The organism is Streptomyces sp. NPDC020299, assembly GCF_044387825.1.
In the GTDB taxonomy this organism is placed as follows: domain Bacteria; phylum Actinomycetota; class Actinomycetes; order Streptomycetales; family Streptomycetaceae; genus Streptomyces.
In genome coordinates this window covers 452,361-506,654 of the sequence record NZ_JBIRWL010000003.1, presented here as the reverse complement: position 1 = coordinate 506,654, position 54,294 = coordinate 452,361, and the positions used below count along the sequence as shown (strand labels likewise).

The window sequence follows — 54,294 nt, the reverse complement described above, 5'->3', positions numbered from 1 at the left end:
GTCCCGGCCGCCGACCCGCAGGCGGCCGTCCAGGAAGAGGTCGAGCGGGCGTCCGCGCGTGCCGCCGGTGAGGACGATCTCCTGCACGCCGGTCTGGACGGCGACGCGGACGTCCGGGCCGTACACCGCGTGCCGGGCGGCCCGTTCGAAGTCGTCGACGAGGACGGCGGCGGAGGCGAGGACGGTGAGGACGACGAGGTTGGCGAGCAGCAGCAGCCAGCGGGCCCGGCGGGTCAGATCGCGGCGGAACAGGCCGAGGACCAGGGCGCCGCCGGCCACCACGTTGACCGTGCCGGTGAGCAGGGTGCCGGTCAACTGGCCCAGCCGGGGCAGCAGGAGGAAGGGAAAGGCCAGGCCGCCGACCAGCGCGCCGACGTAGTCCGCCGCGAACAGGTCGGCCACCGCGCCGCCCGCGTCCTCCCGGCGGATGCGCTGGATCAGCTCCATCAGCAGCGGGACCTCGGCGCCGATCAGCAGGCCGATGGTGAGGGAGAAGGCGGCCAGGAGGCAGCGCGGGCCGTCGGCCCACATGCCGCCCCAGTCGCCGGTCCAGGCGAAGACCGCGTACAGCGCCATCGCGCTGCAGCCGCCGACCAGCGCGAGGGTCGCCTCCACGGCGCCGAAGCCGGCCGCGGCGAGCGGGCGCAGCCGCTTCGCGGCGAGGGAGCCGATGCCCATCGCGAACACCATCACGGACAGCACCACGGAGGTCTGGGTGACCGAGTCGCCCATCAAGTAGGAGGCCAGTGCGACCAGTTCGAGTTCGTACACGAGTCCGCAGGCCGCACAGACGAAGACGCCCGCGAGGACCAGGAAGCGTCCGGTCCCCGGCCGGACGGGCAGCCGCGCGGGGCCGCCCCAGGACGGCGGTGTGCCGGGCGGGGCGGGCGCGTGCGGTTCGATCACGCTGCGACGTTACGTCACGGGTGCGGTGCTCTTCGTCACCCACACGTGTGGAACTCGGGGCTGCTGCGGGCGTCTTGGGTTTATCCGACCGCCGGGCTACTCCCCCGCACCCCCACTCTCGTCCGCGTCGCCACCAGCTGGCCGTCCTGCGGGTAGGCGTGCCAGGTGCGCCAGTGCACCTGGCCCTCGTGGTGCTGGGCCAGCAGCGCGGTGAAGGCGTGCGGGCTGCCGGGGAAGACGCCGGCCAGGCCGTGCGGGTGGTCCGAGACCAGGGCCAGCAACTCCTGTGCGCGGCCCGCGAAGGAGCCGGGTGAGAGGACCTCCACCCGTGCCGCGAACTCGTACTCCCAGTCGCCGACCCGCTTGGCGACGCCCAGCGGGAGCGGGGTGCTGGAACCCGGGATGCACGCCACCGTCTCCGAGCAGATGCCCCGCTCCTCCTCCAGCAGCACCTGGTGGGACGCGCCGAGGAGCCTCAACTGCAACTTGGTTCCGGCCAGTTCGAGATCGAGCGTGGCCAGGGCGGGGAGCGGCTCGCGTCCCAGGGCCCAGGCGAGGTCGGCGGCGCGCGTATCGGTGTAGGCGGTGTTCAGGGTCGTGAGCATGGATCGGCTCCGCTAGCACGCAAAGAAAAGGGAGGGCAGGAAGGGAGGGAAGGCAGACAGGCGAAACAAGGAAAAGCGCCGGGAGATCGGCCGGCCAGGTCAGCGCGGTCGGCCCGGCCGGCCCAGGGCGGTTTAGAGGGAATCATGAACGGTGGCACCGCCAAAGCGTTTTTACCCAACTTCGTGGGGTTTCCATCCCCTAGAGGGCTCAACAGCTCAACTGTTCAACGATGGCGCGCGCACGACGAAGCGCCCGCCGGATGTCTTCTTCCGGCGGGCGCTCGGTGTGCGGCCCCTGCGAACAGGGCCCGGGGAGGAGCTCAGCTGCCCCGTGTCAGCTGCCTCCGCCGCATCCGCCCCCGCCGCCGCAGGACGAGCCGCCCCCGCAGGACGACCCGCCGCACGACGAATGCCCCCCGCACGAGTGACCCCCGTGCCCGCTGTGTCCGCTGTGTCCGCCCGAGGACGACCCGCACGACGCGGCGGCGCCCGAGCTCCCGGCCACCCACCAACTGCTGGACGATCCGCTCCCGGTCCCTTTGCGATAGGACCGCCCCTTGCGCACACCGCTCAGCATGGCCCCGACGAACAGGACCGCGATCACTGCCAGGATGATGCCGATGACCATGGCGTCACCCTCCTTCCGTTCCCCCGTGACTGTGGTGAACGGGGGATGCCCGGCCCTCTCGCGGGCCAAAGCAGAGTTGAGGAAGTCCAGAGCTTGGGCGCAGGATGACCGGCATGACCTCCAGTGCGCGCCCCCTCCTCAACCGCCGGCTCGCCGAGTTCGGGACGACGATCTTCGCCGAGATGTCGGCCCTCGCCGTGCGGACCGGCTCGATCAACCTGGGCCAGGGTTTCCCGGACACGGACGGCCCCGAGGAGGTACGGGAGGCGGCGGTGCGGGCCCTGCGCGACGGGCGCGGCAACCAGTACCCGCCGGGGCCGGGCGTCCCCGAGCTGCGTACCGCGATCGCCGCGCACCAGGAGCGCCGCTACGGGCTGTCCTTCGACCCCGACACCGAGGTCCTGGTCACGGCCGGTGCCACGGAGGCCATCGCCGCGTCACTGCTGGCGCTGCTGGAGCCCGGCGACGAGGTGATCGCCTTCGAGCCGTACTACGACTCGTACGCGGCGAGCATCGCGATGGCGGGCGGTACACGGGTACCGGTCACCTTGAGGCCGCACGACGGGAGCTTCCGGCTCGACCTCGACGAGCTGCGCGCGGCCGTCACCGACCGCACCCGGCTGCTGCTGATCAACACCCCGCACAACCCGACGGGGACGGTGCTCACCCGCGAGGAGCTCACCGCGATCGCCGAGCTGGCGGTGGAGCGCGATCTGCTGGTCGTCACGGACGAGGTGTACGAACACCTGGTGTTCGACGGGGCCGAGCACCTGCCGCCGGCCGCGTTCCCGGGCATGCGCGAGCGCACGGTGACGATCGGGTCTGCCGGGAAGACCTTCTCCTTCACCGGGTGGAAGGTCGGCTGGGTGACGGCGGCGCCGGGGCTGGTGGCGGCGGTGCGCTCGGCCAAGCAGTTCCTGACGTACGTGGCGTCGGGCCCCTTCCAGTACGCGGTGGCCGAGGCGCTCGTCCTTCCCGACTCGTACTTCGACACCTTCCGCGCGGACATGCTGGCCAAGCGCGATCTGCTGTCGGCGGGGCTTGCGGACGCCGGCTTCCGGGTGTTCCGGCCCGCCGGCACGTACTTCGTCACCACCGACATCCGCCCGCTCGGCGAGAAGGACGGCCTCTCCTTCTGCCGCGCCCTGCCGGAGCGGGCCGGTGTCGTCGCCGTCCCCAACGCCGTCTTCTACGACGACCGCGAGGCCGGGGCCCCCTTCGTACGCTTCGCCTTCTGCAAGCAGACAGGCGTGCTGGAGGAGGCCGCCTCCCGCCTCAAGACACTGGGCAAATAGAGCCCTGGGCGGTTGGGCTATTCAGTGTCCTTCGGGTGCCGCGGGGAGGCGTACACCAGGATCACAGTCGACGTCTCCGGGCTGACCAGGTAGCGGACCCGGCCGCCACTGGTGATCTCGTACTCCCACTGCTCCAGCTCGGAGCCCTTCCACTCTTTGGTCGCGTGCCTGCCGCGGAGCTGGTGCTGACGGTTCCAGTTGGCCCGCGACGGTGGGTCTGTGCGAAGGGCTTCCAGGCAGCGATGGGCGTTCGGCAACGCCACCCGACACAGCTCCTCCCAACCGGTCGCGGCCTCCGTCGTCCCGTGGGTGACGTTCCAGCCGCTCAGTGGAGGAACGCTGACCCGATCGCCTTTCTTCGGGCTCACTCGTGCACCTCGACCGAGCCGAGGTCGACGCCACCGAGCGGACGAAGTGCTTCCCTGAGCTGGTCGGGGTCGGCGTTGATGCGGGCAGTCGCCCGCCACGACACGATCGCTCGATGCACGGCTTCCCTGGCGCCCAGCTCAGCGGCGTCGGACAGCGCGTCCAGAAGCTCGACGGTGAATTCCCGGACCTCTTCGTCGTCCAGGTGACGCACCCACGGGAACACCTCGGGCAGCGCGAGCAGAAGCGACCTGACCCCGCCGTCCTGCTTCATCAGGGCAAGGAACAGCCGCGACGCGGTGGTCAGGTTCTCCTCGGTGCGCTCTGCGTGTACAGCCGTGGTCAGCACCATGTCGGGCGCGTCTCGGTGCGTGACACGCAGGCATCCCAGGGCGGCGGCCCTCGCGGCGACCGCCTTCGGGTTCCGGGACAGATCGGTGAACGAGACGGATTCCGATTCGGCTACCGGATGCGCGATGCTCATACTCAGACTGTATTCTGATTACGCTCTGATTTCTACGGCGAGACGGCAGCCGGCCAGGGAAACGGGTGCGTGAGCACGGAGTGGCCTGGATCGCTCACCGAGGGCTGCCCCTTGCGTGGCGGCTCGACCTGGTGCCTCCTGCCGTCTTGCTCGGGACAGGGTTTGGGATCGTCGCACATCAAGCCTGCCACCTGGAGCGGACCGCACGCCCGCCCACTGGCGACTCGGATGGCCGCACGCAGACGATCATCGGAGACGGCTTCTCGGGACCGGCAGCGTCGACGCTCATGGACGGCTCCTTCCTACGCCAGCCCGAGGATCACTCGGACGCGCTCTTCCACACTCCGCATCTCGCTCGGGTCCAGCAGGCCGAGACGCCGCCGGAGCCTTGGTTTGTCCACGGTGTGCAGGTCGGTGCAGTTCACGTATGACTCGGCGTACTTGGTCACCCCGCAGTCGGGGCCGAGCGGGACATGAGTGGAGGCGGGCCCGGACGTCCCGGTGATCACGGCAACGGTCACCGCCGACAGCGGCTCGGCAACGCGGTTCACCGTGAGAACTACCACCGGATCCGGGCCGAGGGGGTTGGGCAGGGCACAGCCCCAGACCTCGCCCCGCAGGGCGGAGCCGACGTTCACCATTCGGTCTCGTCCGCTGCCGCCAGCTCATCGGCGGCCGCGGGCAGAACGCCTTCGGGAGTCGGCGCCTGGGCGCCCTGATAGAAGTCGCGGATCTCCTGGGAGGCGGCGACCTCGGCAGCCTCGCGAGAGAGCAACCGAAGCCCCTCGCGCAAGGCATCGGAGAGCGAGTGCAACTTGAGGGTCTGCATCACCTGTTGCAGATCCGCCAGCTCGTCCGGGCGCAGCCGCACCTGGGCCACGCTTGTCGCACCGCCGCCGCCCTGCTTCTGGCGGGTGGGTGAGGTCCGGGCCGCCTTCGGGGTCACTCCTGCCTCCCCTCTCCGGCTGTATGACAATTGTCGTACACCCAGTGTCATTCTCGTGTCCCTTCTGGTCAAGCGTCCTGAGGCGCCGCGTCAGGCAGCGATGGGAACGCACTCCTCAGACCGTCGGCAGTCCCGGCAGAGCCCGGGTTCTGCCGTGCGGAAACCCCGGTCGCAGCCGTCGCAGTTCCGCATGGGCAGGACTGCTGGGCGTGCTGGGGGATCGGTGCGTCCGGCCGGTGCGGGCAGGGGGGTTTCCTTGAGCCGGTAGGCGAGGATGCCGGCCGGGCGGGTCAGGAGGTGGTCCGGGAGTCCGGCGGTGAGGTGGTCGGTGACCTGTGTGGGAAGCAGGCCTGTGGCGAGCCATCGAGTGACGGCCGGGGTGAGGCGGGCGGCTTCCTGTGTCGTCAGGACGAGGCGGGGGTCGACCCGACGCAGGCCGGCGAGTACGGCGACGGCTCGGGGGTCGGCGTCGGCGAGCGTGACGGGTGTCTCCACCTCCGCCTCCGCCTGCGTCTCCGTCTGTACGGGGGCCTGCGCCGTTTCGCGCACGGCCGCGGCGGCGGGCTGTTTCCGGGGCCGGCGCGGCTTGGGCGGCTCGGGAGGGCCGTCCGGATGCGGGGCGCCGCCGGGGACGTCGTAGAAGTACGTCCGGGTGCGGATCTGCCCGGTGGGCGTTCGCTCGCGGCGACGCTCCAGGTATCCGGCGTCTTCGAGTTCCTTGAGCGCCCGCGAGATGAGGATCTCGCCCTCGTCGAAGTGGTCGCACAGGGCGGCGATGGTCACGGAGGAGCCGTCGGGAAGGGAGGAGATGTACGCCGCGACGCCGATCGTGACCGCGCTGCCGCGCCGCTGGACAAGGGCGTTGGAGATCACGGTGAAGTCGGTCGCGAGGCGGGTGCGGACGTGGATCACGCCGGAGGTCGGAGTTCCGGCGTCGGCGCGCGAGGGCGCGTTAGACTGCGAGTCAGCCATCGGGAAGGCTCTTCTTCCTGAGCGGTGAGGCCCTCGTTCGGGATTGCAGTCCCGGCCGGGGGCCGTATCTGTTTGCGCTTGTCGCGGTGAACGTAACCGTCCGCATCCCGCGCCTGCAAGCCGGTCACTCGGACGGGTGACGCGAGCCCTCCAGCCGGGGAGGGTGGGTGGGCGGGTAGTTCTTTCCCCCGGTTCTTTGAGGAGGTCAGCGGCCCGCCGGACCCTCGCGGACAAGGATCCGGCGGACCCGGAAGACGCGCCGTGGCCGGCCCCCGGCCGACTCAGAGCCGGTGCCGCCCGGCCTTCAACTCGCCTATGAAGGCTTCCCAGGAGGCGGCTTCGAAGCACAGCGCCGGACCGTGCGGGGCCTTGCTGTCACGTACGGGGACGACGGCCCGGAGCCCGTCGGCCACCTCCACGCAGTCGCCGCCCGCCTGATTGCTGTAGCTGCTCTTGCGCCACTTTCGCTCCACGGTGGTTGCCCTCCGTTCAGAGGTGGTGCCGACCGGCCTTCAACTCGTCTATGAAGGCTTCCCATGAGCGGGCTTCGAAGCACAGCGCCGGACCGTGCGGGGCCTTGCCGTCACGTACGGGGACGACGGCCCGGAGCCCGTCGGCCACCTCCACGCAGTTGCCGCCCTCCTGATTGCTGTAGCTGCTCTTGCGCCAGGCGGCGCCGTTCAGATCGGGACGGGACCTTCGCTCCACGGTGGTTGTCCTCCATCACGGATCGGATCATGTCGAGCGACATGAGCGGGGGCAGAGCTGCCGCCCGCAGCCGATCGTAGGTCAGCGCGAAGCTCCTGACCTCGTCCGGATCCTCGATGAGTTGGCCGTAGTGCGCGCCTTCGGTGTAGGCGATCTCCGAGCCGTCCGGCATGGTGAGCACCGTGAGTGAGCCGCCCATGACATCGTGCTCGCCTTGGTCGAACGGCAGTACCTGTACGGTGATGTGGGGTTCGGACGAGGTCCTGAGCAGGCGCACGAGTTGCTCACACATCACAGCCTGGCCACCGACCGGACGCCTGAGCACCGACTCGTCGAGAACCGCCCACAGTTCGGGACGATCGGCCGCGCCGAGCCGCTCCTGACGTCCCACGCGAAGGGCGACCCGCTCGTCCAACTGCTCCTTGCTACCAAGCGTTCGACCGACACTCAGCACCGCCCGTGCGTACTCCTCCGTCTGCAACAAGCCAGGCACCACATGCGCCGCGTACTCACGGATGGCCACCGCCCGCTCCGAGTACTCCATGAACCTCCGCGACCAGTCCGGAAACGCCTCCCGGTACACGTACGGCCACAACTCGACCAGCAGGTCGTCCGCGCTCAGGGCCGCGTCCAGCGCACGCGCAAGCTCCAGCGTCGGCTTCGCGCCGGACGCGCGCTCGATCTGTGTGATCCGGGTGCTCACCACGTGGGTCCGGTCGCCGAGCTCGGCCTGGGTCAGGCCGGCCGCCGTACGGAGTCTGCGGACCCGTGCGCCGAAGAGGGCCGCCATCGACGCACTGGGGTCAATTCCGTTGGCCAAAGCGTCACTTCCGTTCCTTACGGCATGAAAAGTAAGGCTGTGTCACCTGCCGAGCGTAAGGCGATCAGACGACTCTTGAGTACGGAAAGTGATGACTCGCGCACGTTGCGAGATGACTCGGCTCGACTGACAAGGACGGACAAGCCGTGCCCACAGAAACGACCACCCCGGGATACGGGCCACGCGAACTCCCCTGCTTCACCGAACAGTTCGCTTCCTCGCCCCGAGGCGCGCAGCTCGCCCGCCGGCTGGCCGTCCGGCGTATGGAGGAGTGGGGCCACCCGCCGGCGTCCGACGTGTCGTGCACGGTCGCCCTCGTCGTCGGCGAACTCGTCGCGAACGCCGTACGGCATGGCCGAGTCCCGGGACGGACCTTCGGCCTCCGGCTCGCCCTCGACGCACCCGCGGGCCTGGTGCGTGTCGAGGTCTCGGACGCGGCTTCCGAGAAGCGGCTGCCCGCGGCCCCGCCCCTGTCGGGGCCCGATGGCGAGTCCGGCCGAGGGCTGCTCCTGGTGGATGCCCTTGCCGTGCGCTGGGGGTCGGCGTCTCGTCGCCCCCTGGGCAAGACGGTGTGGGCGGAGGTGGAACTTGAGGCGTCAACTTCTGTGTAACGCCGACGGTAACGCGGTGACATGGCACGAGCCCGACCGTGGACACGCGGCCGTGCTGGCCGGTGCCCTGGCCGGGCTCTCTCACGCGTGGGACGAGAGGACTACTCCTCGTCGTCGCCCTCGCCCTCGGACTCCTCCGCTTCGTCGACCTCCTGCTCGAGGCCGAGCTGCTCGACCAGCCACTTGTCGAACTCGATCGCGGCCCGCACCCAGCTGACCGTGGAGGAGACGAAGTGGTTGAGGTCGACGCCGGTGCCGATCAGCATCTGCGCCTCGCCGATGAGGCGGACGGTGCCGTCGTCGTGGGTGTGGCTGTACACCTTGGGCCACAGGGTCCGCCGGTTCCAGTCGTCGATGGACTCCAGCAGCTGCAGCTTCTCGTCGATCTTGTGGGGACGGTCGTAGAAGGTCCGCACCGAGAAGACGGCCTGCTCGGCCTCTCCGCGGAACATGAAGTACGTACGGAACTGCTCCCACGGCGCCGCGAGGTCACCCTCGTCGTCGACGACGTACTTGAGCTCCATCTGGTCGAGGAGCTGCTTCACGAGATCCTGATCCGGGACGACGGGGCCCGCCGGTCCTTGCGGCTGCGGCTCGGGCTGGCCCCCGAAGTTCGGAATCGAGGACGGGTCGATGGTCACCGTGATTTTCCCTTCGTACGGATCCCGCCATCCTCCCTCATCCGGGGAGGGGGGTGGCAAGCCCCGACGGGGCCTGTCAGCCGTCGGCTGACATGATCCGGCCTGTTCCCAAGTAACCCGTGCGCGGAACGGGAAACGGCGGGCGTCCGTATGGGCGATGATCGGCGTCATGCGCATGCGAAGAGAGGTGCGGTGGCTGCTGTGGGGGCTGTGGTGGGGGTGCCTCGCGTTCTCCCTGTGGTTCTTCTGGATGGTGTACGTCGTCTTCACCACCCGCACCTGACCCGGCCGCCGGAACCCGGCGGCCGGGCGCGTGTCCGCTAGAGCGTCTTGCCCGTCGCCGGGCCCACGATCAGCCCGTCGCCGAAGGCGTCCACGCGGACCGTGTCGCCGTCATTGATCTCGCCGGAGAGGATCTCCTTGGCGAGGCGGTCGCCGATGGCGGTCTGGACGAGGCGGCGCAGCGGACGGGCGCCGTACGCCGGGTCGTTGCCCTCGTCTGCGAGCCAGGTCAGGGCCTCGTCGGTGATCTCCAGGGTGAGCCGCCGCTCGGCGAGCCGCTTGGCCAGCCGGTCGATCTGGAGGCGCGCGATGCGGGCCAGCTCCTCCTTGCTGAGCGCGGAGAAGACCACCAGGTCGTCCAGCCGGTTGAGGAATTCCGGCTTGAAAGAGGTCCGTACCGTCTCCAGCACCTGTTCCTTCTTCTCCGCCTCGCCGAGCACCGGGTCGACCAGGTACTGGCTGCCCAGGTTGGAGGTGAGGACGAGGATGGTGTTGCGGAAGTCGACCGTGCGGCCCTGCCCGTCCGTCAGGCGCCCGTCGTCCAGCACCTGGAGGAGGATGTCGAAGACCTCGGGGTGGGCCTTCTCGACCTCGTCGAGCAGGATCACGCTGTACGGGCGGCGGCGCACCGCCTCGGTCAGCTGGCCGCCCTCCTCGTAGCCGACGTAGCCGGGAGGCGCGCCGACCAGCCGGGCCACGCTGTGCTTCTCGCTGTACTCGGACATGTCGATGCGGACCATGGCCCGCTCGTCGTCGAAGAGGAACTCGGCGAGCGCCTTGGCCAGTTCGGTCTTGCCGACGCCGGTCGGGCCGAGGAAGAGGAAGGAACCGGTGGGCCGGTCGGGGTCGGCGATCCCGGCGCGGCTGCGGCGCACGGCGTCGGACACGGCCCGTACGGCCTCGGTCTGGCCGATGAGCCGCTTGCCGAGCTCGTCCTCCATGCGCAGCAGCTTCTGCGTCTCGCCCTCCAGCAGCCGCCCGGCCGGGATGCCGGTCCAGGAGCCCACGACGTCGGCGATGTCGTCGGAGCCGACCTCGTCCTTGACCATCGTGTCCCTGGAGGCCTCCTCCTCGGCCTCGGAGGCGGCCTCCAGCTCCTTCTCCAGACCGGGGATCTCGCCGTACAGCAGCTTGGAGGCGCTGTCGAAGTCGCCGTCGCGCTGGGCGCGTTCGGCCTGCCCGCGCAGGTCGTCGAGGCGTTCCTTGAGCTCGCCGACCCGGTTGAGGGACTGCTTCTCCTTCTCCCAGCGGGCGGTGAGGCCCCGCAGCTCCTCCTCCTTGTCGGCGAGGTCGCGGCGCAGCTTCTCCAGGCGGTCACGGGAGGCCGGGTCGGTCTCCTTGTCGAGGGCCAGCTCCTCCATGCGCAACCGGTCGACGGCACGCTGGAGTTCGTCGATCTCGACCGGAGACGAGTCGATCTCCATGCGCAGCCGCGAGGCGGCCTCGTCGACCAGGTCGATGGCCTTGTCGGGCAGGAAGCGGGAGGTGATGTAGCGGTCGGAGAGCGTGGCCGCCGCGACCAGCGCGCTGTCCGCGATCTGCACCTTGTGGTGGGCCTCGTACCGGCCCTTGAGGCCGCGCAGGATCGCGATGGTGTCCTCCACGGTCGGCTCGGCGACCAGCACCTGCTGGAAGCGCCGCTCCAGCGCCGGGTCCTTCTCGATCCGCTCCCGGTACTCGTCCAGGGTGGTCGCGCCGACCATGCGCAGCTCACCACGGGCGAGCATCGGCTTGAGCATGTTGCCGGCGTCCATCGCGGAGTCGCCGCCGGCACCCGCGCCCACGACGGTGTGCAGCTCGTCGATGAAGGTGATGATCTGGCCGTCGGAGTCCTTGATCTCGGCCAGGACGGTCTTCAGGCGCTCCTCGAACTCGCCGCGGTACTTGGCGCCCGCGACCATCGCGCCCAGGTCGAGCGCGACCAGCCGCTTGTCCTTGAGGGATTCGGGCACGTCGCCCTTGACGATCCGCTGGGCGAGGCCCTCGACGACGGCGGTCTTGCCGACGCCGGGCTCGCCGATCAGCACGGGGTTGTTCTTGGTGCGGCGGGACAGCACCTGCACGACCCGGCGGATCTCCTGGTCCCGCCCGATGACCGGGTCGAGCTTGCCGTCGCGCGCGGCGGCCGTGAAGTCGGTCCCGAACTTCTCCAGGGCCTTGTACTGGCCCTCGGGGTCCGCGGTGGTCACGCGGCGCCCTCCCCTCGCCTTCTGGAAGGCCTCCTGAAGCTTCTTCGCGGTCGCGCCCTGCCGTTCGAGCACCTCGCCCGCCGCGCCGCCCTTCGCGGCGATGCCGATGAGCAGGTGCTCGGTGGAAAGGTACTCGTCGCCGAGGTCCTTGGCGCGCTCGGTCGCGTCCGCGATGACGGCGAGCAGCTCACGGTTCGGCTGCGGAGGCGCGACGGTGGACCCGGTCACGCTGGGCAGCCCGGCGAGGACCCGCTCGGCGCCGGAACGCACGGCCGCCTGGTCGGCGTCGACGGCGGCGAGCAGGTCGGTGATGTTCTCGTTCTCCTGCCCCTGGAGCAGCGCCAGCAGCAGATGGGCGGGCGTGAGGTCCGGGTGCCCCTCGGTCACGGCTCGGTTGCCGGCCGCGTTGATCGCTTCCCGGCTCCTGTTGGTCAGCTCGGCGTCCACGTGTCCGTTCTCCTCCTCGGCGCCGGCCCGTCGGCCGGGTCTCCCACTACTGCGTCTCCCACTGCTGACTTAACCAACGTACACAAAGTTGAGTCTATTCCACTCAAGGTTCCCCGTGGTTTCGCTCAGAGTGGAGCCGGGAGCCGTTCCGGGCTAGCTTCCGGTTCCATGAGTACGTACTCCGTGGATCCGGGTGCCCCGGACGAGCCGTATCTCCGCTTCTGGCGTGAGCGGCATCTGTGCACGCTGACCACCCTGCGCCCGGACGGCAGCCCGCACGTCGTGCCCGTCGGTGTGACATACGAGCCCGGGGCTCGGCTGGCTCGGGTGATCACGAACAAGGCGAGCGCGAAGGCGGCCCATGTGCTGGCCGCCGGGCCGGAGGGCGCCCGGGTCGCCGTGTGCCAGGTGGACGGGCGGCGGTGGGCGACGCTGGAGGGGCGCGCGTACGTCCGCCGCGAACCGGAGCGGGTCGCGGAGGCGGAGCGGCGCTACGCCGAGCGCTATGAGCGGACCCCCTCCCCGAACCCGTCACGCGTAGTGATCGAGATCCGGGTGGAGCGGGCCCTCGGGCGAGGTTGAGCGCGTTTCGGCCACCATGGCGGCCTGGCCGAATATGCCGATACGGGGAAATGTCCCCACAAACGCCAGCGGCGTCACCGTGTTCAGGTCACGGTGACGCCGCTGCGGGGGGAAGCACCTGAGCGATCTTTTACGACGGGGGAATCGCGTCAGGCACTGCGGGGGGTGGCCGAGATGGTCCTCACGTCCGAGATCTCCGGCTCTGCCAGCCGGTGGTCGCGTCGGTCCAGGTTCACAAAGATCATTCCGTATCGGATGGCACATCGCACGGGCTGTGGCGCCCCTCGGGGCTTCCGCAGGCACCGGTACGCCCGCACGTCCTCGTCCTCGTCCCGCGTGACGACGACCGGCTCTCCGAAGACGGTCACCATCAGCGAGTCGCCGCTGTGGGGGATGGCGGTGACCAGGTCGATGAAGTGCCAGCCGGAGCGATAGGCGGTGGCCATCTCGCGGCGGAAGGAACGGTCGTCGGGCGGAGTCGTCACGTCAGCTCCCGGCTCCGCCTGCCGCCGCTCCGGGGTTCACAGCCACCGAGGGCCACTCGGTGACCGCCAGGACCTGGCCCTTTCCAGCCGAGGGCCACTCGGTTACCGCCTGGAGCTGAGTCTTCCCGACCGACGGCCACTCAGTTACCGCCTGAGCGCCGCCCTTCGCGCCGGAGACGCCGCTCAACACCCCCAGGGCCGCGGCGGCGGAAAAGCCGGCGACGAGCACCGAGCGAAACAGTCTGTTACGCATAGTCGGCTTCATCCTCACTTGAAGGTCCCCTTTTCCCCCGTCAGGTACGACGATGGCTCATTCGGGCACGTGGTGGCCACAGAATCAGTGCATCATGTTCCTGCATGTTCAGGATATTGGGGGGTGGAGATTTGGTGACGAATCGGTCAGAAGCGGCACATCCCCATGCGATGACCCACCTGTGTGAAGAAGGCAGCCGCCTCTACGCCACCGCTCTCAGTACGGGACGCATCGCCCGCTCGGACACGGACGCCGCCCCCTGCCTGATCGAATTCGCCCTGCTCCACCCCGATCCCGACGACCCGGCCTGGTTGCGCCCGGTGCCCCCGGCGGTCGCCCTCGCCCAACGACTCAACCCCATCGAGCGGGAGATAGCCGAGCACAGGCGCCTGTCCGTCCAACTCGCCGACGTGTTCGAGCCCTTCATGGCCCTCAGCACGGTGGTGACGACGACCAGCGACTCCATCACGGTGCTGGAAGGCAGCGACCGGATCAACGCGGCCCTCAACCTCGCCACCTCCCAGTGCCAGACCGAACTCGTCACGGTGCAGCCGTCCGACCGCATCTCGGAGACCAGTCTGCTCCAGGGCCTGGAGCGGGACCGGCCCCTGATCGAACGTGGTGTGAAGATTCGGAGCCTGTATCAGCACACGGCCCGCTACAACCCGGAGAAACTGGCCTACGCCGCCCATCTGTCGGACGGCAAGATCGAGTACCGCACGATCGACGAACTGGTCGAGCGCCTGATCATCTCCGACGGCACCGTCGCCTTCATCCCGGTCCGCGACGACCACAAAATCGCGCTGGAGCTGCGCCACCCCGGCCTGGTCCGCTACCTCATGAAGGTCTTCGAGTATCTGTGGGACCGGGCCGTCCCGATGAGCGCCGGCGGCCCGTACGAGGTCGACTCCGAGGGCATCACCGAGATCCAGCACTCCATCGCCAAGCTCCTGGTGGAAGGCCATGTCGACGAGGCCATCGCACGCCGCCTGGGCATGAACGTACGAACCTGCCGCGCCCACATCGCCAAGCTGGCCCAGGCCCTCGGCAGCGGCAGCCGTGCCCAACTCGGCTACCGCATCGCCCAGTCCGGGATACTGGACCAGTCGATTCCGGGGGAGGGCGTCACCCGGTGACGAACCCGGGCACCGAGCACACCGAGCACTCCGTCGAGGAGTTGTGCCCCGCGGGGGTGAAACTCTACGAACAGGCCCTGCGCGAAGGGCACATCTCCGCCCAGGAGGCCGTCGGCACCCCCTGCCTCCTTGACCACGGCCTGCTCCACCCGACCGTCGAGGACCTCGGCCGACTGGAGCCCATCACCCCCGCCATCGCCCTGAACCGGCTGTTGCGCGGCTCCCGGGCTCGTGTCGATGAGGAACGGCGCCGCGAGAACCGACTGGTCGAACAGTTCGAGACCCTGATACGGATCGACGGCCGGCACCCCTCGGCGGACGCCCCGACCCTGCGGCTCCTGCACGGCACCCGGCGGATCAACCAGGCCCTCACCGAGGCCATGGCCGAGGCCGAGGACGAAGTCCTGTGCATCCAGCCGCACACCGGAATCGTCGGCGAGCGCGGCGACATCGCCCACTCCCTCGCCTACGAACGCGACCAGGCGTTCCTCGACCGCGGCGGCCGCAACCGCGCCCTGTATCAGCACAGCATGCGCCATCTGCCGAGCGTCTGCGCCTATGTCGAGCAGCTGAAGGGCGACACCGAGGGCCGCAGCCTCGACGAGCTGACCGACCGTCTCGTCGTCATCGACCGCTCGGTCGCCTTCATCCCCGCGGACGACGAGGGCGGCCTCGCCCTGGAAGTGCGCCATCCGGCGCTGATCAAGTACTTCGTCACGACCTTCGAGGTCCTCTGGCAGCTGGCCACCCCGATGTTCCCCAAGGCCGAGCGCCGACCGTCGTACAACGGGGTCACGCCCCGTCAGCGGGCCATCGCCGCCCTCCTCGTCGAGGGCCACACCGACGCCGTCATCGCCGACCGCCTCGGCATGAACGTGCGCACCGCCCGCGACCACATAGCCAAGCTCGCCGCCCTCCTCGGCAGCGAGAGCCGTGCCCAGCTCGGCTATCTCATCGCACGGTCGGGGATTCTCGACCCGGAAGGGTGACCGCGGCCGGCGCCGCCGTGCGGGGTGGGCCGTCCAGGCCCACCTGGGCTATGCGTACGCCCAGTTGGGTACGGCTGGCTGCCCCCAGGGTCTCCGACAGGCGGGCGATGTGGGCACGGCAGGTGCGGACGCTGATACCGAGCCGCTCGGCGATCACCGCGTCCTGGTGGCCCTCCGCGAGCAGAGCCGCGATGGACTGTTCGCGGTGGGAGATGCCCTCGATGCCGGTGTCGGGCAGCGGCGCGGTCAGCGGTATCGCCAGCCGCCACAGTCTTTCGAAAACCGTCACCAGGTATTCGACCAGCGCGGGGTGGCGCAGCTCCAGCGCCATCGTCCGGTCGGCGTTGGCGGGGATGAAGGCCACCGTGCGGTCGAAGAGGATCAGCCGGTCGATGACCTCGTCCAGGGTGCGGGCCTCGACCGCGTCACCCATCAGCTCCAGGTAGTTCAGCAGCCCCTGCCCGTGCCGGGCCACGTGCGTGTACAGGTCGCGCATGCGCACACCCCGGCCGCGCAGCTCCAGCGCCCGGTGCAGGCCCTCGGTGAGCTCCGCCTCCCGCCGGATGCCGCCGGGCTGCACGGTGAGCACCTCGGTGGTGCACGCCTCGGTCGCCTCGTCCATCGCGGCCTGGATCCGTGACAGCCCGTCCAGGACGCGGATGGCGGTGCCCTCCGCCGAGGCCGCCGCGGAGGCCTGCAACTGCCGTCCCAGGCCCGCGTAGCGCTCGAAGGCGGCCACCGCCGAGCCCACCCGCCGCTGGCTGTCCCTGACCTCGTCGTACACCCCGCGCAGCAGCCGGGTCATGACCTCCTGCGGGGAGGTCGGCACCAGCCAGTCCATGTCGTCGGGGTCGGGGTGCAGCAGCGCCAGGTCCAGCAGGCAGGACACCGCCTCGGCGTCCGCGCGCGCCACACGGCCGCGCCGTACGGCCCGGGAATACACGCGGTCCCCGGCCTCGCACAGTCGGTCGGCACCGTGGGGATGCTCCTCCGTCCCGTGCCCGGCCATCGCCCATTCCACCCCTGGTTTGCTGCCACATCCGCAGCGCAACTATGCGCGGCCCCGACCGGGTCCGCAACACGGCTCTCCGGGCCACGGCCGCCGTAAACCACCGGAATGACCCGCTATCCTCCGGCCCCCGCCCATCACATCGCAACAAGCTGAGGGGGGCGGAATCGAACGCCACAGGGGGCGTCATGGTGTCCGCCGGAACGCGACAAGGCGCCCACCCTCGCGGGTGAACGCCTTGTACCGCGGCACATTGACCGGGAAGCGGGATACTTCGAAGTGGCTGCTTCGAAGTGGCTGCTTCGAAGTGGCTGCTTAGAGTGGGCTACTTCAGACCGATGGACGCGCAGGCCGCCTTGTACTTGGCCGTGCAGATGTCGTCCACCTTGTAGATGCCGTCCGCGATGACTGTGCTCTTGATGGTCTTCCGCGTCAGGGCGTTCACCGTGACCAGCTGGGCGGGGATGTCCTTGTCGGTCGGGCTGTCGACCTTGTCGCGGGTGAGGGCGTCGAACTGGATGTCATGGCCCTGGATCCGGGCGACGGCCATCTCGGCGGCGGCCTCGGCCTCGTCCGGGTAGGGCTTGTAGACGCTCATGTACTGCTCGCCGGAAACCACCCGCTGCACCGCCGTCAGCTCCGCGTCCTGACCGGTGACGGGGGGCACGGTGGTGACGCCCGCGTTCTTGAACGCCTCGACGATGCCGCCGGCCATGGCGTCGTTCGCGGAGTAGACGGCGGCGATGTTGTCCTTGCCGATCGAGTTGATCGCCTTGGTCATCTCGGTCCGGGCGAGCTTCGGGTCCCACTTGTCGGTGTCGTAGCTCGCGGCGATGGTCACCTTGCCGTTGAGCTCGGAGAGCGCGCCCTGCTTGAACTGCTTGGCGTTCGGGTCGGTGGGCGAGCCGTTGATCATGACGACCTTGTCGGAGGTGTCGGCCTGCGAGCCCAGCGCCTCGAGCAGCGTGCGGGCCTGCACCTCGCCGACGAGCTCGTTGTCGAAGGAGACGTACGCGTCGATCGGGCCCTCGGACAGCCGGTCGTAGGCGATGACCGGGATGCCCGCGTCCTTGGCCTTCTTCACGGTGGGCGCGATGAGGTGCGAGTCGACGGCGTCGAGGATGATGACGTCGACCTTGTCGTCGATCATCTTCTGCATCTGGGCGGTCTGCACCTTCGCGTTGGCACCCGCGTTCTGGTACTCGGTCTTGCCCTGCTTCTTGGTGAGCTCCGTGACCTTGGCCTTGATGATCGGGTAGTCGAACTCCGCGTACCGCGTGTTCGTCTTCTCCGGCATCAGCACGCCCACGGTGATGTCGTTGCCCTTCGTCGGGCTTGCGTCGCTCGAGCTCCCCGTCGCGTTCAGCACACCGCAGCCGGCGAGCGAGAGGGAGATCGTGGTGGCGGCCACGGAGAGGGCGATACGACGCATTCGAGGGCTCACTTCAGGTGCGTTCGGGACGTGGCGGCTCCTATGCCACCCAGATGTCTGAAAAGCCAACGCGGAGGCCCCCACCGGCGTCAAGCGGAATCACTTAACGAGTGCGCAACACCACGCTCCGCTGCACCTGTGAAGGCTCAGCGGAATCGCCTCCAAACGCCCTTTACGGGCCCTCCACCCAACGGGAGTTCACGTGGAGGCAAAGAGCAGTACAACCGACTCCGTCCCTCCCGGGCCGTGATCGTCGGCAACACGAACGCCTGCCGGGTCGTCGTACAGCCCGAGCAGAGGATCGAACGAACCCGGCCAGACGCAGTGACAGACACGACGACAGAGAAACGACAGACAAACGACAGACACAACGACAGCCGCACCGCCACCCGCTGACGGGCCGCACGGAAAAGGGCCCGGAGTCGCCTCCGGGCCCTCTGCCGCACATGGGCGGGTCAGTCGCTCTGCTGCTGCCGCTTCGGCCGCCAGACCACCAGGGCGCTGGTCTGCTGGACCTCCTGGTACGGGACCAGGTCCCGCCGGTAGGAGGCGTGCACGGCGGCCTCGCGCTGGCGCATGGTGGCCGCGGCCCCGTCGAGGGCCGCCTGCATTTCCGCCACACGGGACTGGAGGGCGGCGACCTGGTTCTCCAGTTCGATGATGCGCTTGATGCCGGCCAGGTTGATGCCCTCGTCCTGCGACAACTGCTGGACGGTGCGCAGCAGTTCGATGTCGCGGGCCGAGTAGCGGCGGCCCCGGCCCGGAGTGCGGTCGGGCGAGACCAGCCCCAGGCGGTCGTACTGGCGCAGCGTCTGGGGGTGCAGGCCGGAGAGCTGGGCCGCCACCGAGATGACGTAGACCGGGGTTTCCTCGGTCAGTTCATACGGCCCACGGAAATTGTCACTGCGTCGACGGCCGTCCATCCCACTCAAGCTCCCTTCGCAGCCTCGAACAGCTCGGCCCGCGGGTCCTCGCCCGCGGTCGCCTCGCGATACGCCTCGAGCGCGTCACGAGCCTTCCCCGTCACGTCCCTGGGAACACTCACCTCGACGGTGACCAACAGGTCGCCGCGGGTGCCGTCCTTGCGGACCGCGCCCTTGCCCCGCGCCCGCATGGTGCGGCCGTTGGGCGTGCCCGGCGGCAGCTTCAGCGTGACGGCGGGGCCGCCGAGGGTCGGGACCCGGACCTCGCCGCCGAGGGCAGCCTCGGCGAACGTCACCGGGACGGTCACCGTGAGGTTGTCGCCCCTGCGGCCGAACACCGGGTGCTCGCCGACGTGCACGACCACGTACAGGTCGCCCGCCGGTCCGCCCCGCTCGCCGGGCGCGCCCTTGCCGCGCAGCCGGATGCGCTGCCCGTCGGTGACGCCGGCCGGGATGCGGACCTGCATGGTGCGGGAGGACTTGGCCCGGCCGCTGCCCTTGCACTCCAGGCAGGGGTGCTCGGCCATCAGGCCGCGTCCCTTGCAGTCGGGGCAGGGGTCGGTGAGGGAGAACCCTCCCCCGGAGCCCCGGGCCACCTGGCCGGTGCCGACGCAGGTCGGGCACACGCGGGGCGTGCCGTTCTTGTCGCCGGTGCCCGAACAGGCCTTGCACGGTGCCTGCGAGGACATCCTGAGCGGGACCGTGGCCCCCTCGATGGCCTCCGTGAAGCTCAGCGTGACCTCGGACTCGATGTCCTGGCCGCGCCGGGGCTGGGTGCGCGTGGTGCCCGCGCCGCCGCCCCGGTTGAACAGGCCCCCGAAGACGTCACCGATTCCGCCGCCGAAGCCGCCGCCCCCGCCCTGGGGGCCGCCGGCGCCGCCCGCGCCGCCCGCGCCGCCTCCGAAGAGGTCGCCCAGGTCGAAGTTGAACGATCCGCCGCCCGCGCCCGGCCCCGGGCGGAAGCCCCCGTTGCCGAACAGGGCGCGTGCCTCGTCGTACTCCTTGCGCTTCTTCGGGTCACCGAGGATGTCGTTCGCCTCGGAGATCTCCTTGAAGCGGTCCTCGGCCTTGGCGTTGCCCTTGTTGGCGTCCGGGTGGAACTCGCGGGCGAGCTTCCGGTACGCCTTCTTGATCTCGGCCTCGGTGGCGTCCTTGGGGACGCCGAGGACCTTGTAGTAGTCCTTCTCGATGAAGTCCTTGGTGCTCATCCCCGACGCCCCTCCTTCCCTGCTCGGTTCGTGTCGACGTCAGCCCTCCTCCGGGCCACCGCTCTCCTTGTCATCAGCCGCCGGGCTCTCCTCGGACCCCTCGGCCTTGACCGTCTGCGCCCCGGGCTGCGGTTCGGCCACGGCCACCCGCGCGGGGCGGATGGTGCGCTCGCCGATGCGATACCCGGGCTGCAGAATCGCCACGCACGTCGTCTCGGTGACGTCCGGCGCGTAGCTGTGCATCAGGGCCTCGTGGATCGTCGGGTCGAAGGGCTCGCCCTCCTTGCCGAACTGCTGGAGGCCCATCTTGGCGGCGACGGTCTCCAGCGACTCGGCGACCGACTTGAAGCCGCCGACGAGTTCGCCGTGTTCCCGCGCGCGGCCGATGTCGTCCAGCACGGGCAGGAGCTCGGTCAGGAGGTTCGCGATGGCGATCTCCTTGACCGTGATCCGGTCGCGCTCCACGCGGCGGCGGTAGTTCTGGTACTCGGCCTGGAGTCGCTGGAGGTCCGCGGTGCGCTCACCGAGCGCGGTGCGCACCTGGTCCAGCTGGGCCACCAGGCCCGCTGTCTGGCTCGCGTCCCCGGCCGGGGCCGCCTGCTCCTTGGAGGAGGAGGCGGCCTTCGGCTCGGCGTCTTCAGGGGTGGCGCCGGAGGGGACGTCGGGCTTCTCCTCGAAGCCCGGGGTCTCCTCCGTCACGCGGCACCGTCCTTGCGCTCGTCGTCGACGATCTCCGCGTCGACGACGTCGTCGTCGGCCTTGGCCTCACCGGCACCGGCGGACTCAGCCCCGGCGGCCTGCGAAGCCTGGGCGTCGGCGTACATGGCCTGGCCGAGCTTCTGGGAGACGGCCGCGACCTTCTCCGTGGCGGTGCGGATCTCGGCGGTGTCCTCGCCCTTGAGGGCTTCCTTCAGCTCGCCGATCGCGTCCTCGACCTCGGTCTTGATCTCGCCGGGGACCTTGTCCTCGTTGTCCTTGAGGAACTTCTCGGTCTGGTAGACGAGCTGCTCGCCCTGGTTGCGGGACTCGGCGGCCTCGCGGCGGGCGTGGTCCTCCTCCGCGTACTTCTCGGCCTCCTGGCGCATGCGGTCGACCTCGTCCTTCGGCAGCGAGGAGCCGCCGGTGACGGTCATCTTCTGCTCCTTGCCGGTGCCGAGGTCCTTCGCCGTGACGTGCATGATGCCGTTGGCGTCGATGTCGAAGGAGACCTCGATCTGCGGGACGCCACGCGGCGCCGGCGGCAGACCGGTCAGCTCGAACATGCCGAGCTTCTTGTTGTAGGCCGCGATCTCGCGCTCGCCCTGGTAGACCTGGATCTGCACGGACGGCTGGTTGTCCTCGGCCGTCGTGAAGATCTCCGACCGCTTGGTCGGGATGGTCGTGTTGCGCTCGATGAGCTTGGTCATGATGCCGCCCTTGGTCTCGATACCGAGGGACAGCGGGGTGACGTCGAGGAGCAGGACGTCCTTGACCTCGCCCTTGAGGACACCGGCCTGGAGCGAGGCGCCGATGGCGACGACCTCGTCCGGGTTCACACCCTTGTTGGCCTCCTTGCCGCCGGTGAGCTCCTTGACGAGCTCGGCCACGGCGGGCATACGGGTGGAACCGCCGACGAGGACGACGTGGTCGATCTCGCCGAGGGCGATGCCGGCGTCCTTGATGACGTTGTGGAACGGCGTCTTGCAGCGCTCCAGCAGGTCCGCGGTCAGCTGCTGGAACTGGGCGCGGGTGAGCTTCTCGTCCAGGTGCAGCGGGCCCTCGGCGGACGCGGTGATGTAGGGCAGGTTGATCGAGGTCTCGCTGGACGAGGACAGCTCGATCTTGGCCTTCTCGGCGGCCTCGCGGAGGCGCTGGAGGGCCATCTTGTCCTTGGCCAGGTCCACGCCGTGACCGGACTTGAACTGCTGCACCAGGTAGTCGACGACGCGCTGGTCCCAGTCGTCACCACCGAGGTGGTTGTCACCGTTGGTGGCCTTCACCTCGACGACGCCGTCGCCGATCTCCAGCAGGGACACGTCGAAGGTGCCGCCACCGAGGTCGAAGACGAGGATCGTCTGGTCGTCCTTGTCGAGGCCGTACGCGAGCGCGGCCGCGGTCGGCTCGTTGACGATGCGCAGGACGTTCAGACCGGCGATCTCGCCGGCCTCCTTCGTCGCCTGGCGCTCGGAGTCGTTGAAGTACGCCGGGACGGTGATGACCGCGTCGGTCACCTTCTCGCCCAGGTAGGACTCGGCGTCGCGCTTCAGCTTCTGCAGGATGAAGGCGGAGATCTGCTGCGGGTTGAAGGGCTTCCCGTCCAGCTCCATCTTCCAGTCGGTGCCCATGTGGCGCTTGACGGACCGGATGGTCCGGTCCACGTTGGTGACCGCCTGGCGCTTGGCGACCTCGCCGACGAGCACCTCGCCGTTCTTGGCGAAGGCGACGACGGACGGCGTGGTCCTGGCACCCTCGGCGTTGGTGATGACGGTGGGCTCGCCGCCTTCGAGAACGCTGACGACGGAGTTAGTCGTGCCCAGGTCGATGCCGACCGCACGTGCCATGGTGAATTCCTCCAGCTGACTTGAGTGGAACAGGCTCAAGTGTGCACGAGGGGGCCCGCCCGGTCAACAGACATGAGTCGGGCGGACTCAAGTCTTATCCGTTCCTTACACGCAAGGCGCCGCTGACCTGCGCGGATGTCCGGGTGGACGTATGCGCGGAGGGTTGCGCGGCCACCCGAATGCCCGTCTGCGCCGGCGCTCGCACACCCGTCTGCGTGGCTGTCCGCATGCCCGTCTGCGTGGCCGTCCGGCGGCGCCCGTAGGCGGGTACGCGCAGCAGCCCGAGCACCACCACGGACGCCCCGCCGACCACCCACAGCACGGCCGGCTCCCCCGCCCAGCCGCTGTGTACGAGCACCCCGACGACCACCGCCGCGAAGGCCCCGGCTCCCAGCAGCACGGTGGCCCCCGGCGGGGTGAGCCCGAGCCTCCGCAGCCGGTGGGCCAGGTGGTCGGGCCCGCCGCGCAGCAGCGGGCGCCGGGCCATCAGCCGGGAGAGGACCACGAGGACCACGTCCGCGGTGGCGACGGCGGTGAGCGGGAACAGCACCCGCACGCTGGACCCGAGCGGGTACCCCGCCCGGGCGAACACCGTGGCGGCGGCGAGCAGGAAGCCGGTGAACAGCGACCCGCAGGCGCCGAGCCCGATCCGCGCGGGCGGCCAGTTGTGCATGAGGAACCCGGTGAGGGCGGCGGCGAGCACGCTCAGCAGCACCGCCAGCCCGTCCATCACCTCGGCCGCCGCGCACGCCCCCGCCCCGAAGGCCGTCACCACACCGACCGTTCCCGCGAGCCCGTCGGCGTGGTCCAGCGCCCGGAAGGCGAGCGTGACGAAGACGATCCAGCCCACCGCCAGCAGCCCGGCGAGCAGCCCCGTCTCCTCGTACGGCACGACACAGGCCGCCGCCACCGCCGCACCGGCGACCAGTACCCGCGCCCGCAGCCGCCACACATCGGCGACCAGCCCGAGCGCGGCGACCCCGGCCCCGGCGACCAGCAGGTCCCCCACTCCGTCCCCGAGCGGCGCGACCCGAGACCACTGCCCCATACCGGCGACGAGGCAGGTGACGGCCACCACGGCCAGTCCCCCGAACAGCGGCATGGGCCGCTGCCGCCGCCGGTCGACGACCCCGGCCCGCAGGACCGGCCCTCTCAGCAGCGCCGCGAGCACGGCGGTCAGGAGGAGGGCGGTGGTGGCGGCGAGGATCCCGTAGAGCACGGCAATAAATTAGGCGCGAAAGGAGCGATTGTGGATGAATAACACGATCAGATTGCCCGCCGAGTGGGCGGCTCCATCGCGGGAAGGACCTCCACCCAGGGGCCACCCAGGCACGCCTCAGCGACCCAGATCACCCCGCGCCCGGCTGCATCCGGACGGAAGATGGGGGTAGTCTCAGACGGACTGCATAAGTTACCGCTTAGTAATGTTGCTCAGTTAATTCGAGGCCGCCTCAGGAGCCCCAATGCAACTCGCCGCGATCATCGTGTCGCTGGTCCTGATCGTGGTCGGCGTGGCACTGTTCGGCCGCGCCCTCCTGCAGATCTACAACTTCATGCGGCTGGGCCAGCCGGTACCGGCCGGCACGCGGACCAACGATCCCACACAGCGCACCATCACCGTGGTCAGGGAGTTCCTCGGCCACACCCGGATGAACCGCTGGGGCATCGTCGGCGTGGCGCACTGGTTCGTGGCGGTGGGCTTCTTCACCCTGCTGCTGACGATCGTCAACGCGATCGGCCAGCTGTTCCAGGCCGACTGGATCCTGCCGGTCCTCGGCGACTGGGCACCGTACAACGTGTACGTCGAGTTCATCGGCACCATGACGGTGGTCGGCATCCTCGCCCTGATCGCCATACGCCAGCTGAACCACCCGCGCAACCCGGGCCGCAAGTCCCGCTTCGCCGGCTCCAACTTCGGCCAGGCGTACTTCGTCGAGGCCGTCATCCTCATCGTCGGTGTCTGCATCTTCATGCTGCACGCCCTCGAAGGCGCCCAGCACCACGTGGACGGCTACGAGGCGTCGTTCTTCATCTCGTACCCGGTGGTGCACTGGCTCGCGGGCATGGACGTCTCCACGCTCCAGAACCTCACCTACTTCTTCGCCGGCCTGAAGATCGCGACCTCGTTCATCTGGATGATCACGGTCGCCCTGAAGACCGACATGGGCGTGGCCTGGCACCGCTTCCTCGCCTTCCCGAACATCTGGTTCAAGCGGAACGCGACCGGCGAGACCTCCCTGGGCGCCCTGCTCCCGATGACGAGCGGCGGCAAGCCGATCAACTTCGAGGACCCGGGCGACGACGACGTCTTCGGCGTCTCGCAGGTCGAGCAGTTCTCCTGGAAGGGCCTGCTCGACTTCTCCACCTGCACCGAGTGCGGCCGCTGCCAGTCGCAGTGCCCCGCCTGGAACACCGGCAAGCCGCTCTCCCCCAAGCTCCTGATCATGTCCCTGAGGGACCACGCGCACGCCAAGGCGCCCTACCTGCTCGCGGGTGGCGGCAAGACCATGGAGGGCGAGGAGAAGGCGTCCGAGGAGCAGCTGAAGGACGTCCCCGCCGCCGCCCTGGCGGAGGCCGAGCGCCCGCTGATCGGCACCGCGGAAGAGAACGGCGTCATCGACCCGGACGTGCTGTGGTCCTGCACCACCTGCGGCGCCTGCGTCGAGCAGTGCCCCGTCGACATCGAGCATGTCGACCACATCGTCGACATGCGCCGCTACCAGGTCATGATCGAATCGGCCTTCCCCTCCGAGGCGGGCACGATGCTCAAGAACCTGGAGAAGAAGGGCAACCCCTGGGGCCTGGCCAAGAAGCAGCGCCTGGAGTGGCTCAAGGAGGTCGACTTCGAGGTCCCGGTCGTCGGCAAGGACATCGAGGACCTCTCCGAGGTCGAGTACCTGTACTGGGTCGGCTGCGCCGGCGCCCTCGAGGACCGCGCCAAGAAGACCACCAAGGCCTTCGCCGAACTCCTCCACATCGCGGGCGTCAAGTTCGCGATCATGGGCGGCGACGAGAAGTGCACCGGTGACTCGGCGCGCCGCCTCGGCAACGAGCCCCTGTTCCAGGAGCTCGGCATGGAGAACGTGATGGCCCTGAACACGGCGTTCGGCGAGGAGCTGGACGACGACGGCAAGGTCACACCGGAGTCCGCGAAGCCGAAGTCGGCGAAGAAGATCGTCGCCACCTGCCCGCACTGCCTGAACACCCTCGGCAACGAGTACCCGCAGCTCGGCGGCGACTACGAGGTCATCCACCACACCCAGCTGCTCCAGCACCTCGTCGACGAGGGCAAGCTGATCCCGGTCACCCCGGTCGAGGGCATCATCACCTACCACGACCCGTGCTACCTGGGCCGCCACAACAAGATCTACACGCCCCCGCGCGAGATCATCGCCAAGGTCCCGGGCCTGCGCAACGAGGAGATGCACCGTCACAAGGAGCGCGGCTTCTGCTGCGGCGCCGGCGGTGCGCGGATGTGGATGGAGGAGCGGATCGGCAAGCGCATCAACAACGAGCGCGTCGACGAGGCCCTGTCCCTGAACCCGGACATCGTCTCCACGGCGTGCCCCTTCTGCCTCGTGATGCTGACCGACTCGGTCAACGGCAAGAAGAACGATGGCAAGGCCAAGGAGTCCATCCAGGTCGTCGACGTCGCCCAGCTCCTCCTCGACTCGGTCAAGACCCCGGTCGACCCGGCGGGCGAGGCCGAGACGGAGAGCGAGCCGGAGCCGGAGCCGGTGAAGTAATCACCCCGTTCGGTACGACCGACGCCCCGCACCTGTTCCTGGTGCGGGGCGTCGTCGTGTCGGGGCTACTCCCGGCGCAGGTGGCGTATCAGAGCGGTGAGCTGGGGCCGGGTGGCGTGGAGGACGGTTGCGGGGTCTTCGCTCTCGCGGAGAAGGATCGATTCCGGAGTGGCGGCGACCTCGACGCAGTCGGAGGAATCTCCGCCGCCGGAAAAGGAGGACTTCTGCCAGATCGTGCCCAGGGTCATATCGGAACCTTTCGCAATGCGGCACCGCCGTTCGCAGCTCGGCTCAGCTGCCCCAATTGGAAGACATGGGCCACGCCAAAGCCTCGCGACCTGCGGCTTTGCGGCTCGCGGTCGGCCCATACCTTCCAATTACGGGAAGCGTGCCGCGTCAAGTGGCCTACTCCGGACGCAGGTGGTCCAGCAGAGCGGCCAGTTGAGGTCGAGACGTGCTGAGCATGGTCCCGGGGTGATCGCTCTCGCGGAGAAGGATCGACTCCAAGGTGGCGGCGAGTTCGACGCAGTCGTCGGAGTCGCCCCCGCCCGAGAAGGAGGACTTCTGCCAGGCGCTCCCTACCATGCTGGTCCCTTCTGGCGGGAGCTCACTCAGGACGCAGATGCCTTATCAGTGCGGCTAGTTGGGGTCGCGAGGTGTTGAGGACGGTCCTGAGGTCGTCGCTCTCGCGCAGAAGGATTGCTTCCGGGGTGGCGGCGATCTCGACACAGTTGGAGGAATCCCCGCCGCCGGAGAAGGAGGACTTCTGCCAGATCATGTCCTGCATATCGGGCCCTTTCACATCCGCTGAACGAGACGCTCGATGAAGTCCCTTGCCTCTACGACTCCCAGCGCAGCCCCTTCCACCATCCGGAACACCTCTCGGTACCGGTGGAGCTGCGCTGACGCGTCCAGCAAGGCACCGCCGTGCGGAGTATCAACCAGCACAGTGTCCAACTGGCCGGACGCGGGCTGCACCTGGTCCAGGCGTACGCCGACGACTGGGGCTGGTTCCACGTCAACGGCCCTCAGCGCAAGGACGGGAACGGCAAGTACGTGTGGTGCGAACTGGCCGCGAAACCCGCGGAGTAGGACACCCCGTGGGGCAAACCCCCGTACGCACACGCCAGTTGGCGGGATGTTGGTGACGGACGGGGCAGGCGAAGCTCGTCCGTATGACGAAGATCAAGCGAAACGCGGCCCTGTTCGCCGCCTCCGCGGCCGTCCTGAGCCTCGCCGTACCCGCCGCCACGGCGTCCGCTTCGACGGCCGACAGTGCCAGGCCACCGCAACCGCACTGGACGAAGTGCGAGGGAACAGGTCTCGACCCGCGGCAGCGGTGCGCGACCATCCAGGTGCCGATGGACTACGCCGACCCGCGCGGCGAGAAGATCACTCTCGCGTTCTCCCGCATCCCCGCCGAGAACCCGAGGACACGCCGCGGCGCCCTGTTCCTGATCCCCGGCGGACCCGGCGGCGGCAGCCTCGACCAGCCCTCGGACAAGGGGCAGACGCTGCCGCAGGAAGTACGGGACACCTATGACCTGATCGGCTTCGACCCCCGGGGGTACGGCCGCTCGACCCCGGTCAGCTGCGGCATGGAACGAGGTGACCTGGCCCGGACGAAGCTCCTTCCCTGGCCCGCCCCCGACGGCTCCGTCAAGGAGAACATGGCCACCGCGCGCCGGATGTCGAATGCGTGCGCACGCAACGGCGGCCGGCTGATACACCACATCAGCAGCGCCAACGAGGCCCGCGACCTCGACCGCATCCGGGCGGCGCTCGGCGAGCGGAGGATCTCCGCCTGGGGCGTCTCGTACGGGACGTACATCGGCGCCGTCTACAACGAGCTGTTCCCGGACCGCACCGACCGCCTCGTGCTGGACAGCAACGACAGCCCCGACGTGCGGGTGGAGCGGGCCTGGTTCGCCGCGTACGAGGGGGGCGTCGAGGACAACTTCGCCGAGTTCGCCGCGTGGGCGTCCCGGCCGGGCAACCCCGAGCGGGTGGCCGGGACCCCGGCCGAGGTGCGTCGCCTCTTCCTCCGCCTCGCCGCACACCTCGACCGTGAGCCCCTCCCATGGCCCGGCGCCACCCCGGAAGAGCTCAACGGCAACGTGCTCCGGCAGACGATGCTGGACAGCCTCTACGACCCCGACGACTACCCGGCCCTGGCGAAGCTGATCCTGGCCGCCCGGAAGGGCACCGTGCCGCCCGCGCCCCAGGCGCCGCCCGAGCCGGTCATGCAGAACGTCACCGCGGTCGTCGCCGCCACCGTCTGCAACGACGTCGCCTGGCCCAGGTCCGCGGCCGGGTACGAGAAGGAGGTCACCGAAAGCCGCGCCACGTTCCCGCTGACCGCGGGCATGCCGAGGAACGCGCCGGTGTGCGCCGCCTGGCCGTACACACCGAAGGAGCCCCCGGTGCGGATCACCGACCGTGGCCCCTCCACCGTCCTCATGGTCCAGAACCGGCACGACGTGGCCACCCCCCTCAGCGGCGCCCTCGAACTCCGTCGGGCCCTCGGCCGGCGCGCCGTCATGGTGACCGTGAACTCCACCGGCCACGAGGCCTACCTCGCCAACGGCAACGCCTGCGGCGACCAGGCGGTCTCCCACTTCCTGGCGACGGGTGAGCGGCCGAGGCGGGACGTCGTCTGCGACTAGGCACAGCCTGGCCTCCGGACACGGGCATTGCCCGCGACGGCTGCACGACGTGCCCGTCTCCGCCAGCCCGCTACCGGTCGTGCAGGACCTTGGGGCGGGTCACAGGGACGACGGCGAGGAGGTCGTCCAGTCCTTGGAAGTCGTCCGGGTTGGTGGTGAAGAGCGGGAGACCCTCGGCGACGGCGATGGAGGCGATCATCAGATCGGCAACCCGCCGCCGCGGTTTGCGGCCCGCGCTGATGACGGCGGCGCAGATCCGACCGTAGATGCGAGCGGCTTCGGCGTCGAAGGGGACGGGGTCGAACTCGTTCTCCGCGCGCTGGAGAACGTCCATGCGGCGAGCGCGTTCGACGTGTTCGTCGTAGTCGTCCTGTTCCGCGTTGCTGCGGACCTCGTGGGGGCCCGCGGAGAGTTCGGCCAGGGTGACCGCACTGATGGCCACTTCGGCGGGGAGTTCCCCGGGATCGATCCAGCGACGAAGGATCATGATGTTGGTGTCGAGGAGCCCCTGCCGGTACTCAACGGGCATACGGGTCGTCCAGCTCCTGCTCGGCGGTGGCCTCCTGGTCGTGCCGGAAGGCATCCAGAGAGATGTCGGGGGCCGTGCGGGACATGGCGGCGAACTCCCCGCGCGGGACGAAGCGCCGACGGCGGCGCAGCGGGACCAGCTCACCGATGCGGTGCCCGTCCCGGGTGACGGTGAACGCCTGCCCGCCCTGAACGGCGTCCATGATCTCCTTCGACCTCATGCGGAGGTCACGCTGAGTGATCTCGGGCTGTGCGGTCATGGTTCCCATGGTAGCGCGGTGTAGCACCAGGTGCTACGGCACGCATGGGACCGACGCCTCCATGAGTCTTCAGGGCATGAGGGCGTCGGTTCCCTGCCGCTCGGCCTACTCGCCCTTCGGCGCCGCCTGCTGCACCACCTCGAAGGACCACAGGGTCGAACCGGAGGCCGCGGGCCTGGGCCGGTCGCCGCCCTCGCCGCCGCCCTGGTGCGCGGACTTCATCGGGCCCTCCATCCACGCCTGGAAGGACTCCTCGTCACGCCACCGCGTGTAGACCAGGTAGGTGTCGGTGCCCTCGACGGGACGCAGCAGCTCGAACCACTCGAAGCCGTCGGAGCTCTCCACGGCGTGGGCCCGCGAGGCGAACCGCTTCTCGAGAGTCTCCCGCTGCTCGGCCGGCACGCTCAGTACGTTGATCTTGACTACGCTCATGCCCCCATCCTGCCCGGCACCGCCCGCCGGCCCGCCACCGGCACCGCCGTGCCTTCACAGATTCGGGCGACCGCCATCAGAGTCACGGCCGATCTCCGCCCAGCCAACGCCTCACCGCAGGGACTGGATGACGCCGACGATCGCGGCGATCGATGTGGCCACAGCGAAGATGTACGTCACGAGGCAGCACGACGTCACCATGCAGGACATCGCCGCGATCCTGGAGGCCTACGGCAAGGAGACGGGGCTGGGCCTGGGGGAAGACTGAGCCTCGGCGAGCTCGTCGAAGAGCACCCCGAGGCCCTGGAGGCGGATCTGCTCCGCCACTACGGCGTCGACCTCCTGGACTGGCACCGCGGGCGGCTCTCCTCGCGCCGGCTGGCGGTGCTGGTCCGGCATCTGCCGCGGGACAGCGCGCTGCTGCGGGAAGTACAGGGCGAGGCCGCGGAGTGGTCCTTGACCGACCACCTGCTCGCCTCCGTGGTCGACCAACTCGCCCAGTCCAACTGGATGTTCGCCACCGTCAACCGGGACGAGGACGCGGAGCCCCTGGATCCTCCGGAACCGTTGCCCCGCCCCGGCGCGACGCCCGGGGGCGACGATGAGGCGGACACCACCACCGTCATGCCGAGCCCGGCGGACATGGTCCGGTTTCTCGCATGACGTCGACAACGGACCGGCTCCAGGAAGGCGAACCCCGGTGCCGGCCCCACACCGCGCCCGACGACGATGTGGCTTGCCATACCGTCGCGGCGACCCGTTCGTCCCCGTTCTTCGCCTGAAGGGACGCTCGTGGACGGCGCCGATCGTGTACGTCATCATGAAGTGCCTCGGACAACCGGTGGATACCGAACGGGAGCGGCGTAGTGGGCGGTGCCCTGGTTCTGGCTCTCATCATGGCTGTCGTGTCCACCGGCGTGGGAGGCGCCGTCGTGCACACGGCCCGCCGGCACCACCAGGCCCTTCGCCTGCGCGAGTCCGGCGCGGAAGCGACCGGAACGTGCATGTCACTGTCCTGGGATCAGGACTACGTCTCAGTGCGCTTCTCCTACCGTCTTCCGGACGGCACCGAGCACGAGGCGGAGTCGTTTCCGATGGGCTACACGACCGTGGTGCCCGGCGCGGACGTGACGGTGGTGTACGACCCCGCCGCCCCGGCGACGGCCGAATTGCGGGAGTGCCTGGAACCCGCGCTCCGTGTCCGACGGCGCCAGCTGGTGGGTGTCACACCGGTCGCGCTCTTCGTCGCCGCCCTCGACGTCTGGATCGTCCTCGGCCTGCTCGGCCTCTGACCCCTGCTTCCCCGTTCACACCCCTGACCGCGGCGGTCAGGGGTTCTTCGTCGCACCCACGTCGCACCCTGCTCACGCACGGAGGTGTCACATGTCATCCCACAGCCGGCCCTACGACCCGACCACTGTGCGGCTCGCCGCCGCACAGCAGGCACAGAAGACGACAGCCTCGGTCCTTGCGGCCCAACTGCCGAAATTAAAAGGCGAGTTGATCAAAGACATCCAAGGCACGCTTGCCAAGACCGACGGCCAGGTCGCCACTCTCAGCGCCCAGTTCTTCAAGTTCGATCAGTCGCTGTTCAAGTGGGACGAGAAAGGGCTCACCTTCGCCGGACGCCCCATCGGCCCTGGCAAGAAATGGTCGCTCGAGAACGCCGTCTACGGCAGGAGCGACCGACGGGAGAAGGAAGACAAGGAAAAGAAAGAGGCGGCGGAGGAGAAAGCCGCCGCGGCCGCAAGGCAGCGGGAGCGCGAGCGGGTCAAGAAGTTCGAGGACGAGCTCAACCGGCACGTCCGCCTCGCCAGGACCGGCGCCCGCCAGGCACAGGAGGACGCGCACAAGGCCCGGGAGGACGCCCAACGCGCAGACAATCTGCTGCGCAGTGCCAACCAGAGTGCCCGCCTGGCCTCGCGATCCGCCACACAGGCGAGCCGCAGCCTGGCCGCGCTGGAGACGCGTGTCGACGACCTGGAGGCACGTATCTGAGCCACCTCGCGAAGTGCCGCCCCGGCACCTCACCGATTCCTGACCCGAGGAGACATCCGTATGTCCCTGATACAGAAGCTGCGCACCGCGGACGGTGCCTTCGGACGCCTCGTCGCCGAGGGCTGCGGCCGGTACACCGTCGGCCCCGGCCCGACATGGGGCGAGGCCGACGTCCGTTCGTACGCCGCCTGGCAACGCGAACTCGGCTACAGCGGCCCGGCCGCCGACGGCGTCCCCGGACGCACGAGCTGGGACCTGCTGCGGATACCGCGTACCGGCTGAGGAGGCCCCCGATGACCGACGCCACGCGCCGCACGCTCCGGACGTCGCTTCAGACCCTGGTCGCGCTCCTCCCGCTGCTCGCCGGGGAGCCCTCGGCGAGGAACGCGCAGGCCGTCGCGGGTGTGGTGGCGGTCGCCGCCGCGCTCACCCGCGTCATGGCCCTGCCGGAGGTGGAACGCCTCCTGCCCTCCTGGCTGCGCAAGGAAAGCTCACCATGACGACTCGCGAAGCGGACGGAGTCGCCCTGGAGCTGGAACGTCTGCGCCGCTCGGTGGACGTCGGCTTCGCCACCACCCGTGGCGACCTCGCTCTCCTCCTCCAACGCGCTGACCAGACCGACAAGACACTCAGCGACCACGAGGACCGCCTCGACGCCCTCGAACGCACCCGCTGGCCGCTCCCGTCCCTGGCCGCGCTGACCTCCTGCACGGCACTGGCGGTCACACTGTGGGAGGCGGCCCGCGGATAACGGACAGTCGGCCACGATCGGAAGATATGGGCCAGCCACGCCGGCACCCACCCGCGGCTTCGGCCTCCCCCCGTGGCCCATATCTTCCAATCCCTCCCCGGATCCACAACAGCCCCGAAAAACAACCGAATTCACGTACAACCCTTGCGCCCCACCGCAGGTCTCCTGATCGCCGACCGCTCCTGTGCGGAGCACGAACGCCGCGCCCCGGACGGTCGCCCGCCATCGACTTCGGATGCCCTGACCCGGCATCCCCGCATGCTGCAGGAGACCCCGCATGCACAGACCCCTGCGACTCGCCCTCGCGACGGCCACCGCTGCCGCGCTGACGGGCGGTCTGCTCACCTTCGCGGCAACGACCGCCACGGCCGCCGACTCCACCAGGGTCACGAAGGCCGACTTCAACGGCGACGGCATCGGCGACGTGGCGGCCTCCGCCCCGACCGCCTACGTCAGCGGCCACAAGGAGGCCGGCCAGGTCGTCGCCCTGTACGGCTCCGCCTCCGGCGTGACCGCCGCCAAGCGCACCACCATCAGCCAGGACACCGCCGGTGTCCCGGGCACCGCCGAGGCCGGTGACATGTTCGGCTCGGTCATGGCGTACGCCGACTTCAACGGCGACGGCTACGACGACCTCGCCGTCGGCACCCCGCACGAGAAGGTCGGCACCGACGTCGACGGCGGCGCCCTCGCGATCCTGTGGGGCTCCGCGAACGGCCTCACCGGCAAGGGCGTCGACGTCCCCGACCCGGCCCCCGGCGCCCACGACCGCTGGGGCAAGAACGTCGCCGCCGGCGACTTCGACGGCGACGGCAAGGCGGACCTGGCCGTCGGCAACTCCACCAACACGATCTACGTCTACAAGGGGGGTTTCAGCAACTCCGGCACGCCCGGCGGTCGTACGACCGTCAAGCCGCCGATCCTGAACGGCCGCAACGACTTCCCCTACGGCCCGCTGAACCTGACCGCCGGGGACGTCAACGGCGACGGCCGCACCGACCTGATCGTCGACGGGTACGAGGCGCGGACCAGCCACGGCTGGAACACCAACTACTGGCTGCCCGGCACGGCCAACGGGCTGAGCGTGTCCTCCGCCAAGGTCCTCAAGTCCGGCATCATCACGGCCGTCGGCGACATCAACGGCGACGGCTTCGGCGACATCGTCAGCGGCGCCAGCTGGGAGACCAGGACGGAAGACGGCACGCCCGTCCCCGACAGCGCCAAGGGCGGCCGGGTGGCCATCACCTACGGCACGGCCTCCGGCCCCGGCACGACCAAGTCCGTCAACCAGGACACCGGCAACGTACCCGGCTCCTCGGAGACCGGCGACGGCTTCGGCTGGGACCTCGACCTCGGTGACATCAACGGCGACGGCTACCAGGACCTCGTCGTCAGCGCCGCGCTGGAGGACATCGGCGGTGTCACCGACACCGGCCAGGTCACCGTCCTGTACGGCTCCGCCACCGGCATCGACACCACCACCCGCGCCCAGTCCTTCGCCCAGAGCACCGCGGGCGTGCCCGACAACGACGAGAAGAACGACAGCTTCGGCATGGACGTCAAGCTCGACGACGTCACCGGCGACGGCAAGGCCGACCTGGTCGTGAGCTCGGCCGAGAACGGCGACGACGGCGCGCTGACCTACCTGCCGTCCAACGGCACGAAGATCACCGCGACCGGCTCCCGCGCCATCTCCCCGAGCGCCGTCGGCGTGTCCACGACGGGCACCCCGCAGTTCGGCATCACCTTCGCCGACTGAGCCTCCGTACCCGTCCCTCGCCACACCCACGGGGGACGGGCCCGCGGCCATCCGCCCCGGCCCGTCCCCCGCCGCTCCCAGGAAAGCCCCCGCCTTGCGCCAGCGCACCCCCCTGCTCGTCGCCGCCCTCACCACCGGCCTGCTCACCGCCCTGCCCGCGCCCGCCGCCCAGGCCGCGCCCGCGAAGGTCACGTACGACTTCAACGGCGACGGCTACCGCGACCTCGCGATCGGCGCGCCCTGCACCGACGTCGGCTCGGCGTCCTGCGCAGGTGCCGTGGTCGTGCTGTACGGGTCGTCGTCCGGGGTGTCGGCGGCGAAGAAGACGCTCATCACCCAGAACACGGCCGGCATCCCGGGCACCGCCGAGGCCGGCGACACCTTCGGCAGCAGCCTCGCCGTCGGTGACCTGGACCGCGACGGATACGCGGACCTCGTCGTCGGCGCCCCGGGCGAGAACAGCGTCGGCGCCGCCACCGTCGTCTGGGGCGGCAGGTCCGGCCTGTCCGGCGGCGCCTCCCTGCCCCAGCCGTCCGCCTCCTCCCTCGGCCGGTACGGCGGCTACTCCCAGGGCTCCGCGGTCGGTGACTTCGACGGCGACGGCGCGCTCGACGTGACCCTCTCCGGGCAGACCCACACCCACGTCCACCGCGGCCCCTTCACCCGCACCGGCACCCCGAAGTCCCACGGCTCGATCGACGAGGGCGCCACCTTCGACATCGTCACGGGCGACCTCACCGGCGACGGCGTCCCCGAGCGCGTCTACACCTACTCCACCAGCTCCGACAAGGGCGGCGTCGTCCGCTACCACCGCTGGAACGGCACCAAGGACACGACGACCCTGCTGCCCGACGCCGACGGCACCACCGGTTCGATCGCCGACATCGACGGCGACGGCTACGGCGACCTGGTCCTCGGCGACTACGAGGACCCGAGCACCGGCAACTCCCCGAACGGCCACAAGGGCGGCCGGATCACCGTCTGGTACGGCGGCCCGGACGGCCCCGACCCCGCGCAGACCCCGGCCGTCGTCCACCAGGACACCGCGGGCGTGCCCGGCAGCGGCGAGACCGGCGACCGATTCGGCGCCACGCTGAGCACCGGCGACGTCAACGGCGACGGCTACGCCGACGTGGCCGTGGGCGCCCCCTTGGAGGACCTCGGCGCGGCACGGGACGCGGGCACGGTGACCGTCCTGTACGGCTCGGCCTCCGGGCTGACCACCAAGGGCGTCAGGACGTACGGCCAGGACACCTCGGGCGTGCCCGGCACCGCCGAGAAGTGGGACGACTTCGGCTCCGCGGTCCGCCTCGTCGACCTGAACAAGGACGGCAGGGCCGAGCTGGTCGCGGGCGCCGACGGCGAGAACGGCACGGGCGGCGTCTGGACCCTGCGCGGCACCACCAACGGCACCACCACGACCGGCGCCAAGTCCCTCACCGCGCCCGACGTCTCCCTCAAGGCCGCCATGAACTTCGGTTCGGTGATTGCTCCGTGATCGCCCACTGACCGCCCGCTGACCCCCTCGGGGGACCCCTTAGGGGATGTCACAGGTCGGCAGCAAAGCCGGGCCGGAACGCCGGGCCCGGCACGTCACTCCGCGGGAACCAGGTACGTTCGATGACGTGGCTGGATTCAGGATCGGACGCGGGGGCCGGAACGGCCGTGCCCCGCAAGGACAGCAGGCCCCGCGGGGACAGCAGGCTCCGCAGGGACGGCAGGCCCCGCAGGGACCGTCGTACGGCCGGCAGGCGCCGCAGGGGCAGGGGCCGTCGTACGGCTACCCCTCGGCGCAGCAGCCGTACCCGCACCCGCAGCAGCGGCCGCAGTACGGCGGTGCCGCGGGCGGGGGCGGCCAGTGGCCGCAGGCGGGCGGCGGCTACTCCGGTGGCGACGGCCCGGAGTACTTCGGCGACGGCTACGGCGACAGAGGCGGCTACCCGGGCCAGGGCGGCGCCCCGGACCCGTACGCGGCCGACAGTCCGGGCCACACCCAGGCCTTCTCGGTCGACGAGGCCGCCTCCTACACCCAGGGCGAGACCTACCACGCGGGCGCGGCGGCCCCGTCCGGCCCGATCGGCCCGCCCCTGCACTGGAAGGAACTGCTGCGGGGCATCGTCCTCGCCCCCAACCAGACCTTCCTGCGGATGCGGGACTACACGATGTGGGGCCCCGCCCTCATCGTGACCTTCCTCTACGGCCTCCTCGCCGTCTTCGGCTTCGACACCGCCCGCTCGGACGCGATCAACGCCACGCTCTCCAACGCGGTCCCGATCGTCCTGGTGACGGCCGTCGCGATGGTCCTGTCGTCCTTCATCCTGGGCGTGGTCACCCACACCCTGGCCCGCCAGCTCGGCGGCGACGGCGCCTGGCAGCCCACCGTCGGCCTGTCCATGCTGATCATGTCCGTCACGGACGCGCCCCGCCTCGTCTTCGCCATGTTCTTCGGCGGCGACGCCGGCTTCGTCCAGCTCCTGGGCTGGGCCACCTGGATCGCCGCGGGCGCCCTGCTGACCCTGATGGTCAGCCGCTCCCACGACCTGCCCTGGCCGAAGGCCCTGGGCGCGTCGGCGATCCAGCTGATCGCGTTGCTGTCGATCGTGAAGCTCGGGACGTTCTAGACGACCGTCCGTCCACCGTCACCGACGCGAGAGGGGCCCCCGGCTGCGTGCCGGGGGCCCTTCTCGCTGGACGCGGGAGCGGGCGGGCAGGGGAGGCCTGATCCTGCGCTGGCTGTCGTGCAGCTCGTGTGCCTTGGCGGTCTTCTACAGGCGGTCGTACTCGCCGTCGGCCCGTGCCGCGCGCTCGCCGCCCCGGCTGTGAAATCACTGTCCGATTGTCGGAACACGGTGATAGAGAGTCCATGTGACGACGACACTTACGTTCCCCGTTCTGTTGCGACTGTTCGACGAACGGTCGAGCGCCTTCCGCGCCGCGATCGCCTCCGCGCCCAGCCTCGACGTGCAGGTGCCGACCTGCCCGGAGTGGACGCTGTTCGATCTGGCGCAGCACATCGGCGATGGGCGCCGCGACTGGGCCGCCACCGTCGCCGCGGGGCCTGCTCCGGCCAAGTCCGCGGCGGAGGGCGCCCCGGCGGTGCCGCGGGAGCGTGAGGCCCTGTCGGCCTGGTTGGCCGCGTCGACGCAGGAGTTGCTGGACGCACTGCGGGAGGCCGGCCCGGATCGCGGTTGCTGGACGTGGTGGGGTGCGTCCCAGTCGCCGGAGACCTGTGGCGCCGTCGCCCGGCACCAGCTCCAGCAGATGGCGGTGCACACCTACGACGCCCAGGTCACTGTGGGTGCCCCGGAGCCGCTGCCGGATGAGGTGGCACTCGACGGTGTCGAGGAGTTCCTGTTCACCTGCGTCGCCACGACGGGTGCCTGGCCGCACAAGCCCACTGCCTTCGACTTCCACGCCGCCGGGGGCCACTCCTGGCGCCTCACGGTCGACGGCGACGGCGCACGCTCCACCCGTATCCCCGCGCCCGGCACGACGCCTGTCGCCGCTGCCGACGAGGGCCCGAACGCGGCCGGCGTCTCCGTTCGCGGCACGGCCAGTGAGCTGGTTCTCTTCGTGTACGACCGTATCCCGGCGGACTCCCTGCAGATCGAGGGAGACGCAGGTCTGTTCGACCTGCTCCGCGAGTGGGACCCGGAGGAGTAGGACCGGTGCTGTAGAGCGGCGAAGTAAGCCTTGGCAAGACTGCATACGGCGTCTGGCACCAGCGGCTGACACCGACAAGCACGAACCGCAGCGGTCAGCGCCGGAACTCAGCGAAAGGTCAGAGCGCTTCCCTGTTCTCCTTGGGTGCCTCACCCAACTTATGTACTGGAGGCAGGACACTCCACGGGAAGTTGATCCAGTCATCGGTCCGCTTCCACACGTAGTCGCACTTCACGAGGGAGTGGGACTTCTCATAGATCACGGCGGACCGCACCTCGGCGACCGCGTCGACGCAGAAGTCACGCACGAGCTTCAGCGTCTTCCCCGTGTCGGCGACGTCGTCGGTGATGAGCACCTTCTTGTCGGAGAAGTCGATGGCGTTCGGGACGGGAGCGAGCATGACGGGCATGGGAAGCGTGGTCCCGACACCCGTATAGAACTCCACGTTCACCAGGTGGATGTTCTTGCAGTCGAGGGCATAGGCGAGCCCGCCGGCCACGAAGACCCCGCCGCGCGCGATGCTCAGCACTATGTCGGGCTCGAACCCGTCGTCGGCGATGGTCTGCGCGAGTTCGCGCACGGCGGCGCCGAACCGCTCGTAGGTCAGGTTCTCCCTGACGTCACCCATGGCGCCCCCTGCCCTCAGACCTGGGTCCGGTGGAAGTTGAGGAAGGAACGCGAGGCGGTGGGCCCGCGCTGCCCCTGGTACCGGGATCCGTACCGCTCGCTGCCGTAGGGGTGCTCGGCCGGCGAGCTGAGCCGGAACATACACAGCTGGCCGATCTTCATACCGGGCCAGAGCTTGATGGGGAGCGTGGCGAGGTTGGACAGCTCAAGGGTCACGTGTCCGCTGAACCCCGGGTCGATGAACCCGGCCGTGGAGTGCGTGACGAGCCCGAGCCGCCCGAGGGAGGACTTGCCCTCCAGCCGGGAGGCGAGATCGTCGGGCAGCGTGATGACCTCGTACGTCGAGGCGAGGACGAACTCCCCGGGGTGGAGGATGAACGGCTCATCCCCCTCGGGCTCCACGAGCCGGGTGAGGTCCACCTGCTCGACGGAGGGGTCGATGTGCGGGTACCGGTGATTCTCGAACACCCGGAAGTAGCGGTCCAGCCGCACGTCGATGCTCGACGGCTGCACCATGGATTCGTCGTAGGGATCGATCCGCACCCGCCCGGCGTCGATCTCGGCCCGGATGTCCTTGTCTGAGAGAAGCACGTCCCGAGGATACGCAAGGCGCGCGGAGCCGTAACAATCGTGACGGTTCCACGCGCCGGGGTACTGCTGTTGCGTTTACTTCTGGCTACTGCCCGCTACTGCCGGCTACCGCTTCTCGAGAGCCACCGGCACGACACTGCGCAGCCGGGCACACCGTGGACACCGGAGGAGCCGGCCGGGGCCGAGCCGCTCGGCCTGCTGCATCGGGAACGAAGCGGTGCTGAACACGTGCCCATCGGCACAGCGGACGACGGTGCGTTCCATCAAGTCCCAGAGTCCCTTCCCCAAGAGCCTCGTCTGGCTGACTGCCCTGACGACAAAAGCCACGTTACGGGATCAAGGAGACGGCCTTCCAGGCGGCACCCCGGCCCCCCACGGTACGCCCCAACTCAGTTCCCCCGCAGCCGGATCCCATGCCCCTGAAACGCACTCAGGCCCCGGGTCCCGAGCACCCAGGGCCTGCGATGAGGTACAGTGAGCGAGCGTTCGGCCACCGGTTCCACCGAGGTCCGTCCGTGTTACGCGGGTGTAGTTTAATGGTAGAACATCAGCTTCCCAAGCTGAGAGCGCGAGTTCGATTCTCGTCACCCGCTCCAGAGAGAAACCCCAGGTCAGTGGCCTGGGGTTTGTTTGTTGTCTAATCCAATTCGGGGCTGGCGTGCCCTCCGCGTGCCCTAAGTCGCGCCGATGCACCACCGAAAGGGCGCCGAAGGGTCATCCCTGATGGCACGTCAACTTTTTGTCTCGAATGGCGAGACGCATTTTCTGTGACCTGCGCCACCCGTGGGCGACAGGGTAGTGAAGTCGCGTACGCAAAGCGCCAGGGCCAGGGCCGTGATGCTGCCGCGAGAGAGGTGGAACGGGTGCGTTTCCTGAGTGAACAGCGCGAGCGTCCACTGAGTGAACACTGCTCCCGTTTCCTGAGTGAACGGCTGGGCCGCAGTGGCAGCGCCCGGAACGCGGTGATGGCGTAGTAGCCGACGGCGACGTTGCGGCAGCGAGCCGGGGTTCCGGTGGGCACGCCGCCGCCGAAGGGGACCGGGCCAGCCAGGGCGGCGTCCGAGACGCCTTCGATCAGGCGGGATCTCGGCGCAATCGGTGGTACAGCCCGCGCTCACTGGACGACGGAGTCGCAGCGTTTCCCTCACACCTTCTCGGCCAGCACGCGTGGATACCCGGCGGTGAGCAGACCAATGTCCTCGACGTCGGATGTCAGGATCGTCACCCGGCCAGGATGCTGGAGCGCGGTCGCGCACAGCATGGCGTCGATGGCGTACTTGTGGCCGTGCAGCCCCGCCGACCGCAGCAGGGTGGCGGCAGCCTGCGCCAAGCCTTGTGTGACCGGCTCGACGCGGATCCGGGACAGCGTCCACTTCAGCGCGGCTTCGTTGATCTTCGGGTGGATGACCTCGACGAGGACGGCCGCGGAGGTGACGACCGGCAGGTCGGCGTCGCGGGCTGCCGTCAGCCACTCGTGGATTTCACGGTCCCGCTGCACCGCCTTCGCCAGGCCCTCGCTGTCCAGGACCAGGACCCCGCTCACGCGGCCGCCCCGGCGCCCGAGGTGCCGCCGGTCAGACGCGCACGTTTGGCCGCCACCGCCTCCGGGTCGGCCGGGCCGTGCACCGTGTCGAAGTCGGCGATCAGCTCATCAAGGTTGTCCTGCTCAATCTGCCGCTGGGCCGCCATCTCCAGGTATGCGGAGACGCCCCGCTTGCCGACCCGCTCACGGATCGCCTGCAGGGTGCCTGCGGTCAGAGTGACGGAGATGCCACTGGTGGGACCGTCACCGGGGAGGAAGTCCACGTCGTCAGCCATGACTCCGAGTATGCCATTGAAGATGCTATAGCGCGGGACGGATTCACCTCTCCTTCGCTCAGAACCCCGTGCCTGCCCTGCAGTGGACGACTACGCCTCGCGTGCCTGCTGCCACCCCGCACTCGACTCGCGCAACTGCTGCCGCACCTCCACGTCGATGCTCTGCGCCAACTTTCGCTGGTGCTTCGCCGTCGAGTGCTGGTAGATCAGCTGGGCCCGCTCCGAGGACTGGCCGGCACGGACCATGAGGTCCTTCAGCTTGGCGCCCGTGTCGGCGGCGAGGGTGTTACCGGTGTGGCGGAGGTCGTAGAAGCGGAAGTTGTCCGGCATGCCGACCTTGGTCCTCGCCTTGCGCCACTTGCGGCCGAAGGTCGAGCGGCGGAACGGGGCTCCCTTCTCGCCTATGAAGAGGAGGCCGTCCCGCTCCTTCTCTGCGAACCAGGCGAGGTGCTGCTTCAGCTCCTTGTGCAGGAAGGCCGGGACGACGACACGAGCGCCCGCGTCGGACTTGGTCGGGCCAGGGGCCCTCTTGCCGTTGGTCCGCTCGGGTTCGGCGAGGCGGACGCGGATCACGAGGTTGTCGGGGTCGACGTCCCGGCGGCGGAGGCCGGCCAGCTCTTCCGGACGCATCGGACCGTAGGCGCCGAGGTAGACCATGAGCCGCCAGCGGATCCCGATCGCGTCGGCGAGGGCGTCGACCTGGGCGACGGTGGCGATGCGCCGTTCGGCGGCGGACTCCTTGCCCGCGCCCTTGATCCGGCACGGGTTGCGGTTGATCAAGTCGTCGTCGACAACCGTCTCCAGGATGCCCTTGAGGAGGCGGTACGCCTTGGCGACGGTCGTCTTCGCCTCGGTGACGCGGAGGCGCTCGGCCCGCCATTCACGGACGCGGGGAGCGGTGATCTCGTCCAGGTCCAGCGCCCCGAAGGCCGGGAGGATGTAGAGCCGAAGGAGGTGCTTGTACAGGTCCTCGGTGCGAACGGCCAGCTCCCGTTCCTCGACCCACTTCTCCGCGTAGACACGGAAGTTGACCGCTCCGGCGTCGGGAGCGCGCCAGTCCCCGCGACTGAGATCCGCCTCAACCTGGGACAGCCAGATTTCCGCGTCTTTCTTCGTCTCGAACGTCTCCTCAGCGCGGATCCGCTCACCGTCCGGACCGAGGTACGACGCCGTCCAACGCCCCGATCGGTACTGCCGCATCGCACCGAAGCGGCGCCGTCTCCCCCGCTTGTTGACCATCAGGCAACCCTCCGGAGTGCGCCACGACGCTGCCGGATCGGCTCGACCGTACGGGACTTGATGAACTCCTCGACCACACTCTCGGGGATGCGGACATGCCGGCCGACCTTCACGTACCGGATGCGCCGCTCCTCGATCAGCCGCCGGGGAAAGCGGGCGGTCGTGCAGAGCAGCTCGGCCACCTGGTCGACGGACAGGTAGCGGTCGTTCATGCGGTGGGCTCTCCTTCCGTTCCGGGGGCGGGTTCGAGGGATGCGGCAAGCCAGGCTTCGGTGTTGGACAGGCCGGTTCCGGCGAAGACCCAGTGGGCGAGGACGTATGTCGTTTCGGGGTCGGGCCGGTTCGCTTCCGTGGCTTGGGCTCGGCGCCATTCGGCGCGGGCGTCGCGGAGGGCGCCGAGGGTGGTCGAGTAGCGGCGGGATTTAGTGGAGAAGTGCCCGCGGAAGCCGAGCATGTGGGCCCAGGCGCGCAGGCGGAGGTGTTCGAGGTCCTTGCGGGCGCCGAGCGACCATGCGGTGCGGACCAGGCGGCGGGCGTGGTCGCTGATGTCGAGCTGGGCAAGTTCGGCGGCGAACTTCAGCGGGCGGGCGAGAGCTCCCGTCGCTGTCTCGGCGCCCTTGGTGGCGTACTTGGCGATGTAGGCGGCGACGGCTCGTTCGGTCAGCTTGGCCGCCGTTGAAGTCGGCCGAGCGGATCGTGCGGATGTCGAGTTGGCGGCCGAAGGCGAAGGTGTGGGCGCGGCCGTCGATGGCCGGTCCATCCGCGCGAGCCTTGGCCGTGGCGGTGCGTATGGCGTCGGTCAGCAGCTCGGCGGTCGCCCGGACGAGCACCGCGTCGACACGGGCCAGGTGAGCGGGCATGTGGCGGCTCCTTCCGGAGACGGGCAGTGGAAGGTCAGTCGGTCACCGGGCGGGACAGGACAACCGGGGCCACGCTTTCGGCCGGGCGTACCGGCACGTCGGGCCGGAAGGGCTTCAGTGCGGGCAGGCACCAGGTGGGCCGACTCGCGGCAGGTCTCGGCAGCGTCGCCGAGGGAGAGGTACGGCGTGCGGATGCGGGACCAGCCGCCGGAGGTGTCGCCCGCTACGGCCAGCCCGGGCCGTTCGGGGGCTATGGAGCAGGCAGCCATGACCGCTTCGGGTGCGATGTCGCCGAGGGCCATCTTTGCGGAGGCTTCGTCGTTGACGCGGTGGCAGACACGGCCGGTCAGTTGGGCGCGGAGCATGGTGGCGCCCTTGCCGAGTTCGGAGCCGAAGCGCTGCCCGCAGACCTCCAGGTAGATGCCGGCCGCGCGGCCGAGCTGAGCAAGGCGGATGAGCTGGGTGACCATCTCGTCTCGGCGTTCCTCGTCCTTCTTCGTGACGACGAGGACGAGTTCGGCCACCTCGTCCACGAACAGCACGATGGGCACGGGCCGTTCATGGTCGGGCAGGCCCCAGATGTCGGAGGTGATTTCACCGACGGCTAATTCGCAGGTCGCAGCGTTGATCGATTACGCGGCCGCAGTCAGAGACCCGGCCCTTCACTTCTTCTAGAAATAGTGAGCCTTTTCCAATCTCAGACCCATGTGATGTGAAGGGCGAGGACGGTCTGTACGAGGCCGGTGATGCGGGTGGTGCTGCACCGCAATTTGCGCAGGAGACGCCAGCTCTTCAGGGTGGCCATGGCCTGTTCGCCGACGGCACGGATGCGCGCGTGAGCGACATTGACGGCCTGCTGGCCGACTGAAAGGTCGCGGTGTTTGCCACGGAAGGGCACCCGTACGGTGCCGCCAGCGCCCTGGTAGCCCTTGTCGCCGTAGCAAACCAGGCCGACCTCGGCCAAGGTGTCGATGATGCCGTGGGTGCGGGCCGCCTTGATGTCGTGCACGGCGCCGGGCAGCGCGGCAGAGGCCCACAGCAGGCGGCCGAACGGGTCGGCGAGGACTTGGACATTCATGCCGTGTTTGCGGTGCTTGCCCGAGTAGAAGGGCCGGTCGGCGGCGATCCGGTCAATGGGCAACAGGGTGCCGTCCAGGATCACGAACGCCTTGGCTGCCGCGCGCTTGAGGGCCTGTTGAAGCGTGGGAACCAGCGTGGCCAGAAGGTCCACGGCCTCGCGGATGTAGCGGTAGACCGTAGCCACACCTATGCCGAAGGAGGCCGCGAGCCGGGTGTAGGTGTCACCGCAGCGCAGGTGGGCCAGGACGAGCAGGGCCTGCCGATTGGGGGGGGGCAGGCGCCGCCAGCGGGTGCCGACCCGTCGGCGGCGCTCGGCGAGCTTCCCGGTCAGGAAGCGCAGGTGTGAGCTGGACAGGTCGATCGCGGACGGGTAGGCAAGCACGGCGGCGCTCCTGGACAAGCGAGGGATCTTGGTTATGAACTCGCCTAGCAGGAGCTTCACGCCTTCATGCGACCAGGGCGCAGCTCACCTCACCGCAGCCGGTGCCAGGTTGGATGATGCGTGTATCGATCAATCCTCGTTGGGACGCCACAGCCAGCGCAGAGCGTCCGGAAGCAGGACACCGCCGTGGTTGGGGCTGTGTCCGCCGTCCCCCAGGACTAGGCGGAAGTCGTAGCCCGCTTCAGCGAGAGCGGCTGCCACGCGCAGGTTCTCGGCGAGCCAGTTCCACTGTGGCTCATTCCAGTGCAGGTCGCGGTGGCCGCCTTGCATGAAGATGCGCAGCGGCTTGCGGGGAACGCGGGAGATGAGGTCTGGGTAGGGATTGCCGGCCGGCATCTGCGCAAAGCTGGACAGGTATCCGATGACGCGGCGGAACTTGTCCGGACGCAGCCAGGCGGCCGTGAAGGCACAGTTGCCGCCGCTGCTCCCGCCGCAGATACCCCACCTTTCGGGCGACTGGGCGATGGCATAACGCACCGCAACCTGCGGGATGATCTCGGCGAGGAGGAAGGTGACGTACCGGTCGTCGAAGGCGTCGTACTCGTTGTTGCGGTTCTTCGGATTCTCCGCGTTGGGGAAGACGCCAGGATCGACGAACACGCCGATGGTGACGGGGATGTCGCCGCTGTGAATGAGGTTGTCCAGGACGATCGCGCCGCGTACCTCCCCTGCGGGGTCCAGGTACCACCATCCGTCCTGGAACACCATCAAGGATGCCGGTTCGGCTGGGTCGTACTGTGCAGGCACGTGTACCCAGAACTTCCGGAAGGTTCCCGGGTAGACCTCACTGCCCCTCCACTCGAACTCGACCGTCTCACCGGCGGGCACGCCCGGCTGTAGAGAGGAATCAGGTCCGTGGATGTAGCGCACGTCGGACTGGTCGATCGCAAGTGGCTGGTAGGGCATCTCCATGGTCACGGGGAGCAACCGTAGGGCGATCACCACCCTTGACCGCAAGCGGTTTTCGTCCAGATGCTCCGCCTCGCAGCTTCAGTGCGAGGTTGGAAAATGCTCAGTGTTATCCATGCATAAAAAATAGCTGCTCGACAAACTATTTCTAGTCGAGCAGCTATTTTTTATGCAGGACCTCTAACATTAGTGATCGTTGAAAAATCCGGCATCCTTCCAGTAATATGTATCGCTACGACCGCCCGTTCCGGCGTAAGAGACCTCGATATCCTGGCCTTCAGGAAGGTTATACTTACTGCCTTGGCTAGCAGAGCGATGCGCGCATGTTCCCGCTCCACCGCTAGCTATTATGGTATATTTATAGGTGACCAGAGCAGCCGAGTGATTATTCTTAGATGTATCGCACACGGAGATATAGTCTCCATGCTCCTTTATATAGACCTTGACTCCGCTTCCGGACCATACATGGTCCCACGATGCAGCGGATGATGTGCCAGCTGTAGCCAGCATTCCAGCCATCGATATCGTTGTGGCTATAGCAGAGCTGACAATGGCGCGAGCAAGCCTGTTCATAAAACCCTGACCCTATCTCGACTACCGGGTGCACCGCCACCGAAGATCGTCAGAGTCTTGAGCAGTATGCCGACGGCGGGTTCCGGAGAGCGGTTCGAAGCTTCGGCCGCCAGGCGCCCGCTAACCACTAACGCACAGGTCACACCCGCTTTGGTCCGCTATCACCCCCGCTAACGTTAGCGGGGGGGGACCGCTAGCGATAGCCGCCCGGCGGGCCCCGAGCCGGGCCGTCTGTGGGCCGTCCAAGGGTGACCGATGACGACCAACAACGACCATCAACAACCCTTCGACCGCTGGTCAGTTGGGGGGGTAGACACGCCTGACCTGGGGTGAAAAACGGGCCGATCAGACCCAGGGCAAGAAGAAGCAAGCGCCCCGCGAGCGTGCTCTTGCCCGCGACCCATCCTCACGTGGCGAGTGGGATCATCCACGGATGGCAGGCATACGGCTCCCCCGCGGTTGGACTCTTCAGCAGATCCGCGATGTCTTGGGAGACCCAGAGGCTGTCGCCCTGGCCCCCGATCGGCCAGTGAAGTGGGTCAGCGTCGGCGAGGTCCACGAGATGCCACGCCCGGAGATCGTTCTCGGGTTGCACAGCCTGTGTCTCGTGAAGCCTGTCGATGACGACGACTGGTACATGGGCAGCCTGTACGACGACGGCAGCATCGACTGCTGGACCGCCTACGGCGACCTGTACGAGGCGCTACGCGGCCTCCTGGCTGGAGTTGGCCTGCTATTTGCTGCAACTGCGCTGAACTTGGTCCTGTGAAGCCGAGACCGAGGACGAAGCATCGTGCCAGACCCGTGCCAGGTCGTGCGGAGAACCACGGGGAATGGCGGGGAGTGCGCTGCCGACCGGCCCGGCCCCGCTAGCAGTTTCGCCACTGGTCAGCGCAGCAATCGCCCGTGGAAGACCCAAGCTTCCCAAGCTGAGAGCGCGAGTTCGATTCTCGTCACCCGCTCTTCTTGAAGCCCCAGGTCAGCGACCTGGGGTTTGCTTTTTTCCACTGGCTTTCCGGCGCTTTGCATCACAGGGTGCGCTCGAAGATTGGGCACGTGGAGGGCACAAGCGCTGGTTGGAACCATGGCGGGGCTGCTCCCATCGCGGCGCACACCGCTGACCTGCGGTTTCACGCCGAGCAATGCAAGATCGCGTAGAGAGAGCCCTCAGCCTGCCGTTCCCCGACGAACGCTGCCAGTCGGTGCGCCCGCGCAGGGTGCCGGTACCCGACGCGAAGGTCACCCCGGCACGGACTTCACCAAGGAGGCCGCGGCCTTCATGCCGGCCTCGTTCGGGTGGTACGTGGTCGTCCCGAGGCGGGCTTGTACTTGTCCACCCACGGGTCGGCCGCGCGGGCGTCGTGGCCGTGGCTGGCGGTGGCGAGGCGGACCAGGGTCGCCCCGGTGTCGTACGCCGCGGCGATGTACGCCGGCGACAGGCGGAGGACGACGCCGCCAAGCGCGGCTGCCGAGCCTGGTGAACCCACGGCCGCACAAGCCTGAGTGTTCGCCTGGGCGCGGCGTCTCTCCCCGGCCGGGTTGGAGATGGGATGCCCGTGCCACAAGGGTCAGAATCGTTTGAGGCGGGCGGCCGTGCACTCGTCGCAGTAGCCAGGGACCAGGCTGCTGGAGCCGTGGGGGGAGAGGGCGTTACAGCCGTCGCAAACTCCATAGCCGTCAAGGTCGGCGCCGCAGTCGAAACACAGCAGGGACAGTCCCCTGATGGAGACGCCGAGGCAGACAACCACACCCTCGTCGCTGCATTCAGGGCAGCGAGAGCCTTCCGACGGGGAATCGTCGGCCCACCCTCCGTTGCCGAAAGTGAGGATGAAGGCTTCGGCGGCCCCCTGCGGTGCGTCCCAGGAGGCGAAGCAAAACCGGCACCGCAAGGTGTCGCCCGTGCCAACAACCAGCGCCCGCTGGAAACAGTCCGGGCAGTTGACGATGGTGTCAAGGTACGGGGCGAGCTCGCGCTCCAGCCGGGCCATCCGGGTTTCCACGAGCTCCTCAATGCCGCGCAGGCGCTCACGGATACGGACCAGGGTGTCCTCCGCCTCCTCCCGTTCGGCCCCGTGCAGGTGCGGCAGGATCTGCTCGTGGACGAAGGGAATGAGGAAGTCCAGGACGGCAACGGCCTGGCTCTGCACGGCGGCGGCGGACTGGTCCAGGCCGTAGTGCTGGAGTGCGTTGCGTGTCTCCCCTAGCTGGGACAGTGCTTCCTTGTGGGCCTTCTCGAGGCGGACTTCGGCGATTTGATCGAGCCGTTCGAGGGTCTCGGACACGCCGATGGTGTGAAAGCGGCCCAGCCGGAACCGGGCGGCGGTGATCTTGTCCTTGCCGTACAGCTGGTCGACGACCAGGCTCCAGTGCTCCAACTCCAGGCGAGCTTTGAGCAGTACCTCGGCGCCGGCCTGGAGGTGCAGAAGCGCGTACTTGAGGTCGCGGTCGTTGACCTCGCCCTTCGGGGGCGGGACAAGCCGGTTGATGACGTCGTAGAGGTAGTCCAGGCCGTTGGCCACCGGACGGAAGACCAGGCGCCGCTCTGTCCGCTTCTCCCTTGCCCCGCTGTCGGCCACCCCATCTGCGGCCGGGATACGCTCGCTCATCTTCTTCAGCCCCTCTGCCAGATGATCCTGGCTAGGCGGAGCGTACGGGGAACGGCGCATCTTCGACACACGGATTTCTTCCAGCTCTCCAGGGTGGTCTCGTTGCTGCCCGGGTGCTTCACGTCCTCGGCGATCGGCTGGCCGGTCTCCCTCACGTTCCGTGCGGCCCCCCTCACGGAACTTCAGTTCGCACGGCGAGTTCGGCGGAAAGCGTCTCCCGAAAGGGTGATGGCGTGGGCAACTCCCGTCGTTCGAGGCGCGAGACGGAGCGATCTCGGGGTACGACGAGACGGCGGCCGTGCCGGCCCGGGTGGCTGCGGATTACCGCACAACAAACAACCCTCGTCGGAAGATTGGGCACACGCAGGGCAGGGGGTCTCGGGTGGTGGCCCTGGGTGCAATGCCCCCGGCAATGAAACCCATCCTTGACCTGCGGCTCAGCGGTTCGCAGCCTGCCTCCGCCAGCAGACCTCAGCCCGTCGTTCCACAGCGAGGCTGAAGGATGTCGCTACCCAGCAGAGGCGACGGTTACCGATGTCCTTTTGAGGAAAGCACCTCAGGCGATGTCGTGGACGTTGTGCTCGAGCAGGTCGGATGCGTGCCGGGCAATGGCACGGTAGTCGGCATCGTCGTGGAGGACAGCGAGGCCGTGGTGGGCTGCCGTGGCGGCGATGACGAGGTCCACCGCCGAGGCGCTGCGATGCTCCCCAGCCTGGGCCATACGATGCTGCACCGCGCTGATCCAACGCCCCGCGTTCTTCGGCACCGCCGCATCGGGATAGAGGTCGGTGAACATCTCCGCGATCTCGTCGTACTCGCGGGCGTTCCGGGCGCTGTACAGGAACTCGGCTCGCTGCACGTAACAGGATGCGATGGCCCCGGCGTCGATCGCGTCGTACCAAGCCGTCTGAAGTTTTGAGTCCCGGAGCAGCCGGACCAGGCCGGACGTGTCGAGCAAGTAGATCACCGGCTGTGCTTCTCCGCCCGGTGCAGACGCTCTGCGTCCGCGACGGCACCCCACTCACGCGCACGCTCGAAGTGACGGCTGATGCGCGCCGCGCGCTCCTGCTGCTCGGCGTAGAAGTGCAGGGCGAGATTGACCGCCTCCTTCTTGGTCCTGACCTTGGACAGAGCCATGGCGCGTTCCAGGGCGTCGTCGTCGATGTCGATCTGCGTCACAGACACGCGACACCTCCTCGCAATGTTGGTGATGTACATAGAAGAATACGTCACCAACATTCACGAGTCCACGGCAGAGTGTCGGAACCCGGCATGTGCAGTCGCAACGGGCATTCCAGATCAGCCCCAGAGTCGATGCGGTCCGATCGGCGCAGGCGTCGCACGCACGCATGGCCCCCGCCGCTGACGGCATCCGTGCCCACAGCGTGCCCATAAGAGCGGACAACCACGGTCAACAACGGCGCGATCCCACCCTCACGACCGCTGCCGAAGAAAGGCATCTGTGCAGGTCAGATCCAATGAACCCACCCAAGCGCCGTCGCTTCCCAAGCTGAGAGCGCGAGTTCGATTCTCGTCACCCGCTCTTCTTGAAGCCCCAGGTCAGCGCCCTGGGGCTTGTTTGTTGCCGGGACTCTCCGGCAACTTACAGCCCTCCGGGCGCGCGAAGATCGGGCACGTGGAGGGCACGGAGTCTCGGGTGGTGGCCGCAGGCGCAACGACCCCCGGCCTTGGAACCCACCGTTGACCTGCGGCTTAGCGGTTCACGTCGCAGTCCGGCTCTGCTAGAGGACCTCAGCCTGTTGTTCCACGGGCGGCGCGCTCGGTGGCCGACGTGCGCGGCCACCGACAGCGAGACTGCGTTCGCAGGCATGAGGCTCTTCCCGGCCGCGGGCCACGTGCTTCGTCGCGGGCGGTGCACAAGCCCCTTGTGGGAGCGGGCACTTGACCGTCGAGGGTGCTGCGTCAGAGCGGGAGGTCGTCGGGGAGTACCCGGAACGCCTTGTAGCGGCCCAACGGGCGTACGGCCCGGAAGTCTCGTCGGTCGAGAGTGAGGATCGCGTCGGTGTCGTAGTCGGCGGCAAGCGCCACGTTCACAGCGTCGGCGAATGCGCACCCCGGCCGCACAGTCCGGTGAACGCCGCTCGGCAGATACGGGGAATCAGGGGGTGAACCAGAGCTGGTCATGAGGACCACCCGTCTTCGGGAGCGGTGCGAACACGGGACTCGCCTCGCCCTCCCACGCACTCCCCGTGGCCCCGGAATCTCCGGGATCCACCTGACCGACGCGGTCCTGATCACCGTCGACCGGACTTCGCACAAGACGCCCGCCACCGCCTTCACGGGGGATGTGACCTTTGTTGCAGGACGGGAGCCTCGGGGCGCGTTCGCCGCTGTGCCATCCGCTGACGGCGGCGGCAGCGGCACATGTCCCGTCGAGGGAGGTCAGAGGGCTGTGGGCGGACGTCATGGCAGGAAAGCCGCGCCCGCGGACAGCAATATCTGTGCCCGTGAAATGAGAAATAGCTGCGGGGTACGGCGAGTATTCCTCGACCGCCCGGCGGAGCGGATTTTCCCACCGCGCAAGGCCGATCGCACCGTGCTACTGTCGAACCCAGTTGCAGGTGTGGTTGCCAGAAGGTTTTTCCGACGGCTGATCATCACGGCGACACGGAATGCGCACAGGGCGTATTCCCGTACACCGCCTCCGAAGGAGAAACAACATGGCTACTGGCACTGTGAAGTGGTTCAACGCGGAAAAGGGCTTCGGCTTCATCGAGCAGGACGGCGGCGGCGCCGACGTCTTCGCCCACTACTCGAACATCGCCGCCCAGGGCTTCCGCGAGCTGCTGGAAGGCCAGAAGGTGTCGTTCGACATCGCGCAGGGCCAGAAGGGCCCGACCGCCGAGAACATCGTTCCCGCCTGACGCACCGGCACTGACGCATACTTTCGCAGCTGGGGCCCGCACCTGGGGGTGCGGGCCCCAGCTCGCTTCGTTCCCAGGGTGATTCGCCAATTCGCCCCTGTCATTTTTCGGCCCGTTCTCGCGATTCTCTGCGCCGCCATTCTGCTGCGGAAATTCCTTGATACGTGCCCGCATCGAGGATGGTTCCGCATCAACCGCACACGTACCACTCGCGCACGCACCAATCGCACATACGACCGCTCCGGCGTTCCGCGCCGCTCCAACGGGCACGGAAACCGACAGCAGGCGCGGGGCGAGTTCGCCCTGCCGAAGACGGTCACGCCCGCGTTGCCCGCCGTCGAGTCGTTCGCCGATCTCGCCATGCCGGCTCCGTTGCTGGCCACGCTCGGCCATGAAGGCGTGACCGTACCGTTCCCGATCCAGGCGGCGACCCTGCCCAACTCCCTGGCCGGCCGTGACGTACTCGGTCGCGGCCGCACCGGGTCGGGCAAGACCCTCGCCTTCGGCCTCGCAGTGCTGGCCCGTACGGCGGGTCGGCGCGCCGAGCCGCGTCGGCCGCTGGCCCTGGTTCTCGTCCCCACCCGTGAGCTGGCACAGCAGGTCACCGACGCGCTCGCTCCCTATGCCCGCTCCGTGAGCCTGAGGCTAGCCACCGTCGTCGGCGGAATGTCCATCGGCAGGCAGGCCGGTGCGCTGCGGGCCGGCGCGGAGGTGGTCGTCGCGACGCCCGGTCGGCTCAAGGACCTCATCGACCGGGGCGACTGCCGGCTCGTCGACGTCGACGTCACGGTGCTCGACGAGGCCGACCAGATGACCGACATGGGCTTCATGCCTCAGGTCACCGCCCTGCTCGACCAAGTGCGCCCCGAGGGCCAGCGGCTGTTGTTCTCGGCCACCCTGGACCGCAACGTCGACCTGCTGGTCCGCCGCTACCTGACCGACCCGGTGGTTCACTCCGTCGACCCGTCGGCCGGCGCCGTCACCACGATGGAGCACCACGTACTCCACGTGCACGACGTGGACAAGCACCGCACGACCACCGAGATCGCGGCCCGGGACGGCCGGGTCATCATGTTCCTGGACACCAAGCACGCCGTGGACCGGCTGACGAAGCACCTGCTGAACAGCGGTGTCCGCGCCGCGGCCCTGCACGGTGGCAGATCCCAGCCGCAGCGCACCCGGACCCTGGCTCAGTTCAAGGACGGTCACGTCACCGTCCTGGTGGCCACCAACGTCGCGGCCCGCGGCATCCACATCGACAGCCTCGACCTGGTCGTCAACGTGGATCCGCCCAGCGACCACAAGGACTATCTGCACCGTGGCGGCCGTACGGCCCGGGCCGGGGAGTCCGGCCGCGTCGTCACCCTGGTGACCCCCGCCCAGCGCCGCGGCATGACCCGGCTGATGGCCTCAGCCGGCATCAGCCCGCGCGTCACCCCGGTCCGCTCGGGCGAGGCGGAGCTGAGCCGCATCACAGGCGCCCAGGCGCCCTCCGGCGTCCCGGTGGTCATCACCGCGCCTGTCGTGGAACGCACCCGCCGCACGTCTTCGCCGTCCCGGAAACGCCGGGACCGCACCGGCCAGGGCCGACCCGTCGGCACGGGGGGCCGCCGCAGGGCACAGCGGCGGCCCGGCAACGACTCGGCCGCCTAGAGCCGGCACAGTCCCCAAAGCCCCGTGGCCTCTCGGGAGACTCAGTGACCTCCGGGGCCGCAAGGACCACCAAGCCGACCGGCCCTTACCGAGGGAGACATCCTTGACGCCAGCGCTGACGCAGTACGGCATGCCGCACCCCGCCCCCGTGACCGCGGTCGAGGACATCGAAGGGCACGGGCCTCGGGTATGTGACGACATGACCGTCGAGGTGGCTCTGGCCGTCATGGCGAGTGCCCGGGTCGAGTACCTGACCGTGTGCGACGGGGACGACCAGAGCACAGCTCTGATCACCCTGGTCCGGCTCGCCGTTCTTCGCGACAGTTCCACGTACACGGACCGGATCCGTCTGCGGGACGTCCTCGACGGATCGCTGCCCTCGCCCTGCGCCCGTCCCGCCCGGCGTCGGTGAGTGCGCCCGGGTTCCGGGCGTCACCGCCCGGTACCCGTTCGGCCTGACCAGGACCGGTGTGCCGGCCGTGATGCAGGGCGTCAGGCCCGGGCTCGTCACGGGTGAGTCCGTGGGCGTGGGCGGTCCCACTCCGCTCCGGACCGCGTCGGTGCCGCTCGGCGGCACCGACCCCGTGGCCGAATGAGGTCGGGCGGGAAGCCGCCCTCAGGATCCCGGTGGGGGCCCTGCCGACGCGCGTCGGCAGGGCCCCCCCCCCGGGGGGGGGGGGGCGTGACCACAACCAGCGCCCGGGGCGCGGGGGGGCCCACCCCGCCCCCGGGGGGGGGGGGGGGGGGGGCC

The 54,294-nt window shown here is 69.1% G+C and carries 61 protein-coding genes, 1 tRNA gene and 4 pseudogenes (1 of these 66 cut by a window edge); 24 read left to right on the top strand and 42 right to left on the bottom strand.

From position 1 onward, the window contains the following. Together ACH45E_RS10285 and ACH45E_RS10280 are read right to left on the bottom strand one after the other, a co-directional pair. Positions 1 to 906, bottom strand: the 5' portion of a protein-coding gene (locus tag ACH45E_RS10285; protein WP_361446314.1) for a polyamine aminopropyltransferase. 735 nt of this gene lie to the left of the window's left edge; 906 of the gene's 1,641 nt are visible here — the first part of the coding sequence; it begins with the start codon at positions 904 to 906; its stop codon lies off the left edge, out of view. Between the two features lie 80 nt (positions 907 to 986). Continuing rightward, complete coding sequence (locus tag ACH45E_RS10280; RefSeq protein ID WP_361446316.1) at positions 987 to 1,511, bottom strand: DUF2617 family protein; 525 nt, start codon at positions 1,509 to 1,511, stop codon at positions 987 to 989. A gap of 732 nt (positions 1,512 to 2,243) precedes the next feature. Here ACH45E_RS10280 and ACH45E_RS10275 point away from each other — a divergent pair. After that, a complete protein-coding gene (locus ACH45E_RS10275) occupies positions 2,244 to 3,434 on the top strand; it encodes a pyridoxal phosphate-dependent aminotransferase (protein WP_361446318.1) in 1,191 nt (396 codons plus the stop codon). 17 nt (positions 3,435 to 3,451) lie between these two features. Here ACH45E_RS10275 and ACH45E_RS10270 read toward each other — a convergent pair whose 3' ends face one another. The 8 genes from ACH45E_RS10270 to ACH45E_RS10235 all read right to left on the bottom strand — a co-directional run bounded on the left by ACH45E_RS10270 (position 3,452) and on the right by ACH45E_RS10235 (position 7,700). Further along, positions 3,452 to 3,802, bottom strand: a complete 351-nt coding sequence (locus ACH45E_RS10270; protein WP_361446320.1) for a hypothetical protein — start codon at positions 3,800 to 3,802, stop codon at positions 3,452 to 3,454. After that, complete coding sequence (locus ACH45E_RS10265) at positions 3,799 to 4,284, bottom strand: prevent-host-death family protein (RefSeq protein ID WP_361446322.1); 486 nt, start codon at positions 4,282 to 4,284, stop codon at positions 3,799 to 3,801. The genes ACH45E_RS10270 and ACH45E_RS10265 overlap by 4 nt, the downstream gene beginning before the upstream one ends. Positions 4,285 to 4,586: 302 nt before the next feature. Then, the gene (locus ACH45E_RS10260) at positions 4,587 to 4,925 is read right to left on the bottom strand and encodes a type II toxin-antitoxin system PemK/MazF family toxin (RefSeq protein WP_361446324.1); all 339 of its coding nucleotides are present in this window, start codon (positions 4,923 to 4,925) and stop codon (positions 4,587 to 4,589) included. Next, positions 4,919 to 5,230, bottom strand: a complete 312-nt coding sequence (locus ACH45E_RS10255) for a hypothetical protein (RefSeq protein WP_361446326.1) — start codon at positions 5,228 to 5,230, stop codon at positions 4,919 to 4,921. Before ACH45E_RS10255 ends, ACH45E_RS10260 begins: the two co-directional genes overlap by 7 nt. A 90-nt stretch (positions 5,231 to 5,320) precedes the next feature. Continuing rightward, a complete protein-coding gene (locus tag ACH45E_RS10250) occupies positions 5,321 to 6,202 on the bottom strand; it encodes a hypothetical protein (protein ID WP_361446328.1) in 882 nt (293 codons plus the stop codon). A gap of 281 nt (positions 6,203 to 6,483) precedes the next feature. Next, positions 6,484 to 6,675, bottom strand: a complete 192-nt coding sequence (locus ACH45E_RS10245; protein ID WP_361446330.1) for a DUF397 domain-containing protein — start codon at positions 6,673 to 6,675, stop codon at positions 6,484 to 6,486. Positions 6,676 to 6,691: 16 nt separating this feature from the next. Next, positions 6,692 to 6,823 carry a DUF397 domain-containing protein gene (locus ACH45E_RS10240; protein WP_399040479.1) on the bottom strand — a complete coding sequence of 44 codons (132 nt, stop codon included), beginning with the start codon at positions 6,821 to 6,823 and terminating at the stop codon, positions 6,692 to 6,694. Then, entirely contained in the window at positions 6,786 to 7,700 is a 915-nt protein-coding gene (locus tag ACH45E_RS10235; RefSeq protein WP_361446438.1) for a helix-turn-helix transcriptional regulator, read from the bottom strand. The genes ACH45E_RS10240 and ACH45E_RS10235 overlap by 38 nt, the downstream gene beginning before the upstream one ends. Before the next feature lie 176 nt (positions 7,701 to 7,876). Between ACH45E_RS10235 and ACH45E_RS10230 the strand changes: the two genes are divergently transcribed. Then, on the top strand, positions 7,877 to 8,341 hold the full coding sequence (locus ACH45E_RS10230; protein WP_361446332.1) for an ATP-binding protein: 465 nt from the start codon (positions 7,877 to 7,879) through the stop codon (positions 8,339 to 8,341). Between the two features lie 101 nt (positions 8,342 to 8,442). Here the strand turns inward: ACH45E_RS10230 and ACH45E_RS10225 are convergent, their stop codons facing one another. Then, complete coding sequence (locus ACH45E_RS10225; RefSeq protein ID WP_361446334.1) at positions 8,443 to 8,982, bottom strand: YbjN domain-containing protein; 540 nt, start codon at positions 8,980 to 8,982, stop codon at positions 8,443 to 8,445. 320 nt (positions 8,983 to 9,302) lie between these two features. Continuing rightward, a complete protein-coding gene (gene clpB / locus ACH45E_RS10220) occupies positions 9,303 to 11,900 on the bottom strand; it encodes an ATP-dependent chaperone ClpB (protein WP_361446336.1) in 2,598 nt (865 codons plus the stop codon). Between the two features lie 168 nt (positions 11,901 to 12,068). Here clpB and ACH45E_RS10215 point away from each other — a divergent pair, with 168 nt between their 5' ends. Beyond that, entirely contained in the window at positions 12,069 to 12,482 is a 414-nt protein-coding gene (locus tag ACH45E_RS10215; protein WP_361446338.1) for a TIGR03618 family F420-dependent PPOX class oxidoreductase, read from the top strand. Positions 12,483 to 12,631: 149 nt separating this feature from the next. On the opposite strand, the gene ACH45E_RS10210 is transcribed toward ACH45E_RS10215, so the two are convergent. Then, positions 12,632 to 12,928 carry a (2Fe-2S)-binding protein gene (locus tag ACH45E_RS10210; protein ID WP_399040477.1) on the bottom strand — a complete coding sequence of 99 codons (297 nt, stop codon included), beginning with the start codon at positions 12,926 to 12,928 and terminating at the stop codon, positions 12,632 to 12,634. Positions 12,929 to 13,390: 462 nt separating this feature from the next. Between ACH45E_RS10210 and ACH45E_RS10205 the strand changes: the two genes are divergently transcribed. Together ACH45E_RS10205 and ACH45E_RS10200 are read left to right on the top strand one after the other, a co-directional pair. Continuing rightward, complete coding sequence (locus ACH45E_RS10205) at positions 13,391 to 14,356, top strand: helix-turn-helix transcriptional regulator (protein WP_361446342.1); 966 nt, start codon at positions 13,391 to 13,393, stop codon at positions 14,354 to 14,356. Beyond that, positions 14,353 to 15,345 carry a helix-turn-helix transcriptional regulator gene (locus tag ACH45E_RS10200; protein WP_361446344.1) on the top strand — a complete coding sequence of 331 codons (993 nt, stop codon included), beginning with the start codon at positions 14,353 to 14,355 and terminating at the stop codon, positions 15,343 to 15,345. The genes ACH45E_RS10205 and ACH45E_RS10200 overlap by 4 nt, the downstream gene beginning before the upstream one ends. Here ACH45E_RS10200 and ACH45E_RS10195 read toward each other — a convergent pair. The 7 genes from ACH45E_RS10195 to ACH45E_RS10165 form a co-directional block, all read right to left on the bottom strand. After that, on the bottom strand, positions 15,308 to 16,354 hold the full coding sequence (locus ACH45E_RS10195) for a LuxR C-terminal-related transcriptional regulator (protein WP_361446346.1): 1,047 nt from the start codon (positions 16,352 to 16,354) through the stop codon (positions 15,308 to 15,310). The two genes, ACH45E_RS10200 and ACH45E_RS10195, sit on opposite strands and share 38 nt — an antisense overlap. Positions 16,355 to 16,679: 325 nt before the next feature. Beyond that, on the bottom strand, positions 16,680 to 17,786 hold the full coding sequence (locus tag ACH45E_RS10190; RefSeq protein WP_361446348.1) for a substrate-binding domain-containing protein: 1,107 nt from the start codon (positions 17,784 to 17,786) through the stop codon (positions 16,680 to 16,682). Positions 17,787 to 18,241: 455 nt separating this feature from the next. Then, a complete protein-coding gene (locus tag ACH45E_RS10185) occupies positions 18,242 to 18,709 on the bottom strand; it encodes a heat shock protein transcriptional repressor HspR (protein WP_361446350.1) in 468 nt (155 codons plus the stop codon). Positions 18,710 to 18,714: 5 nt separating this feature from the next. Beyond that, positions 18,715 to 19,917, bottom strand: a complete 1,203-nt coding sequence (gene dnaJ / locus ACH45E_RS10180; RefSeq protein WP_361446352.1) for a molecular chaperone DnaJ — start codon at positions 19,915 to 19,917, stop codon at positions 18,715 to 18,717. Positions 19,918 to 19,956: 39 nt separating this feature from the next. After that, complete coding sequence (grpE, locus tag ACH45E_RS10175; protein ID WP_361446354.1) at positions 19,957 to 20,616, bottom strand: nucleotide exchange factor GrpE; 660 nt, start codon at positions 20,614 to 20,616, stop codon at positions 19,957 to 19,959. Further along, positions 20,613 to 22,457 (bottom strand): molecular chaperone DnaK, encoded by a 1,845-nt coding sequence (gene dnaK / locus ACH45E_RS10170; RefSeq protein ID WP_361446356.1) that lies wholly within the window; start codon positions 22,455 to 22,457, stop codon positions 20,613 to 20,615. The genes grpE and dnaK overlap by 4 nt, the downstream gene beginning before the upstream one ends. A gap of 94 nt (positions 22,458 to 22,551) precedes the next feature. After that, positions 22,552 to 23,676: an MraY family glycosyltransferase gene (locus ACH45E_RS10165; protein ID WP_361446358.1), complete on the bottom strand. Its 1,125-nt coding sequence runs from the start codon at positions 23,674 to 23,676 to the stop codon at positions 22,552 to 22,554. A gap of 244 nt (positions 23,677 to 23,920) precedes the next feature. Between ACH45E_RS10165 and ACH45E_RS10160 the strand changes: the two genes are divergently transcribed. Continuing rightward, positions 23,921 to 26,203 carry a (Fe-S)-binding protein gene (locus ACH45E_RS10160; protein WP_361446360.1) on the top strand — a complete coding sequence of 761 codons (2,283 nt, stop codon included), beginning with the start codon at positions 23,921 to 23,923 and terminating at the stop codon, positions 26,201 to 26,203. A 65-nt stretch (positions 26,204 to 26,268) separates the two neighbouring features. On the opposite strand, the gene ACH45E_RS10155 is transcribed toward ACH45E_RS10160, so the two are convergent. The 4 genes from ACH45E_RS10155 to ACH45E_RS10140 all read right to left on the bottom strand — a co-directional run bounded on the left by ACH45E_RS10155 (position 26,269) and on the right by ACH45E_RS10140 (position 27,181). Further along, positions 26,269 to 26,451 (bottom strand): DUF397 domain-containing protein, encoded by a 183-nt coding sequence (locus ACH45E_RS10155; protein ID WP_361446362.1) that lies wholly within the window; start codon positions 26,449 to 26,451, stop codon positions 26,269 to 26,271. A gap of 157 nt (positions 26,452 to 26,608) precedes the next feature. Next, a complete protein-coding gene (locus ACH45E_RS10150; protein WP_361446364.1) occupies positions 26,609 to 26,788 on the bottom strand; it encodes a DUF397 domain-containing protein in 180 nt (59 codons plus the stop codon). Between the two features lie 22 nt (positions 26,789 to 26,810). Then, entirely contained in the window at positions 26,811 to 26,990 is a 180-nt protein-coding gene (locus ACH45E_RS10145; protein ID WP_361446365.1) for a DUF397 domain-containing protein, read from the bottom strand. Between the two features lie 11 nt (positions 26,991 to 27,001). Continuing rightward, positions 27,002 to 27,181, bottom strand: coding sequence for a Scr1 family TA system antitoxin-like transcriptional regulator (locus ACH45E_RS10140; RefSeq protein WP_399040475.1), 180 nt, complete (start codon positions 27,179 to 27,181; stop codon positions 27,002 to 27,004). Here ACH45E_RS10140 and ACH45E_RS10135 point away from each other — a divergent pair. Together ACH45E_RS10135 and ACH45E_RS10130 are read left to right on the top strand one after the other, a co-directional pair. Then, complete coding sequence (locus ACH45E_RS10135) at positions 27,131 to 27,295, top strand: hypothetical protein (RefSeq protein WP_399040485.1); 165 nt, start codon at positions 27,131 to 27,133, stop codon at positions 27,293 to 27,295. The two genes, ACH45E_RS10140 and ACH45E_RS10135, sit on opposite strands and share 51 nt — an antisense overlap. Positions 27,296 to 27,378: 83 nt before the next feature. Then, complete coding sequence (locus ACH45E_RS10130; RefSeq protein WP_361446369.1) at positions 27,379 to 28,869, top strand: alpha/beta hydrolase; 1,491 nt, start codon at positions 27,379 to 27,381, stop codon at positions 28,867 to 28,869. 70 nt (positions 28,870 to 28,939) lie between these two features. On the opposite strand, the gene ACH45E_RS10125 is transcribed toward ACH45E_RS10130, so the two are convergent. The 3 genes from ACH45E_RS10125 to ACH45E_RS10115 form a co-directional block, all read right to left on the bottom strand. After that, positions 28,940 to 29,398 (bottom strand): type II toxin-antitoxin system VapC family toxin, encoded by a 459-nt coding sequence (locus ACH45E_RS10125; RefSeq protein WP_361446371.1) that lies wholly within the window; start codon positions 29,396 to 29,398, stop codon positions 28,940 to 28,942. After that, positions 29,388 to 29,657 carry a prevent-host-death protein gene (locus ACH45E_RS10120; RefSeq protein ID WP_399040372.1) on the bottom strand — a complete coding sequence of 90 codons (270 nt, stop codon included), beginning with the start codon at positions 29,655 to 29,657 and terminating at the stop codon, positions 29,388 to 29,390. The genes ACH45E_RS10125 and ACH45E_RS10120 overlap by 11 nt, the downstream gene beginning before the upstream one ends. A 105-nt stretch (positions 29,658 to 29,762) precedes the next feature. Then, the gene (locus tag ACH45E_RS10115; protein ID WP_361446375.1) at positions 29,763 to 30,089 is read right to left on the bottom strand and encodes an antibiotic biosynthesis monooxygenase; all 327 of its coding nucleotides are present in this window, start codon (positions 30,087 to 30,089) and stop codon (positions 29,763 to 29,765) included. A gap of 127 nt (positions 30,090 to 30,216) precedes the next feature. On the opposite strand from ACH45E_RS10115, the gene ACH45E_RS10110 reads away from it, so the two are divergent. From ACH45E_RS10110 to ACH45E_RS10060, 11 genes and pseudogenes are all read left to right on the top strand, one after another. Further along, positions 30,217 to 30,357 carry a hypothetical protein gene (locus ACH45E_RS10110; protein ID WP_361446446.1) on the top strand — a complete coding sequence of 47 codons (141 nt, stop codon included), beginning with the start codon at positions 30,217 to 30,219 and terminating at the stop codon, positions 30,355 to 30,357. A gap of 47 nt (positions 30,358 to 30,404) precedes the next feature. Further along, the gene (locus ACH45E_RS10105) at positions 30,405 to 30,752 is read left to right on the top strand and encodes a hypothetical protein (protein WP_361446440.1); all 348 of its coding nucleotides are present in this window, start codon (positions 30,405 to 30,407) and stop codon (positions 30,750 to 30,752) included. Positions 30,753 to 30,985: 233 nt separating this feature from the next. Further along, positions 30,986 to 31,381: a DUF3592 domain-containing protein gene (locus ACH45E_RS10100; RefSeq protein WP_361446377.1), complete on the top strand. Its 396-nt coding sequence runs from the start codon at positions 30,986 to 30,988 to the stop codon at positions 31,379 to 31,381. Positions 31,382 to 31,472: 91 nt separating this feature from the next. Beyond that, complete coding sequence (locus ACH45E_RS10095; protein WP_361446379.1) at positions 31,473 to 32,087, top strand: hypothetical protein; 615 nt, start codon at positions 31,473 to 31,475, stop codon at positions 32,085 to 32,087. A gap of 105 nt (positions 32,088 to 32,192) precedes the next feature. Continuing rightward, positions 32,193 to 32,369 (top strand): annotated as a pseudogene (locus ACH45E_RS10090) (peptidoglycan-binding protein); the annotation flags it as partial. An 11-nt stretch (positions 32,370 to 32,380) separates the two neighbouring features. After that, positions 32,381 to 32,587, top strand: a complete 207-nt coding sequence (locus tag ACH45E_RS10085) for a hypothetical protein (RefSeq protein WP_361446381.1) — start codon at positions 32,381 to 32,383, stop codon at positions 32,585 to 32,587. Further along, positions 32,584 to 32,838 carry a hypothetical protein gene (locus ACH45E_RS10080; protein WP_361446383.1) on the top strand — a complete coding sequence of 85 codons (255 nt, stop codon included), beginning with the start codon at positions 32,584 to 32,586 and terminating at the stop codon, positions 32,836 to 32,838. Before ACH45E_RS10085 ends, ACH45E_RS10080 begins: the two co-directional genes overlap by 4 nt. A 277-nt stretch (positions 32,839 to 33,115) precedes the next feature. Then, positions 33,116 to 34,597: an FG-GAP and VCBS repeat-containing protein gene (locus ACH45E_RS10075; protein WP_361446385.1), complete on the top strand. Its 1,482-nt coding sequence runs from the start codon at positions 33,116 to 33,118 to the stop codon at positions 34,595 to 34,597. Between the two features lie 94 nt (positions 34,598 to 34,691). Then, positions 34,692 to 36,095, top strand: coding sequence for an FG-GAP-like repeat-containing protein (locus tag ACH45E_RS10070; protein WP_361446387.1), 1,404 nt, complete (start codon positions 34,692 to 34,694; stop codon positions 36,093 to 36,095). A 127-nt stretch (positions 36,096 to 36,222) separates the two neighbouring features. Further along, on the top strand, positions 36,223 to 37,218 hold the full coding sequence (locus ACH45E_RS10065) for a YIP1 family protein (RefSeq protein WP_399040368.1): 996 nt from the start codon (positions 36,223 to 36,225) through the stop codon (positions 37,216 to 37,218). A gap of 244 nt (positions 37,219 to 37,462) precedes the next feature. Further along, positions 37,463 to 38,260 (top strand): maleylpyruvate isomerase family mycothiol-dependent enzyme, encoded by a 798-nt coding sequence (locus ACH45E_RS10060; RefSeq protein WP_361446390.1) that lies wholly within the window; start codon positions 37,463 to 37,465, stop codon positions 38,258 to 38,260. Positions 38,261 to 38,378: 118 nt separating this feature from the next. On the opposite strand, the gene ACH45E_RS10055 is transcribed toward ACH45E_RS10060, so the two are convergent. After that, a complete protein-coding gene (locus tag ACH45E_RS10055; protein WP_361446392.1) occupies positions 38,379 to 38,888 on the bottom strand; it encodes a phosphoribosyltransferase in 510 nt (169 codons plus the stop codon). Between the two features lie 14 nt (positions 38,889 to 38,902). Next, a complete protein-coding gene (gene dcd / locus ACH45E_RS10050) occupies positions 38,903 to 39,478 on the bottom strand; it encodes a dCTP deaminase (protein ID WP_132856835.1) in 576 nt (191 codons plus the stop codon). A 522-nt stretch (positions 39,479 to 40,000) separates the two neighbouring features. On the opposite strand from dcd, the gene ACH45E_RS10045 reads away from it, so the two are divergent. Continuing rightward, positions 40,001 to 40,074: transfer RNA gene (locus ACH45E_RS10045), tRNA-Gly, on the top strand. Positions 40,075 to 40,622: 548 nt separating this feature from the next. Here ACH45E_RS10045 and ACH45E_RS10040 read toward each other — a convergent pair. The 8 genes and pseudogenes from ACH45E_RS10040 to ACH45E_RS10005 all read right to left on the bottom strand — a co-directional run bounded on the left by ACH45E_RS10040 (position 40,623) and on the right by ACH45E_RS10005 (position 45,829). After that, positions 40,623 to 41,021: a PIN domain-containing protein gene (locus ACH45E_RS10040; RefSeq protein WP_361446395.1), complete on the bottom strand. Its 399-nt coding sequence runs from the start codon at positions 41,019 to 41,021 to the stop codon at positions 40,623 to 40,625. Then, complete coding sequence (locus ACH45E_RS10035; RefSeq protein WP_361446397.1) at positions 41,018 to 41,296, bottom strand: hypothetical protein; 279 nt, start codon at positions 41,294 to 41,296, stop codon at positions 41,018 to 41,020. The genes ACH45E_RS10040 and ACH45E_RS10035 overlap by 4 nt, the downstream gene beginning before the upstream one ends. Positions 41,297 to 41,386: 90 nt before the next feature. Further along, complete coding sequence (locus tag ACH45E_RS10030; protein WP_361446399.1) at positions 41,387 to 42,535, bottom strand: tyrosine-type recombinase/integrase; 1,149 nt, start codon at positions 42,533 to 42,535, stop codon at positions 41,387 to 41,389. Beyond that, on the bottom strand, positions 42,535 to 42,747 hold the full coding sequence (locus ACH45E_RS10025; protein ID WP_361446401.1) for an excisionase family DNA-binding protein: 213 nt from the start codon (positions 42,745 to 42,747) through the stop codon (positions 42,535 to 42,537). The genes ACH45E_RS10030 and ACH45E_RS10025 overlap by 1 nt, the downstream gene beginning before the upstream one ends. Beyond that, positions 42,744 to 43,353 (bottom strand): annotated as a pseudogene (locus ACH45E_RS10020) (replication initiator); the annotation flags it as partial. The gene ACH45E_RS10025 and the pseudogene ACH45E_RS10020, both read right to left, overlap by 4 nt. A gap of 76 nt (positions 43,354 to 43,429) precedes the next feature. Then, a pseudogene (locus ACH45E_RS10015) lies at positions 43,430 to 43,991 on the bottom strand (FtsK/SpoIIIE domain-containing protein); the annotation flags it as partial. A 101-nt stretch (positions 43,992 to 44,092) separates the two neighbouring features. Next, positions 44,093 to 44,857: a transposase family protein gene (locus ACH45E_RS10010; RefSeq protein ID WP_361446403.1), complete on the bottom strand. Its 765-nt coding sequence runs from the start codon at positions 44,855 to 44,857 to the stop codon at positions 44,093 to 44,095. Between the two features lie 129 nt (positions 44,858 to 44,986). Beyond that, positions 44,987 to 45,829: an alpha/beta hydrolase-fold protein gene (locus tag ACH45E_RS10005; protein ID WP_361446442.1), complete on the bottom strand. Its 843-nt coding sequence runs from the start codon at positions 45,827 to 45,829 to the stop codon at positions 44,987 to 44,989. Between the two features lie 1,003 nt (positions 45,830 to 46,832). Here ACH45E_RS10005 and ACH45E_RS10000 point away from each other — a divergent pair. Further along, the gene (locus tag ACH45E_RS10000; protein WP_361446405.1) at positions 46,833 to 47,168 is read left to right on the top strand and encodes a hypothetical protein; all 336 of its coding nucleotides are present in this window, start codon (positions 46,833 to 46,835) and stop codon (positions 47,166 to 47,168) included. A gap of 508 nt (positions 47,169 to 47,676) precedes the next feature. Here ACH45E_RS10000 and ACH45E_RS09995 read toward each other — a convergent pair. From ACH45E_RS09995 to ACH45E_RS09975, 5 genes and pseudogenes are all read right to left on the bottom strand, one after another. Continuing rightward, positions 47,677 to 47,886 (bottom strand): hypothetical protein, encoded by a 210-nt coding sequence (locus ACH45E_RS09995; RefSeq protein WP_361446407.1) that lies wholly within the window; start codon positions 47,884 to 47,886, stop codon positions 47,677 to 47,679. An 81-nt stretch (positions 47,887 to 47,967) separates the two neighbouring features. Then, a complete protein-coding gene (locus tag ACH45E_RS09990) occupies positions 47,968 to 49,005 on the bottom strand; it encodes a hypothetical protein (RefSeq protein ID WP_361446409.1) in 1,038 nt (345 codons plus the stop codon). 556 nt (positions 49,006 to 49,561) lie between these two features. Continuing rightward, the gene (locus ACH45E_RS09985) at positions 49,562 to 49,972 is read right to left on the bottom strand and encodes a PIN domain-containing protein (RefSeq protein WP_361446411.1); all 411 of its coding nucleotides are present in this window, start codon (positions 49,970 to 49,972) and stop codon (positions 49,562 to 49,564) included. Further along, complete coding sequence (locus tag ACH45E_RS09980; protein ID WP_361446413.1) at positions 49,969 to 50,190, bottom strand: type II toxin-antitoxin system VapB family antitoxin; 222 nt, start codon at positions 50,188 to 50,190, stop codon at positions 49,969 to 49,971. Before ACH45E_RS09980 ends, ACH45E_RS09985 begins: the two co-directional genes overlap by 4 nt. A gap of 738 nt (positions 50,191 to 50,928) precedes the next feature. Next, positions 50,929 to 51,069: pseudogene (locus ACH45E_RS09975) on the bottom strand (VapC toxin family PIN domain ribonuclease); the annotation flags it as partial. A gap of 617 nt (positions 51,070 to 51,686) precedes the next feature. On the opposite strand from ACH45E_RS09975, the gene ACH45E_RS09970 reads away from it, so the two are divergent. The 3 genes from ACH45E_RS09970 (at position 51,687) to ACH45E_RS09960 (ending at position 53,955) form a co-directional block, all read left to right on the top strand. Further along, positions 51,687 to 51,890 carry a cold-shock protein gene (locus tag ACH45E_RS09970; protein WP_004986771.1) on the top strand — a complete coding sequence of 68 codons (204 nt, stop codon included), beginning with the start codon at positions 51,687 to 51,689 and terminating at the stop codon, positions 51,888 to 51,890. Positions 51,891 to 52,079: 189 nt separating this feature from the next. After that, the gene (locus ACH45E_RS09965; protein ID WP_361446444.1) at positions 52,080 to 53,543 is read left to right on the top strand and encodes a DEAD/DEAH box helicase; all 1,464 of its coding nucleotides are present in this window, start codon (positions 52,080 to 52,082) and stop codon (positions 53,541 to 53,543) included. A gap of 103 nt (positions 53,544 to 53,646) precedes the next feature. After that, the gene (locus ACH45E_RS09960) at positions 53,647 to 53,955 is read left to right on the top strand and encodes a CBS domain-containing protein (protein WP_361446415.1); all 309 of its coding nucleotides are present in this window, start codon (positions 53,647 to 53,649) and stop codon (positions 53,953 to 53,955) included. Positions 53,956 to 54,294: the final 339 nt, after the last annotated feature.

Coding starts and splice junctions, on each gene's coding strand:
- ACH45E_RS10145 (WP_361446365.1), bottom strand. CDS start 26,990: ATGCAGGACATGATCTGGCAGAAGTCCTCCTTCTCCGGCGGCGGGGAT.
- ACH45E_RS10095 (WP_361446379.1), top strand. CDS start 31,473: ATGTCATCCCACAGCCGGCCCTACGACCCGACCACTGTGCGGCTCGCC.
- ACH45E_RS10080 (WP_361446383.1), top strand. CDS start 32,584: ATGACGACTCGCGAAGCGGACGGAGTCGCCCTGGAGCTGGAACGTCTG.
- ACH45E_RS10115 (WP_361446375.1), bottom strand. CDS start 30,089: ATGAGCGTAGTCAAGATCAACGTACTGAGCGTGCCGGCCGAGCAGCGG.
- ACH45E_RS10035 (WP_361446397.1), bottom strand. CDS start 41,296: ATGGCTGACGACGTGGACTTCCTCCCCGGTGACGGTCCCACCAGTGGC.
- ACH45E_RS10075 (WP_361446385.1), top strand. CDS start 33,116: ATGCACAGACCCCTGCGACTCGCCCTCGCGACGGCCACCGCTGCCGCG.
- ACH45E_RS10280 (WP_361446316.1), bottom strand. CDS start 1,511: ATGCTCACGACCCTGAACACCGCCTACACCGATACGCGCGCCGCCGAC.
- ACH45E_RS10150 (WP_361446364.1), bottom strand. CDS start 26,788: ATGGTAGGGAGCGCCTGGCAGAAGTCCTCCTTCTCGGGCGGGGGCGAC.
- ACH45E_RS10190 (WP_361446348.1), bottom strand. CDS start 17,786: ATGCGTCGTATCGCCCTCTCCGTGGCCGCCACCACGATCTCCCTCTCG.
- ACH45E_RS10000 (WP_361446405.1), top strand. CDS start 46,833: ATGGCAGGCATACGGCTCCCCCGCGGTTGGACTCTTCAGCAGATCCGC.
- ACH45E_RS10110 (WP_361446446.1), top strand. CDS start 30,217: ATGACGCCGACGATCGCGGCGATCGATGTGGCCACAGCGAAGATGTAC.
- ACH45E_RS10275 (WP_361446318.1), top strand. CDS start 2,244: ATGACCGGCATGACCTCCAGTGCGCGCCCCCTCCTCAACCGCCGGCTC.
- ACH45E_RS09990 (WP_361446409.1), bottom strand. CDS start 49,005: ATGAGCGAGCGTATCCCGGCCGCAGATGGGGTGGCCGACAGCGGGGCA.
- ACH45E_RS09970 (WP_004986771.1), top strand. CDS start 51,687: ATGGCTACTGGCACTGTGAAGTGGTTCAACGCGGAAAAGGGCTTCGGC.
- ACH45E_RS10250 (WP_361446328.1), bottom strand. CDS start 6,202: ATGGCTGACTCGCAGTCTAACGCGCCCTCGCGCGCCGACGCCGGAACT.
- ACH45E_RS10120 (WP_399040372.1), bottom strand. CDS start 29,657: ATGACCGCACAGCCCGAGATCACTCAGCGTGACCTCCGCATGAGGTCG.
- ACH45E_RS10055 (WP_361446392.1), bottom strand. CDS start 38,888: ATGGGTGACGTCAGGGAGAACCTGACCTACGAGCGGTTCGGCGCCGCC.
- ACH45E_RS10100 (WP_361446377.1), top strand. CDS start 30,986: ATGGCTGTCGTGTCCACCGGCGTGGGAGGCGCCGTCGTGCACACGGCC.
- ACH45E_RS10085 (WP_361446381.1), top strand. CDS start 32,381: ATGACCGACGCCACGCGCCGCACGCTCCGGACGTCGCTTCAGACCCTG.
- ACH45E_RS10160 (WP_361446360.1), top strand. CDS start 23,921: ATGCAACTCGCCGCGATCATCGTGTCGCTGGTCCTGATCGTGGTCGGC.
- ACH45E_RS10155 (WP_361446362.1), bottom strand. CDS start 26,451: ATGACCCTGGGCACGATCTGGCAGAAGTCCTCCTTTTCCGGCGGCGGA.
- dnaJ (WP_361446352.1), bottom strand. CDS start 19,917: ATGAGCACCAAGGACTTCATCGAGAAGGACTACTACAAGGTCCTCGGC.
- ACH45E_RS10235 (WP_361446438.1), bottom strand. CDS start 7,700: ATGGCGGCCCTCTTCGGCGCACGGGTCCGCAGACTCCGTACGGCGGCC.
- ACH45E_RS10215 (WP_361446338.1), top strand. CDS start 12,069: ATGAGTACGTACTCCGTGGATCCGGGTGCCCCGGACGAGCCGTATCTC.
- ACH45E_RS10005 (WP_361446442.1), bottom strand. CDS start 45,829: ATGGAGATGCCCTACCAGCCACTTGCGATCGACCAGTCCGACGTGCGC.
- ACH45E_RS10195 (WP_361446346.1), bottom strand. CDS start 16,354: ATGGCCGGGCACGGGACGGAGGAGCATCCCCACGGTGCCGACCGACTG.
- ACH45E_RS10210 (WP_399040477.1), bottom strand. CDS start 12,928: ATGGCCACCGCCTATCGCTCCGGCTGGCACTTCATCGACCTGGTCACC.
- ACH45E_RS10130 (WP_361446369.1), top strand. CDS start 27,379: ATGACGAAGATCAAGCGAAACGCGGCCCTGTTCGCCGCCTCCGCGGCC.
- ACH45E_RS10185 (WP_361446350.1), bottom strand. CDS start 18,709: ATGGACGGCCGTCGACGCAGTGACAATTTCCGTGGGCCGTATGAACTG.
- ACH45E_RS10260 (WP_361446324.1), bottom strand. CDS start 4,925: ATGGTGAACGTCGGCTCCGCCCTGCGGGGCGAGGTCTGGGGCTGTGCC.
- dnaK (WP_361446356.1), bottom strand. CDS start 22,457: ATGGCACGTGCGGTCGGCATCGACCTGGGCACGACTAACTCCGTCGTC.
- ACH45E_RS10265 (WP_361446322.1), bottom strand. CDS start 4,284: ATGAGCATCGCGCATCCGGTAGCCGAATCGGAATCCGTCTCGTTCACC.
- ACH45E_RS10205 (WP_361446342.1), top strand. CDS start 13,391: ATGACCCACCTGTGTGAAGAAGGCAGCCGCCTCTACGCCACCGCTCTC.
- ACH45E_RS10025 (WP_361446401.1), bottom strand. CDS start 42,747: ATGAACGACCGCTACCTGTCCGTCGACCAGGTGGCCGAGCTGCTCTGC.
- ACH45E_RS10125 (WP_361446371.1), bottom strand. CDS start 29,398: ATGCCCGTTGAGTACCGGCAGGGGCTCCTCGACACCAACATCATGATC.
- ACH45E_RS10030 (WP_361446399.1), bottom strand. CDS start 42,535: ATGGTCAACAAGCGGGGGAGACGGCGCCGCTTCGGTGCGATGCGGCAG.